This is a genomic window from Gilliamella sp. wkB112 (assembly GCF_001690685.1).
Lineage (GTDB): Bacteria > Pseudomonadota > Gammaproteobacteria > Enterobacterales > Orbaceae > Gilliamella > Gilliamella apicola_J.
On sequence record NZ_LZGL01000003.1, the window covers coordinates 1 to 57,671 of the forward strand.

General features: G+C 34.0%; 55 protein-coding genes and 2 pseudogenes (1 of these 57 running past the window's edge). 28 read left to right on the top strand and 29 right to left on the bottom strand.

The annotated features are described in order from the left end of the window. Nucleotides 1-274 precede the first annotated feature (274 nt). The 10 genes and pseudogenes from purT to tsaE form a co-directional block, all read right to left on the bottom strand. Nucleotides 275-1,456 carry a formate-dependent phosphoribosylglycinamide formyltransferase gene (purT, locus tag A9G12_RS00135; protein ID WP_065563870.1) on the bottom strand — a complete coding sequence of 394 codons (1,182 nt, stop codon included), beginning with the start codon at nucleotides 1,454-1,456 and terminating at the stop codon, nucleotides 275-277. A gap of 90 nt (nucleotides 1,457-1,546) precedes the next feature. Next, on the bottom strand, nucleotides 1,547-2,845 hold the full coding sequence (locus A9G12_RS00140; protein WP_065563871.1) for an adenylosuccinate synthase: 1,299 nt from the start codon (nucleotides 2,843-2,845) through the stop codon (nucleotides 1,547-1,549). 18 nt (nucleotides 2,846-2,863) lie between these two features. Next, nucleotides 2,864-3,826 (bottom strand): protease modulator HflC, encoded by a 963-nt coding sequence (hflC, locus tag A9G12_RS00145; protein WP_065563872.1) that lies wholly within the window; start codon nucleotides 3,824-3,826, stop codon nucleotides 2,864-2,866. A gap of 13 nt (nucleotides 3,827-3,839) precedes the next feature. Further along, nucleotides 3,840-5,060: an FtsH protease activity modulator HflK gene (gene hflK, locus A9G12_RS00150; RefSeq protein ID WP_065563873.1), complete on the bottom strand. Its 1,221-nt coding sequence runs from the start codon at nucleotides 5,058-5,060 to the stop codon at nucleotides 3,840-3,842. A gap of 23 nt (nucleotides 5,061-5,083) precedes the next feature. Continuing rightward, entirely contained in the window at nucleotides 5,084-6,379 is a 1,296-nt protein-coding gene (hflX, locus tag A9G12_RS00155) for a ribosome rescue GTPase HflX (protein WP_065563874.1), read from the bottom strand. 21 nt (nucleotides 6,380-6,400) lie between these two features. After that, complete coding sequence (gene hfq / locus A9G12_RS00160; protein WP_065555596.1) at nucleotides 6,401-6,646, bottom strand: RNA chaperone Hfq; 246 nt, start codon at nucleotides 6,644-6,646, stop codon at nucleotides 6,401-6,403. Between the two features lie 295 nt (nucleotides 6,647-6,941). Next, nucleotides 6,942-7,862 carry a tRNA (adenosine(37)-N6)-dimethylallyltransferase MiaA gene (gene miaA / locus A9G12_RS00165; protein WP_065563875.1) on the bottom strand — a complete coding sequence of 307 codons (921 nt, stop codon included), beginning with the start codon at nucleotides 7,860-7,862 and terminating at the stop codon, nucleotides 6,942-6,944. Beyond that, complete coding sequence (gene mutL / locus A9G12_RS00170) at nucleotides 7,859-9,712, bottom strand: DNA mismatch repair endonuclease MutL (protein WP_065563876.1); 1,854 nt, start codon at nucleotides 9,710-9,712, stop codon at nucleotides 7,859-7,861. The genes miaA and mutL overlap by 4 nt, the downstream gene beginning before the upstream one ends. Nucleotides 9,713-9,732: 20 nt before the next feature. Continuing rightward, nucleotides 9,733-10,425 (bottom strand): annotated as a pseudogene (locus A9G12_RS00175) (N-acetylmuramoyl-L-alanine amidase); the annotation flags it as partial. A 79-nt stretch (nucleotides 10,426-10,504) separates the two neighbouring features. Continuing rightward, complete coding sequence (gene tsaE / locus A9G12_RS00180; protein ID WP_065564029.1) at nucleotides 10,505-10,981, bottom strand: tRNA (adenosine(37)-N6)-threonylcarbamoyltransferase complex ATPase subunit type 1 TsaE; 477 nt, start codon at nucleotides 10,979-10,981, stop codon at nucleotides 10,505-10,507. Nucleotides 10,982-11,114: 133 nt separating this feature from the next. Here tsaE and tusB point away from each other — a divergent pair, with 133 nt between their 5' ends. The 3 genes from tusB to A9G12_RS00195 all read left to right on the top strand — a co-directional run bounded on the left by tusB (nucleotide 11,115) and on the right by A9G12_RS00195 (nucleotide 13,151). After that, nucleotides 11,115-11,393 carry a sulfurtransferase complex subunit TusB gene (gene tusB, locus A9G12_RS00185; RefSeq protein ID WP_065563878.1) on the top strand — a complete coding sequence of 93 codons (279 nt, stop codon included), beginning with the start codon at nucleotides 11,115-11,117 and terminating at the stop codon, nucleotides 11,391-11,393. 82 nt (nucleotides 11,394-11,475) lie between these two features. After that, nucleotides 11,476-12,039 carry a Sua5/YciO/YrdC/YwlC family protein gene (locus A9G12_RS00190; RefSeq protein WP_065563879.1) on the top strand — a complete coding sequence of 188 codons (564 nt, stop codon included), beginning with the start codon at nucleotides 11,476-11,478 and terminating at the stop codon, nucleotides 12,037-12,039. A gap of 5 nt (nucleotides 12,040-12,044) precedes the next feature. Continuing rightward, nucleotides 12,045-13,151: an anhydro-N-acetylmuramic acid kinase gene (locus A9G12_RS00195; RefSeq protein ID WP_065563880.1), complete on the top strand. Its 1,107-nt coding sequence runs from the start codon at nucleotides 12,045-12,047 to the stop codon at nucleotides 13,149-13,151. A 49-nt stretch (nucleotides 13,152-13,200) separates the two neighbouring features. On the opposite strand, the gene A9G12_RS00200 is transcribed toward A9G12_RS00195, so the two are convergent. Further along, a complete protein-coding gene (locus tag A9G12_RS00200) occupies nucleotides 13,201-13,980 on the bottom strand; it encodes a Cof-type HAD-IIB family hydrolase (RefSeq protein ID WP_065563881.1) in 780 nt (259 codons plus the stop codon). Between the two features lies 1 nt (nucleotide 13,981). Then, nucleotides 13,982-14,665, bottom strand: coding sequence for a DnaA inactivator Hda (hda, locus tag A9G12_RS00205; RefSeq protein WP_065563882.1), 684 nt, complete (start codon nucleotides 14,663-14,665; stop codon nucleotides 13,982-13,984). A gap of 557 nt (nucleotides 14,666-15,222) precedes the next feature. Between hda and mnmG the strand changes: the two genes are divergently transcribed. Next, nucleotides 15,223-17,106 (top strand): tRNA uridine-5-carboxymethylaminomethyl(34) synthesis enzyme MnmG, encoded by a 1,884-nt coding sequence (mnmG, locus tag A9G12_RS00210; RefSeq protein ID WP_065563883.1) that lies wholly within the window; start codon nucleotides 15,223-15,225, stop codon nucleotides 17,104-17,106. Further along, nucleotides 17,093-17,692 (top strand): 16S rRNA (guanine(527)-N(7))-methyltransferase RsmG, encoded by a 600-nt coding sequence (gene rsmG, locus A9G12_RS00215; protein ID WP_065563884.1) that lies wholly within the window; start codon nucleotides 17,093-17,095, stop codon nucleotides 17,690-17,692. The genes mnmG and rsmG overlap by 14 nt, the downstream gene beginning before the upstream one ends. Before the next feature lie 44 nt (nucleotides 17,693-17,736). On the opposite strand, the gene A9G12_RS00220 is transcribed toward rsmG, so the two are convergent. Then, on the bottom strand, nucleotides 17,737-18,969 hold the full coding sequence (locus tag A9G12_RS00220; protein WP_065563885.1) for an N-acetylmuramoyl-L-alanine amidase: 1,233 nt from the start codon (nucleotides 18,967-18,969) through the stop codon (nucleotides 17,737-17,739). Nucleotides 18,970-19,324: 355 nt separating this feature from the next. Here A9G12_RS00220 and miaB point away from each other — a divergent pair, with 355 nt between their 5' ends. The 10 genes from miaB (at nucleotide 19,325) to frr (ending at nucleotide 30,191) form a co-directional block, all read left to right on the top strand. Beyond that, on the top strand, nucleotides 19,325-20,752 hold the full coding sequence (gene miaB, locus A9G12_RS00225; RefSeq protein ID WP_065563886.1) for a tRNA (N6-isopentenyl adenosine(37)-C2)-methylthiotransferase MiaB: 1,428 nt from the start codon (nucleotides 19,325-19,327) through the stop codon (nucleotides 20,750-20,752). A 68-nt stretch (nucleotides 20,753-20,820) separates the two neighbouring features. Continuing rightward, nucleotides 20,821-21,300 (top strand): hypothetical protein, encoded by a 480-nt coding sequence (locus tag A9G12_RS00230; protein WP_065563887.1) that lies wholly within the window; start codon nucleotides 20,821-20,823, stop codon nucleotides 21,298-21,300. Nucleotides 21,301-21,324: 24 nt separating this feature from the next. Continuing rightward, the gene (locus A9G12_RS00235) at nucleotides 21,325-22,356 is read left to right on the top strand and encodes a PhoH family protein (protein ID WP_065563888.1); all 1,032 of its coding nucleotides are present in this window, start codon (nucleotides 21,325-21,327) and stop codon (nucleotides 22,354-22,356) included. 18 nt (nucleotides 22,357-22,374) lie between these two features. Continuing rightward, complete coding sequence (mrdA, locus tag A9G12_RS00240) at nucleotides 22,375-24,312, top strand: penicillin-binding protein 2 (protein WP_065563889.1); 1,938 nt, start codon at nucleotides 22,375-22,377, stop codon at nucleotides 24,310-24,312. Beyond that, nucleotides 24,309-25,421 carry a peptidoglycan glycosyltransferase MrdB gene (mrdB, locus tag A9G12_RS00245; RefSeq protein ID WP_442903459.1) on the top strand — a complete coding sequence of 371 codons (1,113 nt, stop codon included), beginning with the start codon at nucleotides 24,309-24,311 and terminating at the stop codon, nucleotides 25,419-25,421. Before mrdA ends, mrdB begins: the two co-directional genes overlap by 4 nt. Nucleotides 25,422-25,435: 14 nt before the next feature. Next, a complete protein-coding gene (locus tag A9G12_RS00250) occupies nucleotides 25,436-26,617 on the top strand; it encodes a serine hydrolase (RefSeq protein WP_065563891.1) in 1,182 nt (393 codons plus the stop codon). Between the two features lie 442 nt (nucleotides 26,618-27,059). After that, nucleotides 27,060-27,797, top strand: coding sequence for a 30S ribosomal protein S2 (gene rpsB, locus A9G12_RS00255; protein ID WP_065555614.1), 738 nt, complete (start codon nucleotides 27,060-27,062; stop codon nucleotides 27,795-27,797). A 91-nt stretch (nucleotides 27,798-27,888) separates the two neighbouring features. After that, complete coding sequence (gene tsf, locus A9G12_RS00260; protein ID WP_065563892.1) at nucleotides 27,889-28,749, top strand: translation elongation factor Ts; 861 nt, start codon at nucleotides 27,889-27,891, stop codon at nucleotides 28,747-28,749. A 118-nt stretch (nucleotides 28,750-28,867) separates the two neighbouring features. Beyond that, on the top strand, nucleotides 28,868-29,602 hold the full coding sequence (pyrH, locus tag A9G12_RS00265) for a UMP kinase (protein ID WP_065563893.1): 735 nt from the start codon (nucleotides 28,868-28,870) through the stop codon (nucleotides 29,600-29,602). 31 nt (nucleotides 29,603-29,633) lie between these two features. Then, on the top strand, nucleotides 29,634-30,191 hold the full coding sequence (gene frr, locus A9G12_RS00270) for a ribosome recycling factor (protein WP_065563894.1): 558 nt from the start codon (nucleotides 29,634-29,636) through the stop codon (nucleotides 30,189-30,191). Nucleotides 30,192-30,236: 45 nt separating this feature from the next. Here the strand turns inward: frr and A9G12_RS00275 are convergent, their stop codons facing one another. From A9G12_RS00275 to rbsK, 3 genes are read right to left on the bottom strand one after another with little or no spacing between them, the layout of a single operon-like run. Continuing rightward, nucleotides 30,237-31,241 carry an aldose 1-epimerase family protein gene (locus A9G12_RS00275; RefSeq protein ID WP_065563895.1) on the bottom strand — a complete coding sequence of 335 codons (1,005 nt, stop codon included), beginning with the start codon at nucleotides 31,239-31,241 and terminating at the stop codon, nucleotides 30,237-30,239. Between the two features lie 17 nt (nucleotides 31,242-31,258). Beyond that, entirely contained in the window at nucleotides 31,259-32,575 is a 1,317-nt protein-coding gene (fucP, locus tag A9G12_RS00280) for an L-fucose:H+ symporter permease (RefSeq protein WP_065563896.1), read from the bottom strand. Nucleotides 32,576-32,577: 2 nt separating this feature from the next. Then, the gene (rbsK, locus tag A9G12_RS00285) at nucleotides 32,578-33,507 is read right to left on the bottom strand and encodes a ribokinase (protein ID WP_065563897.1); all 930 of its coding nucleotides are present in this window, start codon (nucleotides 33,505-33,507) and stop codon (nucleotides 32,578-32,580) included. 207 nt (nucleotides 33,508-33,714) lie between these two features. Between rbsK and deoC the strand changes: the two genes are divergently transcribed. The 3 genes from deoC to ispC are packed head-to-tail and all read left to right on the top strand — an operon-like array spanning nucleotide 33,715 to nucleotide 36,377. Beyond that, nucleotides 33,715-34,386 (top strand): deoxyribose-phosphate aldolase, encoded by a 672-nt coding sequence (deoC, locus tag A9G12_RS00290; RefSeq protein WP_065563898.1) that lies wholly within the window; start codon nucleotides 33,715-33,717, stop codon nucleotides 34,384-34,386. A gap of 49 nt (nucleotides 34,387-34,435) precedes the next feature. Beyond that, complete coding sequence (gene deoR / locus A9G12_RS00295) at nucleotides 34,436-35,197, top strand: DNA-binding transcriptional repressor DeoR (RefSeq protein WP_065563899.1); 762 nt, start codon at nucleotides 34,436-34,438, stop codon at nucleotides 35,195-35,197. A gap of 1 nt (nucleotide 35,198) precedes the next feature. Continuing rightward, nucleotides 35,199-36,377, top strand: a complete 1,179-nt coding sequence (ispC, locus tag A9G12_RS00300; RefSeq protein WP_065563900.1) for a 1-deoxy-D-xylulose-5-phosphate reductoisomerase — start codon at nucleotides 35,199-35,201, stop codon at nucleotides 36,375-36,377. A gap of 16 nt (nucleotides 36,378-36,393) precedes the next feature. Here the strand turns inward: ispC and A9G12_RS00305 are convergent, their stop codons facing one another. Both A9G12_RS00305 and A9G12_RS00310 read right to left on the bottom strand, forming a co-directional pair. Further along, nucleotides 36,394-36,954, bottom strand: a complete 561-nt coding sequence (locus A9G12_RS00305; RefSeq protein ID WP_065563901.1) for a sugar O-acetyltransferase — start codon at nucleotides 36,952-36,954, stop codon at nucleotides 36,394-36,396. A 4-nt stretch (nucleotides 36,955-36,958) separates the two neighbouring features. After that, nucleotides 36,959-37,918 (bottom strand): aminoimidazole riboside kinase, encoded by a 960-nt coding sequence (locus tag A9G12_RS00310; RefSeq protein WP_065563902.1) that lies wholly within the window; start codon nucleotides 37,916-37,918, stop codon nucleotides 36,959-36,961. 294 nt (nucleotides 37,919-38,212) lie between these two features. On the opposite strand from A9G12_RS00310, the gene A9G12_RS00315 reads away from it, so the two are divergent. After that, nucleotides 38,213-39,682: a glycoside hydrolase family 32 protein gene (locus A9G12_RS00315; protein ID WP_065563903.1), complete on the top strand. Its 1,470-nt coding sequence runs from the start codon at nucleotides 38,213-38,215 to the stop codon at nucleotides 39,680-39,682. A gap of 51 nt (nucleotides 39,683-39,733) precedes the next feature. On the opposite strand, the gene A9G12_RS00320 is transcribed toward A9G12_RS00315, so the two are convergent. Beyond that, a complete protein-coding gene (locus A9G12_RS00320; protein ID WP_065563904.1) occupies nucleotides 39,734-40,738 on the bottom strand; it encodes a LacI family DNA-binding transcriptional regulator in 1,005 nt (334 codons plus the stop codon). 206 nt (nucleotides 40,739-40,944) lie between these two features. On the opposite strand from A9G12_RS00320, the gene A9G12_RS00325 reads away from it, so the two are divergent. Together A9G12_RS00325 and cysE are read left to right on the top strand one after the other, a co-directional pair. Further along, nucleotides 40,945-42,183, top strand: coding sequence for an oligosaccharide MFS transporter (locus A9G12_RS00325; protein ID WP_065563905.1), 1,239 nt, complete (start codon nucleotides 40,945-40,947; stop codon nucleotides 42,181-42,183). Between the two features lie 187 nt (nucleotides 42,184-42,370). Next, nucleotides 42,371-43,132 (top strand): serine O-acetyltransferase, encoded by a 762-nt coding sequence (gene cysE, locus A9G12_RS00330; protein WP_065564030.1) that lies wholly within the window; start codon nucleotides 42,371-42,373, stop codon nucleotides 43,130-43,132. A 61-nt stretch (nucleotides 43,133-43,193) separates the two neighbouring features. On the opposite strand, the gene A9G12_RS00335 is transcribed toward cysE, so the two are convergent. The 8 genes from A9G12_RS00335 to fkpA all read right to left on the bottom strand — a co-directional run bounded on the left by A9G12_RS00335 (nucleotide 43,194) and on the right by fkpA (nucleotide 49,732). Next, entirely contained in the window at nucleotides 43,194-44,030 is an 837-nt protein-coding gene (locus tag A9G12_RS00335; RefSeq protein WP_065563906.1) for a mechanosensitive ion channel domain-containing protein, read from the bottom strand. A gap of 63 nt (nucleotides 44,031-44,093) precedes the next feature. Next, the gene (slmA, locus tag A9G12_RS00340; protein ID WP_065563907.1) at nucleotides 44,094-44,687 is read right to left on the bottom strand and encodes a nucleoid occlusion factor SlmA; all 594 of its coding nucleotides are present in this window, start codon (nucleotides 44,685-44,687) and stop codon (nucleotides 44,094-44,096) included. Continuing rightward, nucleotides 44,684-45,142 (bottom strand): dUTP diphosphatase, encoded by a 459-nt coding sequence (gene dut, locus A9G12_RS00345; protein WP_065563908.1) that lies wholly within the window; start codon nucleotides 45,140-45,142, stop codon nucleotides 44,684-44,686. The genes slmA and dut overlap by 4 nt, the downstream gene beginning before the upstream one ends. Then, nucleotides 45,126-46,352, bottom strand: coding sequence for a bifunctional phosphopantothenoylcysteine decarboxylase/phosphopantothenate--cysteine ligase CoaBC (gene coaBC, locus A9G12_RS00350; protein WP_065563909.1), 1,227 nt, complete (start codon nucleotides 46,350-46,352; stop codon nucleotides 45,126-45,128). The genes dut and coaBC overlap by 17 nt, the downstream gene beginning before the upstream one ends. Before the next feature lie 52 nt (nucleotides 46,353-46,404). Then, nucleotides 46,405-48,066 carry a DNA repair protein RecN gene (recN, locus tag A9G12_RS00355; RefSeq protein ID WP_065563910.1) on the bottom strand — a complete coding sequence of 554 codons (1,662 nt, stop codon included), beginning with the start codon at nucleotides 48,064-48,066 and terminating at the stop codon, nucleotides 46,405-46,407. Nucleotides 48,067-48,192: 126 nt separating this feature from the next. Continuing rightward, nucleotides 48,193-48,549, bottom strand: coding sequence for a sulfurtransferase complex subunit TusC (tusC, locus tag A9G12_RS00360; RefSeq protein ID WP_065563911.1), 357 nt, complete (start codon nucleotides 48,547-48,549; stop codon nucleotides 48,193-48,195). A gap of 15 nt (nucleotides 48,550-48,564) precedes the next feature. Continuing rightward, nucleotides 48,565-48,975, bottom strand: a complete 411-nt coding sequence (gene tusD / locus A9G12_RS00365) for a sulfurtransferase complex subunit TusD (protein WP_065563912.1) — start codon at nucleotides 48,973-48,975, stop codon at nucleotides 48,565-48,567. Continuing rightward, entirely contained in the window at nucleotides 48,935-49,732 is a 798-nt protein-coding gene (gene fkpA, locus A9G12_RS00370; RefSeq protein ID WP_065563913.1) for an FKBP-type peptidyl-prolyl cis-trans isomerase, read from the bottom strand. The genes tusD and fkpA overlap by 41 nt, the downstream gene beginning before the upstream one ends. Nucleotides 49,733-49,962: 230 nt before the next feature. Here fkpA and fabZ point away from each other — a divergent pair, with 230 nt between their 5' ends. The 4 genes from fabZ to rnhB are packed head-to-tail and all read left to right on the top strand — an operon-like array spanning nucleotide 49,963 to nucleotide 52,970. Then, the gene (fabZ, locus tag A9G12_RS00375) at nucleotides 49,963-50,409 is read left to right on the top strand and encodes a 3-hydroxyacyl-ACP dehydratase FabZ (protein ID WP_065555628.1); all 447 of its coding nucleotides are present in this window, start codon (nucleotides 49,963-49,965) and stop codon (nucleotides 50,407-50,409) included. Between the two features lie 43 nt (nucleotides 50,410-50,452). Beyond that, entirely contained in the window at nucleotides 50,453-51,232 is a 780-nt protein-coding gene (lpxA, locus tag A9G12_RS00380) for an acyl-ACP--UDP-N-acetylglucosamine O-acyltransferase (RefSeq protein ID WP_065563914.1), read from the top strand. Next, complete coding sequence (lpxB, locus tag A9G12_RS00385) at nucleotides 51,232-52,386, top strand: lipid-A-disaccharide synthase (protein ID WP_065563915.1); 1,155 nt, start codon at nucleotides 51,232-51,234, stop codon at nucleotides 52,384-52,386. Before lpxA ends, lpxB begins: the two co-directional genes overlap by 1 nt. Further along, nucleotides 52,380-52,970, top strand: coding sequence for a ribonuclease HII (gene rnhB, locus A9G12_RS00390; RefSeq protein WP_065564031.1), 591 nt, complete (start codon nucleotides 52,380-52,382; stop codon nucleotides 52,968-52,970). The genes lpxB and rnhB overlap by 7 nt, the downstream gene beginning before the upstream one ends. Nucleotides 52,971-52,972: 2 nt before the next feature. Here rnhB and A9G12_RS00395 read toward each other — a convergent pair whose 3' ends face one another. Both A9G12_RS00395 and A9G12_RS00400 read right to left on the bottom strand, forming a co-directional pair. After that, nucleotides 52,973-53,569 (bottom strand): YiiX family permuted papain-like enzyme, encoded by a 597-nt coding sequence (locus A9G12_RS00395; protein WP_065563916.1) that lies wholly within the window; start codon nucleotides 53,567-53,569, stop codon nucleotides 52,973-52,975. 122 nt (nucleotides 53,570-53,691) lie between these two features. Next, nucleotides 53,692-54,964 (bottom strand): annotated as a pseudogene (locus tag A9G12_RS00400) (NAD(P)/FAD-dependent oxidoreductase); the annotation flags it as partial. A 351-nt stretch (nucleotides 54,965-55,315) separates the two neighbouring features. Between A9G12_RS00400 and A9G12_RS00405 the strand changes: the two are divergent. The 3 genes in view from A9G12_RS00405 to A9G12_RS00415 are tightly spaced (at most 15 nt apart) and all read left to right on the top strand, a layout consistent with a single transcriptional unit that may run on beyond the window. Further along, complete coding sequence (locus A9G12_RS00405) at nucleotides 55,316-56,287, top strand: HlyD family secretion protein (protein ID WP_065563918.1); 972 nt, start codon at nucleotides 55,316-55,318, stop codon at nucleotides 56,285-56,287. Beyond that, on the top strand, nucleotides 56,269-57,408 hold the full coding sequence (locus A9G12_RS00410; RefSeq protein ID WP_065563919.1) for an ABC transporter permease: 1,140 nt from the start codon (nucleotides 56,269-56,271) through the stop codon (nucleotides 57,406-57,408). The genes A9G12_RS00405 and A9G12_RS00410 overlap by 19 nt, the downstream gene beginning before the upstream one ends. 15 nt (nucleotides 57,409-57,423) lie before the next feature. Continuing rightward, on the top strand, nucleotides 57,424-57,671 hold the beginning of the coding sequence (locus A9G12_RS00415; RefSeq protein WP_065563920.1) for an ABC transporter permease. Its footprint extends 931 nt past the window's final position; the window shows 248 of its 1,179 coding nt (coding positions 1-248); its start codon is at nucleotides 57,424-57,426; the stop codon falls past the right edge of the window.

A 57,671-nucleotide genomic window follows, 5' to 3' on the forward strand; every position in this document is an offset into this window, starting at 1 on the left:
ATGAATCTTCAGTGTCACTTATCAAGACTTAATTTTTTAAGTCCGTAGACTTTTAATTTCTTCGTCTCGCAAGTGCCCACACAGATTGTCTGTTTCTTAATTTTTAAAGAGCTGACAGCCTATTTACTCTTAACTTTCCTCAACGTCTCCGTTGATTTAGTTTGCTGTCTCAAGGGTTGCGTATGTTACTCACTTCGCCCGCTTACGTCAACCCCTATTTCTGCTTTTTTAGTTTTTTTAAAACAACTGATGGCTTTTTACCCAAATTATAATATTACAAACTAATTTTTACTTGATTTGCAACTTTAATAGCTTTGTTAATTGCTTGTTTAACATTTATCGCCCGAGCCAACGCAACCCCCATCCTTCTGGTACCTTTTACTTCTGGCTTACCAAATAAACGTAAATCAGTTTGCGATTCATTTAGTGCTTTATCTAAATCACTAAAACTAACTTGTTTTGAATCACCATTAGCTAAAATAACAGCTGATGCACTAGCACCTAATTGTTCAATAGAAGTTATTGGTAAACCTAGAATAGCTCTAGCATGTAAGGCAAATTCAGACAAGTTTTGTGAAATTAACGTCACCATACCTGTATCGTGTGGCCGGGGCGAAACTTCACTAAACCAAACTTGGTCACCCTTAACAAAAAGTTCCACTCCAAATAATCCATGACCACCTAAAGCAGCTGTTATTTTAGTAGCAATTTCTTTAGCTAATGCTAAAGCTAGTTCAGACATTTGTTGTGGTTGCCAAGATTCTCGATAATCACCATCTTCTTGACGATGGCCAATCGGTTGACAAAATGCGACTCCATTAATATGTCTAATAGTCAATAATGTAATTTCATAATCAAAATCTACGAAACCTTCAATAATGACTTTTCCACTACCCGCTCGTCCACCTTCCTGAGCAAATTTCCATGCGGCATCAATATCGGCTTCATCACGTAATAAAGATTGCCCCTTTCCAGATGAACTCATAACTGGTTTTACTAAACACGGAAAACCAATTTTTTTTACCGCATCCCTATATTCGATTTCAGTTGCAGCAAATTGATAAGGTGAAGTGGGTAAGTTTAGTGTTTCTGCAGCTAGACGACGAATTCCTTCTCGATTCATAGTGAGTAGTGTCGCTTTTGCTGTTGGAATAACTGTAAATCCTTCTTCTTCCAACTCAACTAACGTTTCTGTTGCAATCGCTTCAATTTCTGGAACAATATAATCAGGATTTTCCGCTTCAATAACTTTTCTTAAAGCCTCACCATTGAGCATATTAATAACATGATAGCGATGAGCCACTTGCATTGCAGGTGCATTAGCATAACGGTCGATAGCAATAACCTCACAACCCAACCGTTGTAATTCAATTACAACCTCTTTAGCAAGTTCGCCTGCGCCGCAAAGCAGAACTTTAGTTGACGTTGGTGATAATGGAGTACCTAGTTTGGCCATAACTACCTCTAACACTTAATCAATATATTGTTCCAATTACTTAAAAACAAAAATCGGGACAATAATCCCGATATTTTCTATATTAAAATATTATACTTGATAAGGATCACGCAGGATCATTGTCTCACTTCGATCTGGACCAGTAGAAATAATATCAATTGGCGTCTCCGTTAACTCTTCAATCCGCTTAATATAATCTTTTGCCGCTTTAGGTAATGCGTCATAATCTTTTATACCAAAGGTTGATTCACTCCAACCTGGCATTGACTCATAAACAGGTGTAACTAAACTCCATTCTTCAGCCGCTGCCGGGGCTGTTTTAATTACATCACCATTTGGCAATTGATAGCCAACACAAATTTTCACTTCTTTAAGTCCATCTAACACATCAAGCTTAGTTAAACAAAAACCAGAAACTGAATTGAGTTGTACTGCTTTACGAACAGCAACCGCATCGAGCCAACCTGTACGACGACGACGGCCTGTGGTGGCACCAAATTCGTTACCTTGTTTACAAAGATACTCTCCAATATCATCGAATAACTCTGTAGGAAAAGGTCCGGCGCCAACACGTGTAGAATAAGCCTTCACAATTCCTAATACATAACCGACATAACGGGGACCAAATCCAGAACCGGTTGCCACACCTCCGGCAGTCGTATTAGAAGAAGTTACAAAAGGATAAGTGCCATGGTCAATATCAAGTAAAGTACCTTGTGCACCTTCAAACATGATTTTTTCACTCTTCTTGCGAGCATCCTCTAAAAGCGCAGGAATATCGGCAATCATCGCAACAAGAACATCAGCAATCGCTAAAGTATCATCTAGTACTTTTTGATAGTCTACTGGTTCAGCTTTATAATAATTAACTAACTGGAAATTATGGTAGTCCATAACTTCTTTTAATTTTTCAGCAAATGCCTCGCGATCGCGCAAATCACCAACACGTAATCCTCGGCGAGCAACTTTATCTTCATATGCCGGTCCAATACCTCGACCAGTTGTACCAATTGCTTTATTACCACGGGATTTTTCTCGTGCTTGATCAAGAGCTATATGGTAAGAAAGAATTAATGGGCATGATTCAGAAATAAGTAATCTTTCTCTGACAGGAATACCTTTATCCTCAAGAGATTTCATCTCGTTCATTAATGCATCAGGGCATAGCACTACACCATTAGCAATAATACTGATTACATCTTTGCGTAATATTCCCGAAGGGATCAAATGCAATACTGTTTTTTCACCATTAATCACTAAGGTATGACCAGCATTATGACCACCTTGATAACGCACCACATATTTAGCTTTTTCGGTGAGCAAATCAACGACTTTACCTTTGCCTTCATCACCCCATTGTGTACCTAGCACAACAACATTATTACTCATAAATATTTACTCATTAAGTTATTTATTAGATTTAAGTTTCATATATCGAAAAAATTCACTATCAGGGCTAATAACCATAACGTCATTACCTAAAAAACTTTGCTCATAAGCTTTTAAACTACGAATGAAACTGAAAAATTCCATATCTTTGCCAAAAGCATCTGCATAAAGTTTAGCTGCATTAGCATCACCTTCACCACGGATGGTACGGGATTGACGTTCAGCTTCAGATAATATTTTTGTTGCTTCAAGTGTCGCTTTAGCTCGTTCTTCTTCTGCTTTTCTTACACCTTCAAAGCGTTTATCTCTTGCAATAACCTCACGTTCGGCTCTCATCCTAGCATAAATTGACCCAGAAACTTCCGGTGGAAAATTAATCTGTTTAATACGCACATCTATCACTTCTACACCAAAAGCTCTTAAACTAGTTTTACTACTTTCAGGATCCTTTTGTGTATCAGCAACTAATTTTTCAATAGGCACATTATCAGCAACATCTTGAGCTGTACCATTTAATGCATCTTTTACTTTAATCATTAAAGAATTTCGTGATTTGGTATCGGCATTGGAATCATTAATAATATCTTTATTACTCAATTTACCAATTTCCGCACGTAATCGTCCATTTAATCTAGCTAAGAGTAAATCTTCAACATTATTACCACCAGCCACTGTTTCATAATAGCGATTGAAATCAACAATCTTCCATTGCACAAAATAATCAACAATCAATTCTTTCTTTTGTACATTAAAAAATCTTTGTTCTTTATTATTATTAGAACTATTAGTAGTTTGTATCTTAGCATCTATGACTTTAACGCTATCCACGCCAGGGATTTTAAAATGTAAACCAGGATCAGATAATCCAATAATTTTATTGAATCTTAAAACTACACCACGATTTCCTTCCTCAATAACATAGACACTTGAAAAAAACACTCCAATCAAAATTAAAACTACCGGAATCAATAATTTACGCATACTCATTTTCTCCTTACCGTCCCATAAATCGCGATGTTCGCGTAGTTTTACCAGTAGAATTATTATGAGTTGAATCACTACTTGGTGTTTCACTCTTAGTTTCTGGTGTAGTTTTTATTGGTTCAGAAGAACTTGGCATATTAAAATTATATTCACTATTCGAGTTTGATAAATTGCTTGAATCAGCAACTTTTTCGCCTTTGTTATTTAATAATTGCTCTAATGGCAACACCATTAAATTACCACTTTTATCATTAACAATAACTTTATTTGTTTTAGCTAAAATTCTTTCCATCGTTTCAATATATAAACGTTCTTTAGTAATTTCTGGAGCCGCTTTGTATTGAGGTAATATTTTTTCGAAACGCGCCACATCACCAGATGCTTCAAGTTCAACCCGCACTTTGTAAGCATTAGCATCAGCTAATATTCTTGCCGAACGACCTTCAGCTTGTTGCACTAACTGCACTTTATCAGCTTCGGCTTGTTTAATTTCGCGTTCACTATCGCCTTGCGCACGAATTGCATCGTCATAAGCATCTTGTACTTCATCAGGCGGACGAGCAACTTGGAAATTTAAATCAACAATACTAATTCCCATATCATAATGAGTAATAACATTTACTAGCTCATCTTTAGTACTCGTTTCAAGTGCGGCTCGCCCGTCAGAAATAATTGCATCTATATTAGAACTACCTACTGCAGTTCTTAGCGCACTATCAGCAGCTTGACGTAAGCTATGTTCAACATTGGTTACATTAAACAAATACTTTAAAGGATTACTAATACGGTACTGTACATTCATTTCAACAAAAACTAAATTTTCACCTGTAGTAACAATAAACCCTTGGACATTAAAATTACGGGTGCCTTGAGTATCAACAATATATACTTTATCAATTAATGTTGGTTTCCAATTTAATCCTGGCTGAATAATTTCAGGTTGAACTTGTCCAAAACGAGTGATCACGCCACGTTGACTTTGATTAATAGTATAAAAACCGCTTACTCCCCAAACCAAGATTAATATAACAATAACTGCACCAATAATTTTCGTGGTATTCATCGGTAATTTAATGCCTGATGAACCACCATTATTATTGCTGAATTTACCTTTTTTTAAGAGGTCTTTAATTTTATCCAATAAACCAACCGATGAACCAGAAGGTTTTTTGTTATTATTTCCCCATGGATCGTTATCTTGTCCGTTATTTCCGGGCTGATTCCACGCCATATTTTATATGCTCCATTTAACAATTAGTTGTTATTTTGCGTTTTAATTAAGTATAACAGATCTGGCTCTTGTTTACAGAGGCGATTCCATTCTATTGCAGGCATTCTCACATCTAAATGAAAACTGCCATCATCATTAATAAATTCACGTTCCACTGCATTAAGCTGATAAAATCGGCTTCTTAACCTAGATAAATAGGTTGGTAAATTTAATTGACAAACTTGAACTTGTCTTGCGAGACGTTCTTTTAATGCAATAAATAGAAGATCTAATCCTAAACCATTTTGTGCTGAAATCCAAACCCGAATTGGCATGCCGGTTTCATCTCGATCAATTGTTGGTTGTTTTCCTTCAATTAAATCAATTTTATTCATGACTAGCAATGTGGGGATCTCATTAGCATCAATTTCCAATAGAACCTCATCAACAGCATGTATATTATCCAGTAAATTAGGATCCGCAGCATCAACTACGTGTATTAGTAATGCTGCTTCTTGGGTTTCGAGTAATGTTGCTTTAAAAGCAGCAATTAAATCATGCGGTAAATGCCGAATAAAACCTACAGTATCAGCAATAACTACTTCACCAACATCGTCAACAATAATACGTCTTAATGTTGGGTCTAAAGTAGCAAATAATTGATCCGCAGCATAAACATCCGCATTGGTTATCATATTAAATAGCGTTGATTTACCTGCATTAGTATAACCAACTAATGATACCGTTGATAAATCAGCTTTATTTCGCGATTGGCGATTCTGATTACGTTGTTTTTCAACTTTAGCCAACCTAGATAAAATTAATTGAATTCGGTGACGAATTAAACGTCTATCTGTTTCTAATTGAGTTTCACCCGGGCCGCGTAATCCTATTCCCCCTTTTTGCCGCTCCAGATGGGTCCAGCCACGTACCAAACGGGTGGAAAGATACTGCAACTGTGCTAACTCAACTTGTAATTTACCTTCATGAGTTCTGGCTCTTTGAGCAAAGATATCCAAAATTAATCCCGTTCTATCGACAACACGGCATTCGCATAGTTGTTCAAGATTACGCTCTTGAGTTGGGGTTAGTGTGTGGTTGACTAAAATTACTGAAACCTCTAGCTGCTTAATTTTATCAGCAATTTCTTGTGCCTTACCTTCACCAATGAAATATTTAGCTTGGGGTGCTTTTCTTGAGGTTGTCACAATATCAAGGATCTCAATTTGAGCTGAAGAAACTAATACTTCAAATTCTTTGAGATCCTCGATATCGCTTTCTTGAGGGAAAAATACATGGACTAATAAGGCAGATTCTCCGCCTTTATATCGCTCAAACAATCAAACTCTCCACTGAAATTATCAGCTTTCGCTTTCCTCTTCAGGTTGAGATACCAATCCAGAAATAGGTCTTGATGGTACGACTGTTGAGATAGCATGCTTATATACCATTTGACTTACAGTATTTTTTAATAGAATAACAAACTGATCAAAGGATTCAATTTGCCCTTGTAATTTAATACCATTAACTAAATAAATCGATACTGGAATATGTTCGCGACGTAGCAAATTTAAATAAGGATCTTGTAATGACTGCCCTTTTGACATGAGTATTTCCTTTATGTGAAATAAAATAAAAAATAAGATGAAGAAATATAACTGTACTCGCAAAAAAAACTATTATCTGACAGCTAAACGTCAAGATATTAGATATTAAGTTAACATAAAAAACATCGTTCTTGAACTAATCAATAAAAATTTATGCACAAATACCTAAAAATTGAATAAACAGCCACCAAAAAAATAAATAACCACATTAAAACATTAGTCTGATCACAAACTTTTTAACAGGAATTATTATTTACTAAAATACTAATTCAATAAAACTTGAATATAATATTCTCTATTCAGACTTCAGTAATTGTTCAAAGATGGCATCGAAATTATTATTGCTTAACCAAGTAACTGGTTGCTTCCAACCACGCAACCATGTAATTTGCCTTTTAGCTAATTGACGAGTAGCACAAATCCCTTTAAATACCATTTCATCATAACTAGTATCACCCTGCAAATACTCCCACATTTGCCGATAGCCTACACAACGTATTGACGGCAAATTTGTATGTAAATCAGAACGTTGCATTAAGGTTTTCACTTCCTGTTCAAAGCCTAGCTCTAACATCTGTAAAAAACGTTTTTCAATACGTTGATGCAAAATAGCTCGATCCTCAGGCATAATGGCAAATTGTATGATCTCATAGGGTAAACCTTCACTATTATTTTGAGTTAGTTCAGTCAAACTTTTACCAGTAATTAAATAAACTTCTAAAGCCCGATTAAGACGTTGAGGATCATTGGGATGGATCCTATCAGCGGCTATAGGATCAACTTTTTTTAATTGCTCGTGAATAGCTTGCCACCCTAGTTCGCTAGCTTTTTCTTCAATCTGTTGACGAATCTCACTATTAGCTGCCGGAAGTGGTGAAAGCCCTTCGATTAAGGCTTTAAAATAAAGCATAGTACCACCAACTAACAATGGGATTCGGCCATTATTTAATGTTGTTTCAATTTCAACGATGGCATCTTGTCTAAAATTAGCAGCAGAATAACTCTCTGACGGATCACAAATATCAATTAATTTATGCGGATATTTTTGTTGTTCTTCCTTAGTTGGTTTTGCCGTGCCAATGTCCATCCCACGATAAATTAATGCTGAATCAACACTAATAATATCAATTGGATAACGCTCATAAAGAGCCATAGCAACGGCTGTTTTACCAGACGCTGTTGGCCCCATTAAAGTAATAATTTTGGGTTTATTCATGATAAAATTGATTGAGTAAAAAACGAAATATCAATTGAATGTATAAAAGTTTTTTGTTGTAATAAATTAATATCTATTTGTTCCAATTGTGCCAATAATTGAATAGCTTTAGCTACATTCCAACTTACTTCATTACCAACATCACTCTGACTTGCTAACCAACTTGCTATTTCGGTTGGATTTAAAACCTTATTTTCTGATGCTAATATAAAAGTAATTAATGCCGGTAATAGTTGTTGCCAATTTATTACCCTCAACATCTTAGGTACACTTTGCAAATGTAATTTTGCTTTATCAATATCAAAATCAAAACCTAAAAAGAACAATTGTGGTTTATAGTTAGTGAGTATTTGTTGCTCTTTGTAGTTAACTAAAATGGTCAATGGAATAAGTAGCTTTTCAGATTCTTGCGATAACAATTTAATTGCTGTTACTCTTTGTTGAGCAATTGGTAAATTCATTACCATTAATTTTTGCTGATTATTTTCATACTTTTCCAATAAAGCAATATTAGGTTGAATAACGGTTAAAACTCGACCAAATTGAACTAAAGAAGAACAATCAATTTGTTGTTGTAATGATTGTAAAGGTGTATTCCGTTTAGGAAACAATGATTCAATAACTGCTTGTTGTGATGACGTTATTAGCTTATCTTCTTGTGATGATAACAAAGGTTGATTAGATTCAGATTGATTTATTTCTAACTCATTATCCACCGTTACCAACTTAGCATATGCTGTATTTTCTTTTAGGTAATTACTGGCTTTTTTAGGTAATTGACTGGTTGATAAATAAGTTTTACCTTTAGGTTGTTGATTAAAAATGTTCTCACCAGCTGCTTGCCGATTAGGAGTTATAGCAATCTTATCATCACTAACCGACAACTGGGATTCTAATGCCATTACAATTGCTTGATAAACGAAATCATGAACTAATCTCGCTTCATGAAAACGCACTTCATGTTTAGATGGATGAACGTTAACATCAACTTGCTTAGGATCTAGCTGTAAAAAAACCACATAACTTTGTTGTTCATTTGTGCGACTAATATAAGCTTGACGTAAAGCATGATTAAGTAATTTATCCTTAATCACCCGACCATTAACATAAAAATATTGAAGATCACTAGTTTCACTACTAGCTACCCAACCTTGAATCAATAAATCATCATGTTGCCAATCCAATGTTACAGCTTTTTGCATAAAAGCACGTCCGCAGACTAATTCTACTCTTTTTGCAAGCACCGATGAGCGGTATTGTGTAACTAATTTACCATTATGTTGCAAATTAAAAGTTACATCAGGACGCGCAAGTGCAATACGCCTTACAAACTCTTCAATATGCATAAATTCTGTTTTTTCAGTCTTTAAAAAGCGACGTCGAGCTGGAGTATTATAAAATAGATCTAATACTTCTACCGTTGAACCAACCGGATGAGCAGCAGGTTTAATTGTAGGAGTCATATCACGTCCTTCAGCATAAACTTGCCATGCTTCTGACTGCTCTGCAGTACGTGATGTTAAGGTTAAACGAGAAACTGAACTAATACTGGCTAATGCTTCTCCTCGAAATCCTAAGCTAATAATAGCTTCTAAATCATCCAACGTGCTAATTTTACTGGTTGCATGCCGAGCCAGTGCAAGAGCCAATTCATCTTTAGCAATACCACAGCCATTATCCCGAATACGAATTAACTTACAGCCACCTTGTTCCAGATCAATATCAATTTGAGTACTACCAGCATCAAGACTATTTTCCACTAGCTCTTTAATGACAGAGGCAGGGCGTTCTACCACTTCACCAGCAGCAATTTGATTAGCTAATTGTGGTGATAGAATATGAATTGCCATTAATGTTGTTCTCCAAATTTAGGATTTTGCCTGACATAATTTTTTACACCTTGATAAATCGCCTTAGCAATCTTATCTTGATGTGCATTACTAGCTAATAAACTTTCTTCACCTTCATTAGATATAAAACCAACTTCAACCAAAATTGACGGAATATCTGGTGATCGTAACACACCTAAACTAGCATGTTCTGGCCTACGTTTATGAAGTTTAATTGAACTAGTCATTTCTTTTAATACTTGAGTTGCCAACTCATAACCAACCCGTTGAGAATAAGAAAATTGCAAATCTAAAACCGCTTGGCTTAAATGGGGATTATGATCATCACTTAATGCATCCCCCGCACCACCTAATAATTGGGATTGTTTTTCACCTTGTTCAAGCCAACGACCAAGTTCGGTATCAGCTCGTTTGGTCGAAAGTACCCAAAGTGAAGCTCCTGATGCACTACGATTTGGTGCAGCATCCGCATGAATGGAAATTAATAAATTTGCTTTATTTTTACGAGCAATTTCTGACCGTTGAAAAACAGAAATAAAATTATCACTACTGCGGGTTAATACCCCTTTAAAATTGGGATCTTGATTCAATAAATTAGTTAACTTCTTTGCTATTGAAAGCGTAACTGTTTTTTCATATAAGTTATTTTTGCCCACTGCACCAGAGTCTTTACCACCATGCCCGGCATCAACAGCAATAACTACTTTGCTAGCATAAGTAGGACAACAAAGTAGTAATAACATAAAAAAAGTAAGTAATTTTTTCATTTATCTCATTTCTTATTGTTAGTTATTATTGTAAAAAATTAATAATTGTTTGACCCTTTTCACTTTTAGCCTGCACCGAAACTGTACGTTCAAGTGCCAAATAGGTCAAATGAATTTCAATATCAGCATTAGGTAATATACCTTCAGCTTGCTGTGGCCACTCAACAAGGCAAATAGATCGTGAAGAAAAATATTCTCGTATTCCCATAAACTCTAACTCTTCTGGATCAACAAGCCTATATAAATCAAAGTGATAAACTGAAAAATCATCAAATTGATAAGGTTCAACCAAAGTATAAGTTGGACTTTTTACCGTACCAGAATGTCCTAATTGTTGTAAAAATCCACGGCTAAAAGTCGTTTTACCTGCACCTAGATCACCAATCAAATAGATCACAATAGCACTATCATGACGAGATAAATAATCTAAACAGCAACTAGCTATTTGTTTACCAAATGCAATTGTTTCTTGCTCATTAGCTAAAATAATAGGTTTCATGATGGATTTTTTGCTCAATAAATGGCAATTATTATATACTAATTACCATCAAATATGAACGAAACAACATTATCTTGAAGTTTATTAAAATGTTTCAGGTATGCTATATGTTTCAGTATAATAAAAGTGTGAATTTATGTTACATACCATTACAACATCTAATCTACCAATAATGGAACTACAATTAATATCGTCACATGATGCCATATTGTTTTGGCAAAATGGTGTTGTCAATTCATTGCAAAATAACTCATTATTAAATGATATTTTAGAAAAAACCCCTAATTGCTATGTTTTAGACAGCGATATTATGGCTCGTGGCTTAAAGCAATTTATAGATCCAAGGTTAAAAGTTATTAATATGCAACAGGTAGTTGAATTAACTGCTAAATATTACCCACAAATGCATTGGTAACAATTAAAATCAAAATAACACTACACTAAATTGCAAATTATGTTACCCCAGTTTAATATATTTTCATTTGGCTTAGCTTAAAATGGCAAATCTATTAACTATAACGGAAAGTAATGAATTATTAAATAAAGGTGAAGTACTTGCCTACCCAACCGAAGCTGTTTTTGGCCTTGGTTGTGATCCTGATTGCGAATCAGCTGTATTACAGATACTCAAATTGAAACAACGAAACATTGAGAAAGGCCTAATTTTAATTGCTAGCCATTATCAACAATTAATACCTTATATTGATGAATCAGCCATTACTAATGAACAAAAAAACCAAGCTTTAGCTAGTTGGCCAGGACCAGTTACATGGATCTTTCCAAAAAATAAAAATACCCCTTATTTTTTAACGGGTAAATTTACTTCGATTGCAGTGCGAGTAACTAATCACCCAGATGTTATAAAATTATGTGATCTATTTGGTAAACCATTAGTTTCAACTAGTGCTAATCTTTCTGCTCGTGAACCTTGCCGCACGGCCAATGAAGTAGTAAAACAATTTGGCAAACATTTTCCTATTTTACAAGGTGAAATTGGTAAAAGATTACAGCCATCAGAAATTAGAGATATAAAAACAGGACGGATCATTCGACAAGGGTAATATTTATGCAAAATTTATATATTGGTGTAATGTCTGGAACTAGCATGGATGGAGTGGATATTGCCTTAGTTGATATTACTGGATCACAAATTACTTCCATAGCCAGTAATTGTTATCCAATGCCGTTAGATCTACAACAATCATTACTCAATCTTTGCCAAACAAAACAAACAACATTACAGAATTTAGGTGAACTTGATCATCGCCTTGGCAAGCTATTTGCGCAAAAAATTAATCAATTTTTAGCAGAAAAAGGGATAGATAAACGTCAAGTTAAAGCCATCGGCTGTCATGGGCAAACAATCTATCATGCACCTAATGGTAACTACCCATTCACCATGCAAATAGGAGACGCCAATATTATTGCAGCTAAAACAGGCATCACCACCATTGCTGATTTTCGTCGTAAAGATATCGCCTATGGTGGTCAAGGTGCACCATTAGTACCTGCTTTTCATAAAGCAGTACTTTATAATCCTAATATTAATCGGGTAGTATTAAATATCGGTGGAATAAGCAATATTTCTGTATTATTTCCTAATCAATCAGTTATTGGTTATGACACAGGGCCAGGCAATGTATTACTTGATGGTTGGATTAGTCAAAATACTGGACAAGCCTATGATGAAGATGCCTTATGGGCAAAAAAAGGTAATATTAATAATAAATTACTCAATAAATTATTAAAAGAAGATTACTTAAAATTACCAGCCCCTAAAAGCACTGGACGAGAACTTTTTAACTTACCTTGGTTAAATCAAAAATTAAATGGATTCAATATTAAAGCCGAAAATATTCAAGCTACCTTAGTTGAATTTACCGCATTAACTATAGCTAATGAAGTTAATAAATTATCATTAACAAATGATTTTCCTTGTGAACTTTTAGCTTGTGGTGGTGGAGCAAAAAATCCATTAATTATGCAAAGATTGTCCATTTTACTACCAAAATGGACAGTATTAACCACCAATGAAAGGGGCATTAATGGTGATGATATGGAAGCTATTGCTTTTGCCTGGTTAGCTTATTGTAGTGTTAACAATATTACATCAAATATTCCCGAAGTAACCGGAGCTAACCAAGCTGTATGTTTGGGGGTAATTTATAAATAAGCTCATTCCAAAAAATTAATTGATAATAAAGCAATCTTATTAGTTAAATTTAAATCAAACCAAATTTTTGCAATGCTTTAGCTATACCGTCATTATTATTTGTATCAGTAACAAATTCAGCTTGTTCTTTCAATTGATCTACAGCATTAGCCATGGCTATCGGATGATCAACAGTTTGAAACATTTCAAAATCATTCATACCGTCACCAAATGCATATGTCGGTACATTATTAAAACCTTTTTTATTTAATAAATTAGTAATACCATTACCTTTAGATCCACCATTATTAAAAACATCTACACAATAAGGGGTATTACGAATAAAAGTTAATTCAGGAAAAACTTCATGATAGTTTGATTCACCTTCTTCACATAGTAGTAATAACATCTGTATTGGTTGCGTTAAATAAATTTTATCATCGACTTGAGGAACTTCTTGTTTAATGTACTGATAAAATACCTTTGCAGGTTCGCTATATTCAGAAACACGCATTATTTGGTGATTATAAAAAGATAAAGGAATATCCATTTGTTGTTTAGAAAACTGATATAATCTGGATATTACATCTTTATCAATATTATTAGTAAACAAAATTTCACCTGTATATATAACCGCTTGACCATTCATACATATAATGGAATCAATTTGGGTTTTATACATTAAATCAATCACTTCACATTTCGTTCTACCTGTTGCAATTACAGGAATAATGTTATTCTTTTTTAATTTTATTATAGCTTCCAATGAACTAGATAATACGTTTAAATGACTATCAAACAAAGTTCCATCTAAATCAAAAAAAACAATAGCATCTGGTTTTTCATTCATTTTACAAATCCAAAATATTTTTAATAAAAGGAATAGTTAATTTTCGTTGCTGAGCCAAAGTTGCAACTTCAAATTTTTCTAGTAAAGAAAATAAAGTACGCATATCGCGATTAACTCGTTTTAACAAAAATAAACCTACTTCTGTTGATAATTCAAAACCACTTAATTTAGCTCTTAATTGTAAAGCCTTAAGTTTGTCATCATCACTTAGTTCTTTTAATTGATATACCTGCCCCCAAGTTAGCCTAGAAACTAGATCAGGTAAACCAAAAGCAATCTGCTTAGGGGGTGCACTAGCAGTTATTAATAATTTACTAATGTTTTTTTCAGTTAAACGATTAAATAAGTCAAAAATAGCCTCTTCCCAATCTCGATGACCAGCTATAGCATCAATATCATCTAAACACACTAAATCATAATTATCTAATCCTTGTAGGATATCAGGAACTAAAAAATTATTTTTTTTTAAAGGTATATAACTAGCAAGTTTATTTTGACATGAGGCATGTAATAAATGTGTCCGACCTGCAGCGCTAGCCGACCACATATAAAAAGCTTTAAAACCTTTTTCTGCTAATAATGATTGCAATGAATCAAACAACAATTGATTATCACCCACATAGAAACTATTGAAAGTTTCACTATTAGGTAATAAAAAAGGTAAAGGTAGCTGTGAAAGAGTAATAAAATAGCCTCACAATAAAAAATAATCGTATTAAGTATAAATTTGCTTTTACAAAAATCAATTACTTTATATAGAAAACAAAAAATCAAAATTAATTACCTAAATTATACAACAAAAATTAAAAATATAGATTAAAATATAACCAAGTAAAGTTAAAATTTAAGCAAACAAACTTATTTTTTGTGGATAAATCTGTTAAAAATAGCCCTAATAAGTTGTGATAAGCATATTAATAACCTAAAAAATAAAAATAACTGTGGATAACTATAAAAGTTATAAACAAGTTTAATTTAAAAAAAATCTGATCAATCAACAGAATTAAGAGATCAATAAGATCATGTAAAATAATCAAAAAATATAGTTATACACAAAAGAGATCCATGCTAATAACAATAAAAATAAAAAGATCATATAAAAGATCTTATTTAAATTAAATAAGGATCAAATTAGATCATTTGACGTAACCAAAAAGATGAGTAAAATTCCTTACGCAAATTAAATCAGATCATCACATCTAAGAATAACGATCACAATACAAAACAGTAACGAGGCTTTTTATGTTTTATCCAGATCTTTTTGATGTCATCATTATTGGTGGCGGTCATGCAGGTACAGAAGCAGCAATGGCATCAGCAAGAATGGGAAGAAAAACATTACTTTTAACCCACAATATCAATACATTAGGTCAAATGTCTTGTAATCCTGCGATTGGAGGGATTGGCAAAGGGCATTTAGTTAAAGAGATTGATGCTATGGGTGGATTAATGGCTCATGCTATCGATCTTTCAGGGATCCAGTTTCGAATCTTAAACAGCAGTAAAGGGCCAGCGGTTAGAGCTACCCGAGCGCAAGCAGATCGATCTTTATATCGCAAAGCAGTAAGAACCGCACTAGAGAACCAACAAAATTTAATGTTATTTCAGCAATCAGTTGAGGATGTTATTATTGAAAACGATCAGATCACTGGTGTAGTCACTCAAATGGGTGTTACCTTCAAAGCTAAATCTGTAGTCCTGACAACTGGTACTTTTTTGGATGGTAAGATCCACATTGGACTGGATAATTATAGTGGTGGTCGCACAGGTGATCCTGCTTCCATAGGATTATCTAAATCATTACACCAATATCCATTTAGAATGGGTCGTTTAAAAACAGGTACTCCACCGCGTATTGATGCTAGAACCATTGATTTTTCACAATTAGGAACCCAATATGGTGATGATCCAGTACCAGTATTTTCATTCTTAGGTAACGCAAGTGAACACCCAAAGCAGATCCCTTGTTACATTACCAGTACTAATGAAAGCACCCATGAGATTATTCGTAATAATTTAGATCGTAGCCCAATGTATACTGGTGTAATTGAAGGTGTCGGACCAAGATATTGCCCTTCAATCGAAGATAAGATCATGCGCTTTGCTGATCGTAGTTCGCATCAGATCTACTTAGAACCTGAAGGATTAGATAGTAACGAAATTTATCCTAATGGGATCTCAACGAGTTTACCATTTGATACTCAGTTAGCCTTTGTTCGCAGTATGAAAGGTCTTGAAAACGCCAATATAGTAAGACCAGGTTACGCCATAGAATATGATTATTTTGATCCACGGGATCTTAAACCAACGTTAGAAAGTAAAGTTATTAAAGGGCTATTTTTAGCGGGTCAAATTAATGGTACTACTGGTTATGAAGAAGCTGCCGCCCAAGGTATGCTTGCTGGGCTTAATGCTGCTCGTTTTGTTTATGATCAAGATCAATGGTACCCAACGCGCGATCAGGCTTATTTAGGTGTGTTAGTTGATGATCTGTGTACGCTTGGTACTAATGAACCTTACCGTATGTTTACTTCACGTGCTGAATATCGCCTGATGTTACGTGAAGATAATGCTGATATTCGTTTGACTGAAATTGGTCGTAATCTTGGTATGGTAGATGATTACCGTTGGCAAAAGTTTAATGAAAAATTTGATGCGATTGAACATGAAAGAGCACGTTTACGGGATATTTGGGTTCATCCACATATTGAATCAATTGACGAAGTTAATGCGGTATTAACCGCTAAGTTAACTAAAGAGGCTAATGGTGAGGAGCTACTTAAACGCCCGGAAATTAATTATCAAACCCTTAAATCATTATCACTATTTGCGCCAGGTTTAACTGATGGACAAGCCGCTGAACAAGTTGAAATTCAAGTTAAGTATGATGGTTATATAAAGTTGCAAATTGAAGAAATTGAACGCCAAAAACGTAATGAAGAAACTTTAATTCCAGCAAATATTGATTATGCAGAAATTTCCGGTTTGTCTAATGAGGTTGTGGCTAAACTGAAACAACACAATCCAGTTTCAATCGGGCAAGCTTCACGTATTTCAGGAATTACGCCAGCAGCTATTTCAATGTTACTGGTTTATTTAAAAAAGAAAAATTATGTTAAAAAATAAACTCACTAGTTTAATAGATCAAACTGATCTTGAGATCTCAGATCAGCAAAAAGATCTACTTGTTGACTATGTCATTATGCTTGATAAATGGAATAAAGCATATAACTTAACCGCAGTTCGCGATCCTAATGAAATGTTAATTAAACATATCATGGATAGTTTAGTTGTTTCGCCTTATTTACAAGGCAAAACGTTTATTGATGTTGGCACTGGTCCGGGATTACCGGGGATCCCACTAGCGATCATTAATCCAGATAAACAATTTGATCTTGTAGATAGTTTAGGTAAAAGGATCCGTTTTTTAAAACAAGTACAATTTGAACTAAAATTAACTAATATAAATCCGCTACAAAGTCGTATAGAAGAATATACTCAAAAGCAATTTGATGGTGTAATTAGTCGAGCATTTGCGTCCTTACAAGATATGTTAACTTGGTGCAAGCATTTACCCGATCAACAAGGATCTTTTTATGCTTTAAAAGCCAATGATATAGATCCTATTCCTGCAGGATTTACGCTTAAACAGAAAATAGAATTAAAGGTTCCGGGATTAGATGCGCCGAGATGTTTAGTAATTATCCAGTGATTTTATACTGAAACGTGTACTGCTCCTGAAACATCTTTATAAAATTAATTTTTTCGTTTTTTCAGGTAATATTTAATACCATCAACAATCGCTTTAGAAACTTGATTTTGGAACGAAGCAGTTTTTAATTTTTGTTCTTCTGAAAGATTGCTAATAAAACCTGTTTCTATCAAAATAGATGGAATATCAGGCGCTTTTAATACAGCAAAGCCAGCTTTTTCAAGAGCGGGTTTGTGTAACTGATTGATACCTTTTATCTGGTTTAAAATAGAGTTACCTAACAACACTCCATTGCTAATGGTGGTTTTTTGTACTAAATCTAAAATAGTATTATCTAAATATTTATCTCCACTCTTACTTACGCCACCTATTTGGTCAGCTTTATTTTGTGTTTGGGCTAAATAGCTGGCTGCAGAACTAGTTGCCCCACGTGTGGATAATGAGAATACTGATGATCCTTTTACTGATCTATTAGCAAAAGCGTCAGCATGAATTGAAATAAACAGATCAGCGTGTAATGAACGTGCTTTAGCTACTCGCACTTTTAAAGGAATAAATACATCTTCATTGCGAGTCATATAAACTTTTATCTGCGGTTCTTTCTTTAGTAAATTATAAACTCGCCGAGCTATTTGTAAAACAACATCTTTTTCTCGAGTTTTTCTATAACCAATGGCACCGGGATCTTCACCACCATGGCCAGGATCTAACATAACAATAACTGGTGCATTTTTCTTTTTATTCGTTGGTGTTTTGATTTCAGCTTGTTTTTTATTGAGATCACCTTTTTTATATTCTTCTAATAAAGTTAATAAAGGATCGTCATCAACAGTATTCGGTTTTGAAGGATAAAGATCTATTACTAAACGATTTTTAAATTCTGCAATAGGCGATAATGTAAATATGTTAGGTTGTACACCTTGTTTTAATTCAATCATAATCCTAACTGTTTTTGGATCGAGTTGTAATACGCGGATCGATTTTATATAAGGATCATGATTTAATACCTTAGAAGTAATGGTTTTTAAGGTTGAATTAAGAGTTAAGTTGTCAATATCGATAGCAATTCGTTCAGGATTACTCAATGAAGAACGTTTATAAGTTAAGCTAATATTAGATTCTAAAGTGATTCTGGTATAGGTTGATGATGGCCAAACGCGAACAGCAACAATTTGTGCCATTGTCGCAGCAAAGCCCACCCGAGTAACTGACAATAAACATGTAGCAATTATACCTTTAATTAAAAGGCGTTTTTTTGGACTAAATGTTTTTGACATACCTCAACACTTTTTATTTGTTAATATTAAATAATCGCGAATAATATCACAAATTAATCAGATGTTAAAAAGAATGATTCTCATAATCGGTTGTTTTTTCAATGAATAGCTTTTTTTTATCATAACTATCGTAGTTTTTCTTGAAAAGCTATTTTAGTTATAAATTTTAACTAAATTATAATCTGTTAGATTATAGATAGTTAATATTAGTTAAAAAAGGAGTAGTTATAATTTTATGTTTTCATTTTCATTTTTAATATAGACCCTACAATCACAAAGGATTACAATATAACTCGCTAAAATCGCGGATTTAAAGCCGTTTTCATTTTAACAATTAAATATAGCTGAGTTATTGATGAGCAAGAAACTACATATCAAAACTTGGGGCTGCCAAATGAATGAGTATGACTCTACTAAAATGGCGGATCTCCTTGAATCTACCCATGGTCTAACTTTAACAGAAAATGCCGAAGAAGCTGATATTTTATTACTTAACACCTGTTCTATTCGTGAAAAAGCCCAAGAAAAAGTTTTTCACCAATTAGGCCGTTGGAAAAACCTTAAACAAGAAAATCCAAATATTATTATTGGGGTTGGTGGTTGTGTTGCTTCTCAAGAAGGTGCACACATTCGTAAGCGCGCCCCCTTTGTGGATATCATTTTTGGACCACAAACCTTCCATCGTTTACCTGAAATGATAGAACAAGTTAGAAGTGGTAATGGTAATCATATTGTAGATGTTAGCTTTCCTGAAATAGAAAAATTTGATCGATTACCAGAACCACGTAGTGAAGGTCCAACAGCATTTGTGTCTATTATGGAAGGATGTAATAAGTATTGTACCTATTGTGTAGTGCCCTATACCCGTGGTGAAGAAGTAAGTAGACCTTGTGATGATATTATTTATGAAATAGCTCAACTAGCTGAACAAGGTGTGCGAGAAGTCAATTTGCTTGGGCAAAATGTTAATGCTTACCGTGGACCAACTTTTGATGGTGATATTTGCTCATTTGCTGAATTATTACGTTTAGTTGCTGCTATTGATGGCATTGATCGTATTCGTTTTACTACCAGTCATCCAATTGAATTTACTGATGATATTATTGATGTTTATCGCGACACCCCGGAACTAGTTAATTTTTTACATTTACCTGTACAAAGTGGTTCAGATCGGGTATTAAATTTAATGAAACGCACTCATACAGCTATAGAATATAAATCAATTATTCGTAAATTACGTAAAGTGCGTCCGGATATTCAAATAAGTTCAGATTTTATTGTTGGTTTTCCGGGGGAAACACAAGAAGATTTTGAACAGACTATGAAGTTAATTGCTGATGTTAATTTTGATTTAAGCTATAGCTTTGTTTACTCAGCCCGTCCCGGTACACCTGCTGCCGAAATGGAAGATAATGTTTCAGAAGATGAGAAAAAACAACGTTTGTATATTTTACAGCAACGTATAAATCAACAAGCAATGCAATATAGTCGCAAGATGTTAAATACAGTACAACGCATTTTAGTTGAAGGTCCATCTAAAAAAGATATTATGGAGTTGACTGGTCGTACTGAAAATAACCGAATTGTTAATTTTGCTGGTCATCCAGATATGATTGGTAAATTTGTGGATGTCGAAATTACAGATATCTATCCAAATTCATTACGTGGTAAAGTTGTGCGTACTGAAGATGAAATGGATTTACGGGTCAATGAATCACCTATGTCAATTATTTCACGTACCCGTAAAGAAAATGATTTAGGTGTAGGTATTTATCAACCTTAAAAAATAAAATAATTAATAATTTGTATATATAAATTATTAATAATAAATTGAAATAAAAGGAAAATGAAATGTTTATTATATTTGGAACCCGAGGTCGACAAGTTGATGAAAAAAAAGGACAATTCAATTGTCCTTCATGTTGTTCTAATGACAATATTACTGGTGATCAAAAGCAACAACAATATACTCAAATAAAAGTTGCTAAATATTTCACATTGTTTTTTGTGCCAATTTTTAGTTATCAAACTTTGGGTAGATTTATTAAATGTAATCATTGTAATTCTGAATATAATGAAAAAGTTTTAGAATATGCTCCACCTACATTTGATGAACAAGTTGCTACTTATGTTGAACAAGAACTAAAAAGTGGCACACCAATATCAATGTTGATCAATAAATTAAAATCTCAAGGATTGAATGAGGAACAATCTACTAAAGCGGTTAATAATATTGTTTCTAGTAATATTGTCACTTGTCATCAATGTAATATGGATTTTTTAAAGGGTGTTGAAAAATGTTCTTTATGTGATCAACGTATTGGTGCTTAAAATTAATTATTAGAGGTTTTATTTTTGAATATTACGACACATGAAACTAAGCTAGAACCAGTTGACAATCAACGGCTTAATAGTCTTTGTGGCCCTTATAATGATAATATTAAACAGCTTGAACGTCGGCTTGGTATTGAAATTAATCATCGTAGTAACTTATTTTCAATTACAGGCGATGTTATCAGTGTCAAAGCTACAGATACAATATTACAAACATTGTATAAACAAACTAAAGTCAAAGATAAAATCATTGATATTGAACCAGAACAGATTCATTTAGCCATTAAAGAATCAGGTGTTCTTGAGAAAGTAAGTGAGCATCTACCAGCCTATGTTGATCAGTATGGTAGCAAACTGGTAATGATTAAAACTAAACGTGGTATTATTAAGCCTAGAACACCTAATCAAGCACAATATATTGCCCATGTATTAGATTATGATATCTCTTTTGGTATTGGTCCTGCAGGAACCGGTAAAACTTATTTGGCAGTAGCTGCTGCGGTTGATGCCCTTGAAAAACAGCAAATCCGTCGAATAGTGTTAACCCGTCCAGCAGTTGAAGCTGGTGAAAAGCTAGGTTTTTTACCAGGCGATTTAAGTCAAAAGGTTGATCCTTATTTGCGTCCACTTTATGATGCTTTATTTGAAATGTTAGGTTTTGAAAAAGTTGAAAAGCTTATTGAAAAAAGCGTTATTGAAGTAGCACCACTAGCTTATATGCGAGGTCGAACTCTTAATGATGCTTTTATTATTCTTGATGAGAGTCAAAATACCACAATTGAACAAATGAAAATGTTTTTAACCCGCATTGGTTTTAATTCTAAAGCGGTGATAACTGGTGATATTACCCAAATTGATTTACCTAAAAATCAAAAATCAGGGTTACGACATGCTATAGAAGTATTAAGTGAAGTTGATGATATTAGCTTTAATTTTTTTAATAGTGAAGATGTAGTGCGTCATCCTGTAGTTGCACGAATTGTTAATGCTTATGAAAAATGGGAAGAAAAGGAAATGCACCATAAGCAGCAATATACAGAAAAAAGTATTTAGAGGAGTATTATTATCTCTATCGCACGCAATAAAAATAGAACTGAAATTCGCGATCATTCAGCAGAAGCTAATCTGTTTTTGCGTAGAGCGTTATTTGCTTTTGTAATGATTATTTTATTGGTTATAGTGTTGCTAGCAAATTTAGCCGATCTACAGATTTCAAATTTTAGTTATTACAGTACTAAATCAAATAATAATCGTATTGAAATCATTCCTATTTCGCCAAGTCGCGGTATGATTTATGATCGTAATGGTACGCCATTAGCGATTAATAATATTACTTATCAACTGAATATCATTCCCGATAAAATTAAAAATTTAAATGAACAATTTAATGAATTAAAGCAGATTGTTGATTTAACTGATGAAGATATCGAAAATTTTCAAAAAGAACGCCGTAATTATAAAGCGCACCGTCCAGTGCCGCTTAAAGATAATTTAACCCAACAACAAATCGCACGTTTTGTTGTTGATCAACACCGTTTTCCATTTGTTTCAATAGTGGGTATCCAACATCGTTATTATCCATTTGGCGCTTCTCTTACCCATATCATTGGTTATATTTCTAAAATTAATAGTCAAGATAAACAACGCTTAGATGATGAAAATAAAACTAGTGATTATGTTGCCACACTAAATATCGGTAAAATGGGTATTGAAAGATATTATGAAGATGTATTGCATGGTTACCCAGGTTATGAAGAGGTTGAAGTAAATAGCCGTGGGCGAATTGTCCGCCAACTCAATCAACACCCACCACAAGCTGGTGAAGATATTTATTTATCAATAAACCTTAAACTACAACTCTATATAGAACAATTACTAGCGGGTCGTAAAGCAGCGGTGGTGGCTATTGATCCAAATAATGGCGAAATTTTAGCGTTAGTTTCTAGTCCTAGTTACGATTCCAATCCTTTTGTTGGTGGGATTTCAAGTGCTAAATATAACGAATTACTTAATGATCCGAATAAACCTTTATTCAATCGAGTATTATTGGGTGCTTATCCACCAGCTTCTACTGTTAAACCTTATATTTCTATTGCAGCACTAAGTGAAGGCGTAGTAAGCCCAAAAAGTGTGGTTAATGACCCTGGATGGTGGCAATTACCCGGTAGCGATAGGCGTTATCGAGATTGGTTGAAATGGGGACATGGGCGTGTAGATGTATTAAAAGCCATTGAAGAGTCGGTAGATACCTATTTTTATCAAGTTGCTTATGATATGGGAATTGACCGATTGAAGCTATGGATGAGTAAATTTGGTTATGGTGAAAGAACTGGTATTGATATTGCGCCCAGCGAAGAAACTCGTGCGGTTATGCCTAGTCGTGAGTGGAAATTAAAGCGTCATAAAAAATCTTGGCTACAAGGGGATACTATACCTGTAGGCATTGGGCAAGGATATTGGACAGCAACACCAATGCAAATGGTCAAAGCTTTAACTATTTTAATCAATAATGGTAAAACGTATACTCCACATTTTTTATTATATAAAAAGAGTGACATTTTAAAGACTAATCAATCGCAACCGGCAATTAATCAAGATAAATTTACTGAAACTAATAGTTTGACTGATGTTAATCCTAATTATTGGGCGTTAGCTAAAGAAGGTATGCATCGGGTGATGTTTGGATCGCGAGGAACTGCTCGAAAAGTTTACGCTGATGCTAAATACCAAGCTGCGGGTAAATCCGGTACTGCACAAGTTTATAGCTTGAAAGAAGATGAAGTTTATAATGCTCATAAAATCCCTGAACATCTACGAGATCATGCATTATTTGTTGCGTATGCACCTTTTGATAAGCCAACTATTGCTTTAGCTATTGTCCTGGAAAATGGTGGTGGTGGTAGTTCAAATGGTGGGGCAGTGGCACGAAAAATATTAGATTATTACCTTTTAGGGAATGATTCAACAGAATTGCAAGAACCATCACCAAATACAGGACATGAAGATTGATAATGAATAATATTAAAAAATCATTTTGGCAAAAAATACACATAGATCCGCTTTTTTTCCTATTTGTGGCCTTGTTACTTGGTTATAGTCTTTATATTTTGTGGAGTGCGAGTGGGCAAGATATTGATATGATGCAGCGGCGAGTAGGCCAAATTTTTTTAGGCTTGTTTGTGATGATTATTCTTGCACAGCTTTCCCCTAGAACTTATGAAAAATTAGCACCTTATTTATATATTATTTGTATAGTTGTTTTATTGTTAGTAGATATTTTTGGGTATACTAGTAAAGGTGCGCAACGATGGTTAGATTTGGGCATATTACGTTTTCAGCCTTCTGAAATCGCAAAAATTGCCGTGCCGTTAATGGTGGCTAAATTTATTAATAGAGAAGGTTGCCCACCACCGTTAAAAACTACTTTACAAACCTTAGCTATTATTGGGGTACCAACTTTACTGGTAGCAATGCAACCAGATTTAGGTACCGCAATATTAATTGTAATGTCAGGTATTTTTATTATCTTTTTAGCTGGTATCCATTGGCGATTTATTATTATTGCAATAATTTTAATTGCGGCATTTTTACCCATTATGTGGTTCTTTTTAATGCATGATTATCAGCGGGAAAGAGTTTTAACCTTATTTAATCCTGAACGTGATCCTTTAGGTACCGGTTATCATATAATTCAATCAAAAACAGCCATTGGTTCTGGTGGTTTATGGGGTAAAGGTTGGCTTGAAGGCACTCAATCGCAATTAGAATTTTTACCTGAGCGACATACTGATTTTATATTTTCAGTAATTGCCGAAGAGTTTGGTTTTATTGGTTCAATTATTTTATTGGTTCTCTTTTTATGCTTAATTGCTCGAGGGCTAATTATTGCGTCCCAAGCACAAACCACATTTGGAAGAATATTGGTCGGTGGGCTTATTTTAGTATTCTTTGTTTATGTGTTTATTAATATTGGTATGGTTAGTGGAATATTACCGGTAGTTGGTGTACCATTACCGCTAATTAGCTATGGTGGCTCATCTTTAGTGGTTTTAATGGCAGGTTTTGGCATTATGATGTCTATCCACACACATCGATATATGTTATCTAAAAATATTTAACGGAATTTTTATAAATGAAAAAGAAATTGAAATTATCTTTGGCTATATTAGCATTTGCAATTTGTTCTTCTGCATCAGCTGAAATAACTTTCCCTATTCCAGCTATTCCACAACTAGATGCTGAATCTTACATCTTAATCGATGCCAAATCTGGTGAAATTTTAGCGCAATACAACGCTGAACAGCAACGTGATCCAGCTAGCTTAACTAAAATGATGACCAGTTATGTAGTTGGTCAAGCACTACAATCAGGCCGTATTAAAAATGAAGATATGGTGGTAGTCAGTAAAGATGCATGGGCTACAGGTAATCCAATTTTGAAAGGATCTTCATTGATGTTTTTAGAAGTGGGTAAAACAGTGTCAGTTGCTGATCTTAATAAAGGAATTATTATTCAATCAGGTAACGACGCCTGTATTGCTATGGCAGAGCATGTGGCTGGTAGCCAAGGTGCTTTTGTTAATTTAATGAATGATTACGCTACGAAAATTGGTTTACAGCATACTCATTTTGAAACAGTACATGGATTAGATGCTCCGGGGCAATATACCACAGCTAAAGATATGGCTTTTTTAGGGCAAGCTCTAATTCGTGATTTACCAACAGAATATGCAATTTATAAAGAAAAAGAGTTTACTTATACACTATCTAAACCACAGTTAAACCGTAATGGTTTACTTTGGGATACTACTTTAAATGTTGATGGCATTAAGACTGGTCATACTAGTGCTGCTGGTTACAATTTAGTAGCTTCTGCAGTTGATGGTAACACGCGTTTAATTTCAGCGGTACTTGGTGGACGAACCTTTAAAGGGCGTGAAGAAGAGAGTAAAAAACTGTTAGTTTGGGGCTTCCGCTTTTTTGAAACAGCTAACCCTATTAAAGCTGGTGCACCTATAGTCACAGAATCAGTTTGGTATGGCGATGAAAATAAAATTCCACTAGGCTCTATTAATGGTGCTTATGTAACTGTACCAAAAGATCGCTCTGCTGATGTACAAGTACAATATATTGTCGATGATTATATTTATGCACCAATCACCAAAGGTACTACGGTTGGTAAAATGCAATTTTTATTAGATGGTAAAGTGATTAATGAACAACCATTAGTTGCCCTACAAAGCGTTGAAGAAACAGGGTTTTTTGGTAGTATTTGGGATTGGATAAGTTTACAATTCCATAAATTGTTTAATTAATTATAAGTATCTATATTCTTAAACGATAGCCTTAAACTACAGTCCCAATGGTTTTTAATGGACTGTAGTTTTTAATTTTTTATATAGGGTAAAAATAATTTGTAAAGATGTTTCAGGAGTGCTATATGTTTTAATATAAATAATTATTTATTCCTCTCTTAATCATCACCTATTGCCATTTCATTAATTAAATTTAATTTTGTAGAAATCTAAAATAATACCTGCCTAAATAAAGCTAGTAATCTCGTATAAAATATGGTATAAAACGCGCGCTACTTTTCAATATTTTTTCAATAGCTGAAGTAGTATAAAATTTTTTATTAAATAACGTTATAACACACACATATCATTACTCTTTTCCGGGGTGCCTTATGTTAAATGCAATAAGGTCGGTTAAAGCGGATATGTGGAGGCATAACCCCAACGTCAAAATGAGGAAATCATGACTACAGTATCTATGCGCGATATGCTGCAAGCTGGTGTACACTTCGGGCACCAAACTCGTTATTGGAACCCAAAAATGAAACCATTTATTTTTGGTGCACGTAATAAAGTTCATATTATTAATCTTGAAAAAACAGTTCCAATGTTCAACGATGCGTTAGCAGAATTAAATAAAATTGCTGCTCGTAAAGGCAAAATTTTATTTGTTGGTACTAAACGTGCCGCTAGCGAAGCAATTAAACAAGCAGCAGAAAGCTGTGGACAATATTACGTTAATCACCGTTGGTTAGGTGGTATGTTGACTAACTGGAAAACAGTGCGTCAATCAATCAAACGTTTAAAAGATTTAGAAACACAAGCTAGTGATGGTACATTTGATAAATTAACCAAGAAAGAAGCATTAATGCGTTCTCGTGAAATGGTTAAATTAGAAAATAGCTTGGGTGGAATTAAAAATATGGGTGGCTTACCCGATGTGATATTTGTTATTGGTGCAGATCATGAAAATATTGCTATCAAAGAAGCTAACAATTTAGGTATTCCAGTCATTGCTGTTGTTGATACAAATTCAGATCCAGATGGTATTGATTACATCGTACCGGGTAATGATGATGCAATTCGTGCAATTCAGTTATATGTGAATGCTGTTGCTGATGCAGTTCGTTCAGGTCGTGAACAAAACCAATCTCCTGTTTCTGAAGCAAGCTTTGTTGAAGAAGCTCCAGCAGCTGAGTAATAACTCAAATATTTTCAGGGTCGATGCCAAGTAATTTAAGTCGACCCATTCTTATGAAAATCATCACAATGGTTAAATAGAGGATTAAAAAATGGCTGAAGTTACCGCTTCTATGGTAAAAGAACTGCGCGAAAGAACTGGCGCAGGTATGATGGAATGTAAAAAAGCATTAGTTGAAGCAAATGGTGATATCGATCTGGCTATCGACAATATGCGTAAATCTGGTCAAGCAAAAGCAGCTAAAAAAGCAGGCCGTGTTGCTGCTGAAGGTGTAATTATTTCTAAAATTTCTGCGGATAAAAAGTTTGGTGTGATTTTAGAAATTAACTGCGAAACAGACTTTGTTGCGAAAGATGCTGGTTTCTTAGAATTTAGTGAAAAAGTTGCTGATACAGTTTTAAAAGATCGCATTAAAGATCTTGCAACTTTACAAGCAAAATTTGAAGAAGAACGTACCGCTTTAGTCGCTAAAATTGGCGAAAATATTAGTATTCGTCGTGTTGCTGAAATCGCTGGTGATGTAGTTGGTCTTTACCAACATGGCGCACGTATTGGTGTATTAGTTGCAGCAAATAGTGGCTGTGACGATGAATTAGTTAAGCATATTGCAATGCATATTGCTGCAAGCAAGCCAGAATATGTTAACCCAAGTGATGTGCCTGCGGATGTGGTTGAACATGAACGTAAAATCCAAATTGATATTGCAATGCAATCAGGTAAACCACGTGAAATCGCCGAAAAAATGGTTGAAGGTCGCATGCGTAAATTCACTGGTGAAGTTTCATTAACAGGTCAACCATTCGTTATGGATCCAAGCAAAACTGTTGGTGATTTATTAACTGAGAAAAAAGCGACTGTTGCTACATTTATCCGCTTCGAAGTGGGTGAAGGTATTGAAAAAGTTGAAGTTGATTTTGCTGCTGAAGTTGCAGCGATGTCGAAACAATCTTAATTGTTTTACAAAAACCGCCGTTAAGGCGGTTTTGTTTATCTACAAAATATTTTAAAATTACTGATAGCTAGTTAGCCTGGCATTTTGGTAATTAAATAATGAAATAGTGAGACTTCTTATGGTAACCCCTTTCTATAAACGTATTCTTCTTAAACTCAGTGGTGAAGCACTGCAAGGCGCCGAAGGTTTTGGTATTGATGCAACTATTCTTGATAGAATGGCTCAAGAAATTAAAGAATTGATCGATATGAAAGTTGAAGTTGCAGTTGTTATTGGGGGTGGTAATCTATTTCGTGGTGCAGGTCTTGCTAAAGCAGGAATGAACCGAGTAGTTGGTGACCATATGGGAATGCTAGCAACAGTTATGAATGGCTTGGCTATGCGTGATGCTTTACATCGTATTGAAGTTAATGCTCGTTTAATGTCGGCTATCCCATTAAATGGCGTATGTGATGATTATCGTTGGACAGAGGCAATTAGCTTGCTTCGTCATGGTAAAGTGGTTATCCTTTCTGCAGGCACAGGAAATCCTTTTTTCACTACTGATTCAGCTGCTTGTTTACGTGGTATTGAAATTGAAGCTGATGTGGTTTTAAAAGCAACCAAAGTAGATGGCGTTTACTCAGCTGATCCTGTTAAAGATCCAAATGCAACACTGTATAAAACACTAAATTATGAAAAAGTGTTAGATGATGAATTAAAAGTAATGGACTTAGCCGCATTTACCTTAGCTCGCGACCACAATTTACCGATTTGTGTATTTAATATGAATAAACCTGGTGCATTACGGCGTGTTATTTTAGGCGAGCCAGAAGGGACATTAATTAATAATCAGGCAACAGTAAGCTGTTAGTCTTCTTTATTTTAAATAAGGTTTTTTTATTATGTTAAATGAGATTCAAAAAGAAGCGCAACAGCGCATGGAAAAAAGTATCGACGCGTTTCAAACTCATATTTCTAAAGTTAGAACAGGTCGTGCTTCACCTAGTTTATTAGATGGTATTATGGTTGAATACTATGGTAGTCCAACACCACTTCGCCAATTGGCCAATGTAGTTGCTGAAGACGCCAGAACGTTAGCTATTACCGTTTTTGATAAGTCACTTACCCCTGTTATTGAAAAAGCAATTTTAACGTCTGATTTAGGACTAAACCCAGCCTCAGCAGGTACAGTAATTCGTGTGCCGTTACCGCCATTAACCGAAGAACGTCGCCGTGATTTGACTAAAATTGTTCGCAATGAAGCAGAGCAAGGGCGAGTGTCAATTCGTAATATCCGTCGTGATGCTAATGATCAAATTAAAGCATTATTAAAAGATAAAGAAATTTCTGAAGATGATGAACGTAAATCACAAGATTTGATTCAAAAAGCAACAGATGCAGCCATTAAAAAACTTGACGCCGTTCTAGCTGATAAAGAAAAAGAATTAATGGAATTTTAACTTCATATCAATTGTAATACCCAGTTATATTAACTGGGTATTTATTTAGTTATCAACACCTGTAGTAACAGAGAAATTTCTTGTTTCTCCACTCTTAAGCATAATCAAAGTACCTTTATTTTTAGCTGCTAAAAATCCTTCAGGCCGGCATGTTGCTGGTAATATAAAAGCTGCAACCTTTTGATCTTTATTATTTAATATCCAACGGGTACCATGACTAAATTGATCTGTTGAAAAACGAGTTACAAAACGTTTTCCTTTAGGAAGTATCATATAAAATTCAGCAAAATTAGTATATTGCGATAAATTATCTACTAAAAATACTATCTCAGGATCATAATAGTGAGGTTCATTAAGGATGGTCAAATTTGTTAATTTCTTTGTGTAATCTAACCATTGTTGTGTTGGGTGCACATGAGAAGGGATTGTTTTTCTGAGTATAAAAGCATTATCTGGTATGTTTTGTTCAAGAACAGCATTGTTAACGTAAGCATAATTTAAATGACACATATATTGTAGCGGCATTTCAAATCCGCTTAAATTCGTTACTTGCATTTTTATATCAAAAATAGCACTATCAGCAGTTAATGTTACTGAAGGTTTGGCAATATAGTGTGCGCCAAAACCTTTTATATATTCAAATTCCCCACAAATAGATAAACAATTATTTTGTACCTCAATCCAAGCCTTGCTTAATTTCGCACAAGCCATTTCGCCATGCATAATATGATCATCGTCAGACGATGGACAACCATTACAAAGTAACCCTGAATGAAATGCAAAACAACCATATGTGTCAGTAATATCAGTACCATATTGAGGTTGATTAAACATATTATCCATTTTTAATGATAAGCCATCAAATTGTGCATCCCATATCATTTGTCCATAGTATGGTAGTACAGTAATGAAACCACGACTATTTTTAATTGTTAGAGCTTCAATTCCTGAATTAAAACGTGATGATGTGATAGTAAAGTATTCATTGGAATAAAGTTCTAAAGGTACTTTTTGAAATTGTTCAGGAATCAATAAAATATTGGTAATCATAATTTTCTCCTATTAATTTATAATTGAGATTTTTCTTGTTTCAATTCAGTCCAAAAATAAATACCAACATAAATAAAACAGACTAGTGGAACAATAAAAGCAAATTGCATTGATCCTATTTGATCAGAAACAAGTCCTTGGATTGCGGGCATAATGGCACCTCCAATAATTGACATTACAATAATTGCTCCAGCAGTTTCAGTATATTTACTATCTACAACTTCTAAAGTTTTTGCATAAATGGTTGCCCAACACGGACCAAACAATACACTAACAAAAACAGCTGCATATACAGCAGAAAAGTTTGGTATTAAAACTACATAAGCTAATGTAATACTTCCTACTATAGAGTAAACAATAAGTACTTTAGTTGGATTGAAGCGTGTCATTAAAAAATTAGCAATAAATTTACCAATAAAGAAACATACAAAACTAAAAATCATAAAATTAGAGGCATATCGTTCGTTGATGTCTCCAAGATTTAAAGCTAACCTAATGGTAAATGACCAGACAGTGACTTGCATACCTACATACATGAATTGCGCTATAATACCTTTTTTGAATCTATGGTTTGAAATCAAATATTTTAATGTGCTAGTTAAAGATTGCGATGTTGAATTATTTTTATCTTGTGATCTACATGATGGATACTGGGTTATTAAAAATAATAAAAGAACAATAATAAGTACCATAATAAGGTATTTATAAGGTTGAAGAGTATACTCAAGCATAGATAAACGAAATTCATGTATTTGTTCTAGACTCATATTAGACATTTGAAGTTCAAGACTTTCTCCTTCTTGGAAAACAAGGTATTTCCCTAATACAATTCCTAGTAGTGCACCAATAGGATAAAAAGTTTGACTTATGTTTAAACGTAATGTAGCAAAATTTTTATTTCCTATCATAGAGCTATAAGTATTTGCAGATGTTTCAAGGAAACTTAAACCAATAGCAATTGAAAAAATAGCAGCTAAAAACATTGTATAAGTTGCCATATGAGATGCAGGATAAAACATTAAGCAACCAATAATATAAAGGGTTAGTCCGATTAAAATAGCAGCTTTATAGCTTGTTTTTTTTATAATAAGTGACGAAGGTATTGCAATGATAAAATAACCACCATAAAATGCACTTTGGACTAATGCACTAGCAAAATCACTTAGTGTAAATACACTTTTGAATTGAGTAATTAAAATATCATTTAAACTTGCAGCACATCCCCATAATGGAAATAAACAAGAAAGTAATATAAATTGAAATAAAGGTGTTTTATCTAAAAAGCCATCTGACATCTGAGAAATTTGTTTTAATTTTATTATGCTAAATTTCATAATTAATCTCCTTTGGTTAGAGAAGATAAAAATTCGTTAAATTGTTTATTATCAGGATAAGAGCGTTGAGTACCTTTTTGAGTTACACTCGCAGCAGAATAAGCTGATGCTTTATTTAAAGCTTTGATGATGTTGCGATTCTTAATATATTCACTAGCAAAACAGCCAATAAATGCATCCCCTGCACCACTTGTATCTATAGCATTTACTTTTATAGGATCTATTTGATGGATTTCATTTTTTGTCATCCATATAGAACCTTGACTGCCTAAGGTGATGATCAAATTTTTTAATCCTTTATCCAAAAGTACTTTTCCTGCTTTATAGATAGCATCTTTACTGTTGACAGGCATATTTGTAAGTATTTCTAATTCTGTTTCGTTTGGAATAAAAAAATCACATTTACAAGCATATGAAATGTCTAAGTTTTTAATAGCTGGTGCAGGATTTAAAATTATTTCAATTTTATGTTGAACTGCAAAATCTATGGCGGCGTATACTGTTTGAATGGGGACTTCTAATTGTAATATTATTAAATTACATTGTGTTAAAGAATCTTTAGCATCAACAATATCTTGTGGAAGTAAGTAGTTATTTGCACCTTTAATTATTAAAATTCGATTTTGTGAATTTTTATCAACGAAGATTGGAGCAACACCACTGGACATATTTTTTATAATTTTAACATATTGAGTGTCAATTCCCATTTTATTAAAATTATTAATTGTATTTTGACCAAATAAATCATCGCCAACTTTAGTTAACATCATAACCTCAGAACCTAATTTTGCTGCAGCTACGGCTTGATTGGCGCCTTTACCGCCGCAACCTATTTCAAATTCTGGTGCTTCTAGCGTCTCTCCTTGTTTGGGCATTTGATCAATATAAGTTATTAAATCGACCATGTTTGAACCAATAACAGCTATTTTCATATTTATTTTCCTCCTATATTTTTTATTATTTTATGTTAAGATTTTAACAAAATTAACTATAATTTGTTATTATTGTGACGTATGTCGCGTTTATAAATTTTATCTTTTACTTTCATTAGGTTTTAACTATAATAATTTTAATTAATTATGTTTATAATTTGATGTTATATAAATAACATTTGGTACTGATAAAATAATTTGAGGAAAATGATTATGAATTATGCGAAATATATTGATCATACTTTGCTTGTTATGAATGCAACAAAAGAACAAATTCATAAATTGTGTGATGAAGCAAGAGAATATAATTTTTATTCAGTTTGTGTTAATTCCGGTTATGTTCCATTAGCAGCTGATTTATTAAAAGGTAGTAATGTAAAGGTTTGTTCAGTTGTTGGTTTTCCTTTAGGGGCAATGCTAACCTCGGTTAAAGTTTTTGAAACTGAAATGGCGATAAAATCCGGCGCACAAGAGATTGATATGGTAATTAACGTTGGCTGGTTAAAAAGTAATGCTTGGAAAGAAGTAAAAGAAGATATTGATGCGGTATTTAAAGCTTGCGGAAATGTGCCATTAAAAGTTATTTTAGAAACATGTTTATTATCTAAAGAAGAAATTGTAAAAATTTGTTTGATTTGTAAAGAAATAGGTGTAGCCTTTGTTAAAACTTCAACAGGTTTTAGTGTTTCAGGGGCAACGATTGAAGATGTTAAATTGATGCGTGAAACAGTAGGTGATAAAATTGGAGTAAAAGCATCTGGTGGTATTAGGGATCGTAGCACGGCTGAAAAGATGATACAAGCAGGAGCAACTCGATTAGGGGCAAGTGCTGGTATTGCTATAGTTTCTGGTAATTCAATATCATCAAGTAATTATTAATTTGTTCATAAACTGCTATAAATAGTTTATTGATGTTGATGGATAATATATGGTAACGCAACCACAAAAAAGAGTTGATGAGCTTACTAAAATTTTAAAAACTACGGATAAAATTCATTTAAAAGAGGCTGCAGAAATATTAGCAGTATCTGAAATGACTATTCGCAGAGATATTAACAGTCAACCAACATCATTAACTGTTTTAGGTGGTTATGTTGTCAGTGAAGTTCGCCATAATTTAACACAATATTTTGTTTCGGATCAGCAAGATAAGCAAGTTAAAGAAAAAAGTTATATAGCTAAACTTGCTGGTCAATTAGTTTGTGAAAATGATACTATTTTTTTTGATTGTGGTACTACAATGTCGTTCATTATCGATGCTATTGATAATGAAGTTACTTTTACCGCAATTTGTTATTCATTAAATGCATTTTTAGCATTACAAAATAAACCCAATTGTAAGATAATTTTATGTGGTGGACATTATCAACAAAATAATGCAATTTTCACAAATATTATTCAGCCTAATCAATTGGATTATATTTGTCCAAATAAAGCTTTTATTTCAGCTGCAGGTATTGATCTGACCCGAGGGGTCACTTGTTATCATTTTGAAGAACTGGCTATGAAATTACTAGCTATAAAAAAATCAAGCCATAATATTTTAATTGCAGATCATACTAAATTCAATCAAGTTAAACCTGCTTTCATTAATGATTTAGTATCTTTTAGTCAAATCATTACTGATAAAGAACCACCAAAAGATTTTATTAAATTTTTTGATAAAAATAATATAAGTTTATTATATTAATATGAAAAATATCACAATTTTAGGATCAACTGGGTCAATTGGTTGTAGTACATTAGCGGTTATTCGCCAAAATCCCAATTTGTTTAAAGTTATTGCCTTAGTGGGCGGCAACAATGTTACCAAAATGATGGCGCAATGCCTTGAGTTTGAACCTAAATATGTAGCTATGGCTAATAAACATGCCGCTATGCAACTTAAACATCAATTGGTTGATCTAAAATTGGATATTGAGGTTTTGGCTGGTGAGCAGGCTATTTGTGATTTAGCGCAGCTTGCTGAAGTCGATTATGTAATGGCGGCAATTGTTGGGGCTGCTGGTTTAAAACCTACACTGGCAGCAATTCATAAAGGTAAGCGTATTTTATTAGCAAATAAAGAATCACTAGTAACTTGTGGTCATTTATTTATGCAAGCGGTTAAACAGTATGGTGCGCAGTTGTTACCCGTTGATAGCGAACATAATGCTATTTTTCAAAGTTTGCCTTTTGCTGTGCAGCAAGATTTAGGTTTTGCTAACTTGGTTGATTATGGAATCTCTAAAATTGTTTTAACTGGATCTGGTGGACCATTTCGAGATGTGGATGTAAATAAGCTGACTTCTGTTACCCCGGAACAAGCTATCGCTCATCCTAATTGGTCAATGGGTAAAAAGATTTCGGTCGATTCCGCAACGATGATGAATAAAGGCCTTGAATATATAGAAGCGCGTTGGTTATTTAATGCCCGTCCTCAGGAAATGGAAATTATTATTCATCCACAGTCTATTATTCATTCCATGGTCCGTTACTTAGATGGTAGTGTGGTGGCGGAGCTTGGCGTTCCAGATATGTGTACGCCGATCGCTTATGCTATGTCTTATCCTGATCGCGTGCCATCAACGGTGCCACCATTAGATTTTAGCCAGATTTCAGCGTTAACCTTTAATGAGCCTGATTTTAATCGCTACCCATGCTTGAAATTAGCCATTGATGCCTCTAATCAAGGCCAAGCGGCGACTACTGTGCTCAATGCCGCTAATGAAGTTGCGGTTGAGGCATTTTTGCAAAATAAAATTGGTTTTATGGACATTGCTAAAAATGTAGCAACGGTTTTAAATAAACTTAACTTACCCGAACCATCAACTATTGATGATGTATTAGCTATTGATGAATGGGCAAGATCACAGAGCAGTGTTTTGTAATAATAATGTAATTTTATTAGTTAGGTAGTTGTTTATAAACGCGACAAGGACTTCCCAATGCTACAACATTATTAGGAATATCACGATCAACAATACTACCAGCCGCAATCACCGAATTATCACCAATTGTTACTCCTGGAAGTACTATCACATTGCCCCCAATCCAAACACTATTACCGATGGTAATTGGTTTTGCAAACTCAAGGCCGCTATTACGAATCCCGCTCTCAAGAGGATGCCCTGAGGTATAAAAACCACAATTGGGTGCAACAAGCACATTATCACCAAATGAAATTCGAGCTGCATCTAACATGATGCAGTTAAAGTTAGCAAAAAAATTCTCACCAATTTCAATGTTATAGCCATAATCGCATTGAAAGCCAGACATAATGGTAAATTGCTGTGCTGTTTTACCCAATAAGGTCTCAAACAATTGCTTACGTTTATCAACCTCTAATGGTGATAGTTGATTTAGTTGAAAACAAAGGTCTTGAGCATAAAGACGTTCATTGGCTAGTGAAATATCTGCACAAGGATCATAAAGAAGACCCGCTAACATTTTCTCTTTTTCTATCATAATATTAACTTACCTGCTTAGCTGATAAAGTTGGATTATCACTAATAAAAGATTGTAAAAAAGCACTATCAGGTAACGCGGTTAATGCCCCTTTTTTAGTTGTGGCTAAAGCTCCACATGCACTAGCAATGGTCATCATACTTTCTAACATTAGCTTATCCTCAGGCATGCCTGAGGAAGCAATACTACTTAATAAACCAGCAACAAATGCATCGCCAGCACCAGTGGTATCAACGCTATTTACGTGATAAGCGTCAAAAGAGAAAAATTTATCCTGCCATAATACTATACTGCCTTCACTACCTTTGGTTACTAGTTTTAATGGTGCTTGATAATGTTGTTGTAGTTTTTGTAATGCTTTATCCCAATCATTACATTCGGTTAACCAAAAAAGCTCATCGTCCGAAAGTTTCAATATGTCGGCATCATGGCAAAATTGATTAATTATAATGCGCATTTCATTTTTATCGGCCCACATCTGTTCACGCAAATTGACATCAAAACTAATTAATCCATTTTTTGCGGTAAGCTTTTCTATTGCTGCCTTTAATGTTTGCCTACATGTTTTACCAACTAAGGCTAAAGAACAAAAATGTATAATATCTTGGTTAAAATTGGGAATGGCTTGTTCTGATAAAAATTGATCAGCTGATGGAGAAACCAGAAAGGTAAAACTACGTTCACCATTATCACCTAAATCAACTACTACAGTGCTGGTTCTGTGGTTATCATCTTTTTCAAGACTTTGGCAATCAACATGGTATTCGTTAAAAGTTGTTTCCATAAAATGGCCAAAAGGATCATTACCAACTCGACCAATAAAAGCTGAAGGTAGCCCTAATTTTGCTACTCCAATAGCAACATTAGCTGGTGCACCGCCCGCACAAGCCTGATAATTCATATTACCAAAAGGTAATAAATCAATAACTGCATCTCCAAGAGACCAAACTTTAGTATTATTCATTTTGTTACTCTTTTTTTATTAATGATAGTTATACATGGTTTAACGCAAATAACTGTATAAATTTGAATTGTAAAAAAATATATTATTAGTTTATTGCTAACAATTAATAAACAATAGTTACATTTTATTATCTATAGACTAATTTAATTCTAAAAAAAATCATTGTTAACGTTAAAAATGTGTGACAGTCATCACATATTTTACCTTTTATTTCACTTAAAGTTAACGTTAACAAATTTATTTAAGGTAGTATATGATTTATTAATTTGATAAGGAATAAAAAAAGGGGTTTTTATGTCTACTGCTATTAATAAAGCTAATCAAGCTGTTAAAAATTTAGAAAAACAAATGAACAAACAATATTATCCTCATTTTCATATATCACCCCTTGCGGGTTGGATGAATGATCCTAATGGATTGATCTATTTTAAAGGTCAATATCATGCTTTTTTCCAACATCATCCTTATGATGAAAATTGGGGACCAATGCACTGGGGGCATGTCGTTAGTGATGATTTAGTGACATGGCGAAGGTTACCTATTGCTATTGCACCAGGTGATGAGTTTGATAAGAGTGGTTGTTTTTCTGGTTCTGCAGTAGATAATAATGGTGAATTATGTTTAATTTATACTGGCCATATTTGGTTATCTGGTAGCGGTAATGAAGAAAAAATTCGTCAAACTCAATGTCTGGCAACCAGTAAAGATGGTATTCATTTTGAAAAACACGGTACTATCGTTGCGCCAAAAGAAGGTATTATGCATTTTCGTGATCCTAAAGTATGGCAACAAGATGGTAAATGGTGGATGGTAGTTGGACAACGTGATTTACAAGATGTTGGTCAAATTTTACTTTATTATTCAAACGATCTTAAAAGCTGGACATTGGATCAGGTATTGGTTAGTGATATCGATCCAAATGTGTATATGCTTGAATGTCCGGATTTTTTCCCTCTTGGTGATAAATGGATCTTGATGTTTTCCCCGCAAGGTATGCAAGCCAAAGGTTATAAATACCGAAATCGTTTTCAATCTGGTTATATTGTTGGTAATTGGCAACCAGGACAACAATTTTCAATTATTAAACCTTTCCAAGAAATGGATTTTGGTCATGATTTTTATGCACCACAATCATTTCTTGCTGCAGATGGTCGCCGTATTATTTTTGCTTGGATGGATATATGGGAATCAATCATGCCAAGTAAGCTAGATAAATGGATGGGAGCTTTTACGTTGCCGCGAGAATTGATTTTGGATAGTAATAATAACGTTCGTAATCGTCCAGTGAAAGAACTTGAAGCATTGCGTGAAAAACCAAAATCATTAAGTGATATAAAACTTAATAATGAACTATTAAATACTGATATTGAATCTATTAGTTGTGAACTTAACGCTGAGTTTGATTTGAAGCAAAGCACTGCTGAGCGTTTTGGTTTACAGTTAGCTGCGACTAAAGATGGTAAACAAGCGACGTTCCTTTATGTAGATTTACAGTCAAAACGTATTGTACTTGACCGTAGTCTTTCTGGCATTTCATTAAAAGGCTATCGCAGCGTTCCATTGCCAAAAACTAAAAAATTATCATTACATGTTTATGTTGATGCTTCCTCGGTTGAAGTGTTTGTTAATGGTGATTTGTATAGTTTTTCAAGTCGTATTTATCCAAAATTGCCAGCAAAACGTATGGTTAATCTATTTGCGGAAAATGGTACCGCTAAAATTACCAAATTAGAAAGTTGGCAATTAAAATCAATCTATGAATAGTTTGACATTTTACCTCATCATCTTGTGGTGGTGAGGTTATTACAATACAGTTTATAATGATTTTCTTGGTAAATAAGGTGATGCTACATAGTTGATTTCTTTTTTATTTTTGCTATTGATAATATGTAACGCTGCTTGTTCACCTATTTCATAATGTGGTAATTGTACTGTAGTAAGAGGGGGATAAAAGAGTTCACCAGTCCCGACCATGTTATCATAACCTAAAACAGCTACATCATTTGGAATATGATATCCTTTTCCAAGTAAAAATTGATAGGCGACAAAAGCTATACGATCGTTACCACAAATTAACACATCAAAATCTAGTTTTTTAGCACAATGTTGCTTTAATATTTGGGTTGTCATCATATATTCCTGTGCCAGATTATCCGGTGAAGAAGATGTGTGATAACTAATTAGCTCGTTAACCTTTCTTCCGGCATCTATCCATGCTTGTTCGGCAGCTTTGCGACGCGTTTTACCAGCTAATGTTTTTTCTGATAAAAATATGCATAATGGTTTTTTATAGCCTTTATTTATCACTTGTTGCATGGCTTGATATTGCCCTAAATAATCATCGGGTATATAGCATGCAAGTTGTTCTGAATCACTAATACAATTAGCTAAAACCAGATTTTTGCCAAGTAATTTTTCTGGAAGTTCAACTTTACGAAGTCCCATCGTGGTATAGATAATGCCATCTGGCCGATAAGATAGTAATGTATTAATTGCGTGATCAGGTTGTTTATCATCAAATAAATTCACTATAAATGTGTTCCAACCATATTTTTGCGCTGTTTTTTCGATAGCTTGTAGCAATTCAACAGAAAATGGTGTCATAGCCGTTTCTAATGCCAGAACACCAATTGCACGAGGTCCGGAACTGTCTCCTCGTATTTTCCGGGCAGACAAGTCTGGCACGTAATTGAGTTGTTCAATAGCTTGTTTTACGCGCGTAAAAGTTTCTTTATTTAATTTTTCAGGATTATTGATAGCACGAGAAACTGTCATCAAAGAAACTGATGCTAGCTTCGCGACATCCTTTAATGAAGCCATAAATTAAGTCCTTTTTTATCAGCATTAGTAAAAAAATCAATCGGTGCATATTAACCTTATGTAATAATACTACAATTATAAATGATAAAAAGTGTGATGAAAGTAACATTTATGAAATTTGTTTGTATCTATTTCATATCAAATATGCCAATAATGTTAACATTAACATGTTAACGTTAAACTTAACTAATATAAGAGTGATAAATATGAATATGATACAAAATAGAAATTATTGGTTCTCATCAGGTTATCTTATTACCTTTTATGCATCTTGGTCTCTTTGGTGGTCTTTTTATGCTATTTGGTTAAAAAGTAAAATTGGTTTATCGGGTGAAGACCTTGCAATTGTTTATTCAGCCAATTCTGCAGCGGCGATGTTCTTTATGATCTTTTATGGTGTCATTCAAGATAAATTGCAAATAGGTAAAGCGGTGGTTACTTTTCAAAGTGTTATTATGATAATGATTGGTCCGTTTTTAATCTATGTGTATGAACCGTTATTGAGAAATAATTTTATTGTAGGTGTGTGTATCGGTGCACCAGTTTTAAGTGCTGGTTTTATCTCTGGATGTGCATTGGTTGACTCTTTCATTGAACGAATTAGTCGATTGTTTGGCTTTGAATTTGGTCCAGCTCGATTTTGGGGATCATTTGGTTATGCCGCGGCAACTTTTGTTGCGGGTATCTTATTTGGTATTGATCCTCATATTAACTTTTGGATGGCATCGGCTGTTGCTGCAATCTTTTTTGCTATTAATATTTTATTTAAGCCAAAACATTACTCAGCATCATCAACCGAAAATACCAGTGAAGTAGTTGTTGAGAAAATCACTACAATTCCAACTATGAATGAAATCTTTTCTTTATTTAGCATGAAAAAGTTTTGGTTATTTGTCTTTTTTATAATCGGCACTAACAGTTTTTATACTATTTATGATCAGCAACTATTTCCAAATTTTTATACTAGCTTTTTTATAACACCTGAAGATGGCTACAGAATATATGGTTATTTGAATTCGTTCCAAGTCTTTTTAGAAGCGACTTGTATGATTTTGGCGCCTTTCTTTATTAATAAAGTTGGTGCTAAAAAATCATTATTAGTTGCCGCATTAGTAATGATTTGTCGGATCTCGTTATCAGCAACATTGGATAATGTTTATTTGATTTCGGTTGTTAAGCTTTTCCATGCCATTGAAACACCATTATTCATTTTGGCTGTATTTAAATATGCTGTAAGCAATTTTGATGAAAGGTTATCTTCTACATTATATTTAGTCGGATTTAATATTTCGTCAAATGTGGGTGTTATTGTGTTGTCATGGTTGGTGGGTAAATTATTTGATAATACAGGCTATTCAACAACATTTTATGTATTGGCAAGTATTGTGCTATTTATTTTGGTGGTTGCTATATTTACTTTAAGTGATGATAAAAAAGCTAAGTAGCAATAATTTTAAACAGTGTGATATTGAATAAAAATGGAAACAAAATGTTTCCATTTTGCTTTTTAATCCATAATAAATTAATACAAAACTTGCTTCCTGAATAAGTTTGCGAAACAATATTAACAATATTGGTTAATATTTATAGGAACTTGTTGTGAATGTAATAAAAACGGTTGTTAAATCAGAAATGTTATGGCAAACGATTCGACAAGAAGCGACTGAACTTGTTGAAAGTGAACCTATGTTAGCAAGTTATTTTCATGCAACATTATTAAATCATGATAATTTAGATAGTGCTTTAAGTTATATTTTAGCTAATAAACTTGCTACACAAGTTATGCCGGCAATTGAGATTCGTGAAATTGCATGGCAAGCTTACCAAGCAGATCAAAGTATTATTCAATCAGCTATTACTGATATTATTGCGGTTTATGTTCGTGATCCTGCGACTAATTATTATTCGACGCCGTTGCTTTATTATAAAGGTTATTTATCGTTGCAAGCTTATCGTATTGCGCATTGGCTTTGGAAGCAGAATCGTAAATCGTTAGCTATATTTTTACAAAGTCAAATTGCAATTGTATTTGGAGTTGATATTCACCCGGCAGCTCAAATTGGATCTGGAGTTATGTTTGATCATGCTACTGGTATTGTAATTGGGGAAACTACAGTGGTTGAAAATGATGTTTCTATCTTGCAATCAGTCACTTTAGGTGGAACAGGTAAAGAAAATGGTGATCGCCATCCTAAAATACGTGAAGGCGTTATGATTGGTGCTCATTCTACTATTTTAGGCAATATTGAAATTGGTAGAGGTGCTAAAATTGGTGCCGGTTCAGTAGTATTAGAATCTGTTCCAAAACATACTACAGTTGCCGGGGTACCAGCTAAAATAGTTGGTAATCCAAATTGTGAAAAACCTGCTTTAAATATGGATCAAGATATTTAACAAAAATCTTTCTTGAAAAAATGACCGTCGAAATTATCGACGGCATTATTTGATTAAAAAATTATCTATTAGAAGTGACATTAACATCCATGGTTGGGTATGGAATATTAATACCATTTTCAGTTAACCTATTTTTAATATTTTCAAGTAATTCACCTTTTACCGAACCATAGTTATCATTTAACGTCCACACTAATACATTAAAATTCATCGATGAAGCATCTAACATATCTAAGCGAATAGTTGGTTCTTTATTGGTTAAAATATTATGAGTGTCATTCACTGCTTTTTTTAAAACTTGATAAACTTTCTGAATATCGGAATCATAACCAACATTAATCACTAAATCTAAACGTCTTTCTGGTAGCCGAGTATAGTTGATGATATTGGCATTTACTACTTGACCATTGGGAATAACTACAATTTCATTCGTGGGGGTAATAATGGTAGTTGAAAAAATTTGTATAGAATCAATAATTCCTTGTTGATTATTAATGATCACCGTTTCCCCTACTCTAAAAGGGCGAAATATGATTAAAATAACTCCCGCGGCAAAATTTGATAAAGATCCTTGTAATGCTAAACCAACGGCTAAACCTGCTGCCCCAATTACGGCAACAATAGATGCTGTTTGTACCCCAAGTTGACCAAGAACAGCAACCAAAGTAATGATAATAATGGCGTAATAAGCTAAAGTACTAACAAACTTAACCACTGTTGGATCGACTTTGCGGATGGTTAATACCCGTTTCAGTTGTTTACTAATGAATCTGGCTATGGTTCTGCCAAGAAAAAAAATAATAATAGCAAAACAAAAGTGAGCAATATAGCGAAACACAACACCGTCATATTTATAAATAAATAAAAGTAAGTGATCAAAAATATCTTCAAGACTCATTTTATTATCCTCGGTAATTGGTAACAGAAAATCTAATTAGCAATATGATTATATTAAATTTACTTAAACTAACTGTTTGGCTAATAAAGCCCAACGAGTATCAAAATCTGTTGTAGGTAAATATTTAAAATTTGAACGAGAATAACGCGCCATCATACCTTCACAGAAGGCTAGCAACTGACTAGATAAAATGCGTTCATCGGTGGTAAAAGTTATACCTTCACGAATTTTACTTTCACGTAAAACTTGTTTAATTTGTGTTTCAATTTTTTCAAATAGCTGACTTATACGATCTTGTAATTGCTCTTGTTCAAACATTAATGCATGACCAGTCATAATTCTGGTTAATCCCGGGTTTCTTTCTGAAAAACCTAATATCAATGCTAAGATAAGTTGTAAACGAGTAAAAGTTTTAGGTTCGTCTTGTAAAATCGCATTTATGCGCGAAAGTAGAATATCTTCGATATAAGCAATTAAACTTTCAAACATTTTAGTTTTGCTAGGAAAATGTCGATAAAGAGCTGCTTCAGAAACCCCTACAGTTGCAGCTAATTTGGCCGTAGTAATCCTCTGTGTACCTTCATTAGATTCCAGCATGGTTGCTAAAGCTTGTAAAATATCTTCTTTGCGATTTTTATTTTTGACGTTCACAATCATTTTTTACCCGAATGTCCAAAGCCACCCTCACCACGTTGAGATTCAGTGAATTCATCAACAATATTAAATTCTGCTTGAATAACTGGCACAATAATTAACTGAGCAATCCGATCACCAGCCTCTATAGTAAAAGGTGTTTGACTACGATTCCAAAGTGGTACAAATAATTGTCCTTGATAATCAGAATCAATTAAGCCAACCAAATTACCAAGCACAATACCATTTTTAGAACCAAGTCCTGAACGAGGTAAAACTAGAGCTGCTAAGTTTGGATCTGCTATATGCATAGACAAACCTGTTGGGGTTAAAATGGTTTCCCTTGGTTTAATTTCGGTGGTTTTGTCAAACATCGCTCGTAAGTCAATACCAGCTGATCCTTCTGTTGCATAAGTTGGTAGTGGAAATTCATCACCTAAACGTTTATCTAAAATTTTAATATCAATTTTTCTTTTCATTACGACTCACTTTATATAGAGTTGAGATTGCTTCAAGTAACTGCTGTGCTAATATATTTTTACCACTTAATGGTAACGTTTGTTCGCCATTTTGCCAATAAAGGGTTAATGCATTTTGATCAGAATTAAAACCAATTGTTTTATTTGAAACATCATTAGCACATATCAAATCTAAATTTTTACTAGTTAATTTTTTAAGAGCATAAGTTTTAACATTATTGGTTTCAGCAGCAAATCCAACTACAAATGGGCGTTGTTTTTTTAGTGCGGCCACTGCAGCAACTATATCAGGATTCTTGACTAATCTAATCACCAGTTCATTATTATTATCCGTTTTTTTTATTTTTTGCGACGCAATTGTAGCAGCGTGATAATCAGCTACTGCAGCACAAGCAATAAAAATATTAGATTTTTGGGCTTGTTCCAACGCTGTTTTGTACATTTCTTTAGCGCTTTTTACGTCAATTCGGGTCACATTATTAGGGGTATCTAAATGTACCGGACCACTAATTAGTGTCACTGTTGCGCCCATTTCAGCTGCTGTTTTAGCAATAGCAAACCCCATTTTCCCTGAGCTGTAGTTACTGATATAGCGTACCGGATCGATATCTTCAACAGTTGGCCCAGCGGTAATAGTGATGGAAGTACCAGTTAGTTTTGCCGAAGACAAAAAGTAATTGTTAATATGCTCAATAATAGCACTTGGTTCAAGCATACGGCCTGGGCCAATATCTCCACATGCTTGATAACCGTTTTCTGGGCCCAATATTAAAATATTTCTGGAAGCTAACGTCCTCAAATTATGCTGAGTAGCTGATGCTTTATACATTTGTTGATTCATTGCTGGTGCTAGCATGATAGGCGCCGAAGTTGCTAAACAAATAGTGGATAATAGATCATCAGCAATACCATTAGCTATTTTAGCTATAATATTGGCTGTAGCTGGTGCAATTAATAGTAGATCAGCCCATTTTGCTAGCTCAATATGACTCATTGATAGCTCAGCAGAAGGATCAAATAAATCACAGGAAACAGGATTACCTGATACTACTTGTAATGTCATTGGTGTCACAAAATGTTTGGCTGAATCAGTGATTACTACATGTACTTGTGCTCCTGCTTTTTTTAAATGGCGAACCAAATCAGGACACTTATAAGCAGCAATGCCACCAGTGATCCCTAATAAAATACGTTTACCAGATAAATTCATAATCAAGCTTCCTTCATGCCCAAACTGAAAGCGTTATATTACCACAATTAAGCTAGATGATAAGTAGCTCTTTCGCATTGGCTAATGTTGCCTCGGTGATTTTATCACCACCTAATAAGCGAGCAAGCTCATGTAACCGACCACTAATATCTAACTGTTGCATATCTGTTGTAGTTTGTTTACCGTTAGTTTGTTTACTTACAAAATAGTGTTGATTGGCATGGCCAGCAACTTGAGGTAAATGTGTGACTGTAATTACTTGAGTTGATTGACCTAATTGTTTTAATAACTGCCCAACTTTAGCAGCGGTTGAACCACTTATACCTACATCAATTTCGTCAAATATTAATGCCGGGGTATCCATTTTTTTTGCTGTTAATACTTGAATCGCCAACGCAATTCGAGACAGCTCACCTCCAGACGCCACTTTGGCAAGTGGTTGCATATTTTGCCCGGCATTAGTACTAACAAGGAAAGTAACTTGGTTAGCACCGTCTTCATTTAGGCGGTTTTCATCAAAATTTATGTCTATGCTGAATTGACCATTTGGCATTGATAATTCATGCATAATGGTAGTTACTTTTTTAGCTAAAGTTTTACTAATGGTTAAGCGTTTTTGATGTAATTTATTAGCAATTTCCAAAGCTATTACATAGTATTTAGCTATATCTTCTTTTAGTCGTTCATTTTGTTCATCTTGCTGATTATACTGTTTAAATTCGGCTAATAGGTTTTGATATAATTCCGGTAAGGCTTCGGGTGCAACATGATGTTTACGTGCTAGTGTTATTTGTTTTGATAATCGTTGTTCAAGTTGCATGACTCGCTCAGGATCTATTTCTAAATTTTCACTATAATGACGTAGTTCGTAACTAGCTTCTTTGATTTGAATCGATGCCTCTTCCAACATGCTATAAATATTGATTAGAGTAGGATCGAGCTCTGATAATTCTTGAATACTATTTTTAACACTATTCAACAAGTTGCTGACATTATATTCATCAGCTTCCTCTAATAACATTACCGACTGGTTACTAAGATTAATTAATTGTTCACTGTTAGATAATCGTTTATATTCTTCATCAATTTGTTGGTACTCACCTTCGATAGGGGAAAATTCATTTAGTTCTTTTAATTGATATTGCAAAAGTTGTATATGAGCATCACGTTCTTGTTTTGATGCTTCATATTGTTGATAAGCACGGCATGCTTCTTTCCACTGTTTATAAGCTTGATTCATTTGAGCAAGTAGTGTTGGATCATTCATATAATGATTTAATAGGAATTGCTGATAGTCACTACGTAAAAGGCGTTGATGTTCATGTTGCCCATGAATTTGAATCAGCATTTGGCCTAAATCTTTTAATTGTGAAATTGGTACTGCGCGACCATTAATAAATGCTTTAGAACGACCATCTTGATTAATAACGCGACGTAAAATACATTCATTACCTTCATCGAGTTGATTTTCAGCTAACCAAGAAAAAGCAGCTGGGGTGTCATCAAGTATAAAATTAGCAGAAATATCCACCCGATCAGCACCAGATCGAATAGATGAAGCATCAGAGCGATTACCTAAACATAATCCTAATGCGTCAATAGCAATCGATTTACCGGCACCAGTTTCACCGGTAATGGCGGTCATGCCGGTAGTAAAATCGACTAATAGCTGATCAACTATCGCAAAATTATTAATGGCTAATTGAGTTATCATAGTAAATTCATACATAAGACCAGTTAAAATTAATGCCAGTATAACAATAAAAACACTGTAAATAAATACAGTTATATTAAATAATATAAATTTTCTTTAAATTAAGAATAGGTTTTGAGTTATGGTTTAACTAAATCGTAAGATCACATCTTGAACAGCAAATAATCGTTGTAAAGCTTGAGTATCAATGATTTTATTGGGAATATTAAGTGTAGCATTAGTAAGATTTCGAGCATTAAGTGAAGATTCACAAACATAGACATCTTCAATATCATATAATTCCAACATATTGAATGTAGCAATATAATCCCGCATTAAAATTTTTTCAGGATATTGCTCAGGTAACAAGTGCAACACACCATCGCCTATAAAAAAAACTGAAATATGATTAATCACTGACATAGCTAAAGCAATGTCTAATGCTTCTCTACCTTTGGCATTTCCATGAGGAGGGGTGTTAATAATAATTGCTACTTTTTTCATTTAACAGCCTTCATTTTAAAATTGAATAACTCGATCACAAATAGCCACTGCTTCACTTAGTTCACTAAGTCCGGTTAATGTAAAATGATTAGCAAGATTTTGTTCAGTAATGCCACGTCGCTGAGCGGCAGCTACACAAATATTTAATGGAAAACAATACGTTTCAGCTAGTTGTTGCCATGCAGAAATTAAATCAAATTCATCATTAGCCGGATCAGTATAGCTGTTTCCGTTATAAACGCCATCCGCATAAAAAAAAATGTTTTTAATCGTATGTGTAGTTTGGGTTAGAAGTGTTTGCGTGAATTGATAAGCACAATAAGCAGATTGGGTCCCATAAGCCGGACCCATAACCACAATTGTGTAATTTAATGGAATAATCACATTATTTTGTTGATTTTTTTGGTTCAGTTGCTTCTTTTTCATTACTATTATTGTCGCCATCAATACCAAGTAACTCAACTTCAAATACTAATGTTGACGCTGGTTGAATTCCTGCCTTGTCATCTTGTGCTGGAAGGCTTTGATCGCCATAAGCTAAATCTGGTGGTACTACTAATTTGATTTTACCACCCACGCCAATTAATTGGATTCCTTCGGTCCACCCTTTAATTACACCATTAAGTGGAAACGTTGCAGTTTCATTGCGGTCATAAGAACTATCAAATTTGCGTCCATCGATTAATGTACCAGTATAGTGAACAATAACTGTATCTTCAGCGGCTGGATGACGTCCAGAACCTTCTTGAATTATTTGATAAAGTAACCCGGATTTAGTTTGCTTAACACCAGCTTGTTTTGCAAAATCAGTGCGGAATTTGTCACCAGCTTCAGTGTTAGTTGCTTTTTCTTTTTCAAAACGAGCTTTATTTTCTTCCTGAATACGTTTTCCAAATGCTTCTAGTACTGTTTTAACTTCATCTTTAGACAGTTGAGAATCATTACGGAATGTCTCGTTAAAACCACTTATTAAATATTCAGAATCAGCGCTAATTTCATTTTGTTCTAAGTTTGATTTCATATAAGAGGCAAATGATGAACCTAATGCATAAGCTTCTTTTTGCGCATCAGTTGAGATAGTTACTTTATTTGATGCTGCTGGACTATTTTTCTTGTCATCACAGCCCACTAATGCTAACACTATGGCGCTGCTTACTAATGTCATTTTAATCAATGATTTCATGTTACTTCTCCAAGTAAAAAACTTTTTAGCTAAATATTCAATTTATTATATATGATTTAACATAGGATAATATAGTATTTACAAATCATTTATTTAATAAATCAACTTTAACGTATAACTAACAGTTTAATTGCTATAAATTAGGGTTATTTAAATCATTCTTGAGTGAAAGTGGCATCCTCAGTATAATAGCAAAAGTTTATTTTAAATAATGTAAAAGGATAGCTATTTTGACTACCGAACTTAATACTCTTGATATTGAAGAAATCATTAGTTTATTACCTCATCGTTTCCCATTTTTAATGGTTGATCGTGTGCTTTGTTATGAAAAAGGTAAAACGTTAAAAGCAATCAAAAATGTCACTGTTAATGAACCTTTCTTTCAAGGTCACTTCCCTAATAAACCAATTTTCCCAGGTGTATTAATTTTAGAAGCAATGGCTCAAGCAACAGGAATCTTGGCATTTAAAAGTATTGAAGAATTAACACCCGGGCAACTATATTATTTTGCTTCTATAGATAAAGCTCGTTTTAAAAGACCGGTGGTACCAGGTGATCAGATTGTACTAGATGTTGAATATATTAAAGAACGTCGTGGTATTGCATTATTCCATGGTGTTGCAACTGTTGATGGGAAATTGGTTTGCGAAGCCGAAATGATGTGTGCTCGTAAATAGTATTTGTTTTTAACAAACCCGAAAACAGTATTAAGGAAATTCTATGGCAACGGATATACATCCAAGTTCAGTGATTGAAAAAGGTGCCAAAATTGGTGATAACGTCAAAATTGGCCCTTTCTGCTTTATTGGTGAAAATGTTGAAATTGGTGACGGGACCTTTTTAAAATCACATATAGTTATAAATGGTCATACTAAAATAGGTAAAGATAATCAAATCTATCAATTTGCTTCAATTGGTGAGGTAAATCAGGATTTAAAATACCGTGGTGAACCTACACGTACCGAAATTGGCGATCGTAATATGATCCGAGAAAGTGTAACTATTCATCGTGGTACTGTACAAGGTGGTGAATTAACTCGCATTGGTAATGATAATTTATTTATGATTAATGCACACATTGCCCATGATTGCCAAATTGGCAATCGTTGTATTTTAGCCAATAATGCAACGCTGGGCGGGCATGTTCAATTAGATGATTTTGTTATTATTGGTGGTATGACTGCCGTTCATCAATTTTGTGTCATCGGCACGCACGTTATGGTTGGTGGTTGCTCTGGTGTAGCTCAAGATGTTCCCCCTTATGTAATTGCTCAAGGAAATCATGCAACTCCTCATGGTGTTAATTATGAGGGTCTAAAACGCCGAGGTTTTAGTAAAGAAGCCTTACAAGCGATCCGCAATACTTATAAAATTCTTTATCGAAATGGCTTAGCATTAGATGATGCCAAACTCGAAATAGAAGCTATTGCTAAACAATACCCTGAAGTACAGTCGTTCATTGACTTTTTCTCTCGTTCAACTCGAGGCATTATTCGTTAATGACTAATAAACCATTAACTATTGCTTTAGTCGCCGGAGAAACCTCTGGCGATATTCTAGGTGCAGGTTTAATTCGTTCTCTCAAAAATCGCTATCCAAATATTCAATTCATTGGTATTGCCGGGCCACAAATGCAAGCACAAGGTTGCCAAGCATGGTATGAAATGGAAGAATTATCGGTTATGGGTATTGTTGAAGTTTTGGGACGATTACGCCGCATTTTAGCAATACGACGGGATATAACTAAACGTTTAATTGCACTCAAACCTGATATTTTTATCGGCATAGATGCTCCAGATTTTAACCTTTCATTAGAAGGTAAACTAAAACAGGCTGGCATTAAAACCATTCATTATGTTAGTCCATCAGTTTGGGCTTGGAAGCAAAAACGTGTTTTTAAAATTAAGCGTAATACCGATCTTATTTTAGCTTTTTTGCCTTTTGAAAAAGCCTTTTATGATAAATTTGATGTACCATGTCGTTTTATTGGTCACAAAATGGCAGATGATGTGCCGTTGCAACCAGATCAAACAGCTATGAGGCAACAATTAGGAATACCTATTAATGGTCGGTGCTTAGCCTTATTAACTGGTAGCCGTCATGCCGAAGTTACATTATTATCAAAACCTTTTTTACTTGCCGCAAAATTATTAAAACAGCGTTATCCAGATTTACATATTGTAGTGCCTTTAGCCAATGCTAAACGACGAGCAGAATTTGAGCAAATCAAAGCCGAAATAGCTCCAGAACTTGATATGCAATTATTAATGGGCCATGCTCGCGAAGCCATGATCGCCAGTAATGCTTCGATCTTGGCTTCGGGTACGGTAGCATTAGAATGTATGTTAGCTAAATGCCCAATGGTAGTTGGTTATAAAATGAAAGCATTTACTTTTTGGTTAGCAAAAAAATTAATAAAAACACCTTACGTCTCTTTACCCAATATTTTAGCGGGTAAAGAAATTGTACCTGAGTTATTACAACAAGATTGCACTCCCGAAAATATTACCAATCATATTATTCCTTTTTTAGAAGGTAATAATGCTCAATTGCAACAAACATTTCTTTCGTTGCATAAGCAAATACGTTGTAATGCTGACGAACAAGCGGCACAAGCTGTGCTCGATGTTTTAGGAGTTGCGACTTGTTGCTAGAATTTACCTACCCTGATGCTACACTTATTGCTGGTGTAGATGAAGTGGGCCGTGGTCCGCTTTGTGGTGATGTTGTTACTGCAGCCGTTATTTTAGATCCTAATAAACCGATTATTGGCCTTACCGATTCCAAAAAACTAACCGAAAAAAGACGCGAACAATTATTTGATATTATCAAACAAAATGCTTTAGCTTGGTTTATAGCCAGAGCTTCAGTCGATGAAATTAATGAATTGAACATTTTACATGCTACCATGTTGGCGATGCAACGAGCTGTGGCAGGCTTGCCTATTAAACCCAATTTTGTATTAGTCGATGGTAATCGTTGCCCTAATTTTGATATTGAAACTCAAGCTGTTATAAAAGGTGATTTACTGGTTGCAGAAATTAGTGCTGCCTCAATTTTGGCTAAAGTCACACGTGATCGCGAAATGGTTGAGTTAGATAAGTTATACCCACAATATGGTCTGGCTCAGCATAAAGGTTACCCAACCAAAGCCCATTTAGAAGCAATTAAAGAACATGGTATTAACCATCTATATCGTAAAGGTTTTGCGCCAGTAAAAAATTTGGCGTTATTTTAAAATTACCATTGCTTAGTAACCGTTATCAGTAAAGGGGAATTAAACATAGCAACTGGCGAAATCACAGTTTCTTGGTAAGGAATTTTATTACCATAACGTTCTTTCAATATCTTTTTCACTAAAGATGACGAAAGATTAAATTCTTTAATGGTTTGTAATTGACCTATTTTTAACTTCAGTGCCCTGTCATAAATCTTCCAAACTAATTCTGAGCAATAAATGTAACTATCATCCCAGCCAAACCAGTTATCATAAGGCTTACCTTCAAAAGTACTAGCAACTTGCTTTAGTTTATCAATCTCATTTGAAGATAAATTATGATCTTTTAAACGTTTAATTATATAATTTTTATGTTTCCCTCGTTCAATCCAGTTATTCAATGGCGTATAAACCACTTTACTGCTAGCTTCAAAAACATAGGTCCGGCCATTTACAATAAAAATAATACCCACATGACTATACGGAGAATTAGTTGCTTGTTCAACAGCTTGACTCTGTCTTGATTGTGAAGATTGAAAAATAATATCCCCGTCTTGTGGTTTATAGTTAGCGTTACTAACGAAGCTCACCAATAATATTAATGCAAAAATAAAACGCATACATGATTACCTATAAACAAAGTTAACTCACGTTATTTTATAGATAAAAAGCCACTTATAAAATTACTAATTATAAGTGGCAATAGTCTTTTTAAATTAAAGATGTTAATCTCGGTTAGTAAATATAGAAGTTGATTTGGTTTTATACATAAATTTACTAGCAATAGCAAAACGAATTGCTTTAAATAAGCCGAGTAAACTTGCTTGGTGGATACGATACAATATTCGATGAATCATTAAAGCTAAAAATCCTTTAACTCCCATTTCATTTTTACCAAGTAATTTAATTACACCTTGAGCTGTATCATGTAGAGAAATAATCGTTCCACTATCTATATATTTAAAAGATTTTAATGATTGATTATTTAATATTCTAATGATGTTTTCATAACAAATTTTTGCCATCTGATGAGCAGCTTGCGCTGTTGGAGGTGAGGCTCGACCACTATCTTGCATAGCGTAAGCACAATCACCTATAACAAAAATGTTGTCATCTCGCGTGGTTTGTAATGTAGGTTTAACCATTAGCTGATTGGAACGACTGGACTCTAACCCTGCGATTTCTTTTAAATAATCCGGTGCTTTAACACCAGCCGTCCAGATCATAATATCCGCCTTAATAACATCACCTTCTTTTGGGTAGAAACCATCACTTTCGGCTTTAGTTATCATAGTTTTAGTTAATACATGGATACCGCATTTTTGCAAAGTTTGAGTGATACTCGAAGCTGTTTTTGCAGGTAATGCTGGCAAAATGCGATCGGTAGCTTCAATCACGGAGACGTCTAAAAGATCAGAACACATTTTATTACGTCCACAAGCACCAAAAGCTTCTATCATATGCGGTAATTCAGATGCAAGTTCAACACCAGTTGCACCACCGCCAACAATTGCAATACGGATTTTATCTGCATCGATGCTTTCATGTTCATCAATTATAGAACAGAAACTGGTAAATTTTGTAATTAGTGTTTCACGTAAATGAATTGCTGCATTTTGATCATCTAAAAAAATACAATGTTCTTTAACACCTGGGGTACCGAAATCATTGGAGGTACTTCCAATTGCAATAACTAAAATATCGTAAGCTAAAGATATAGTTTGGTCTTTATGATCAGTAACGATAATTTGTTTGTTTTCTCGATCTATATTTGTAAAAGTACCTTGGGTAAATTGAAAATAATGTTGTAGTCCTTGAGAGGCATAATAAATATTATCGACTTGTTCATCAAGTAATCCGGTGGCAACTTCATGTAACAAGGGTTTCCAAAGATGATAACTATTTTTATCAATGAGTGTTATTTCAGCTTGATTGTTTTTACCTAGTTTATCACCTAAGTCTGTTGCTAGCTCTAAGCCACCAGCACCACCACCAATAATAATTATTTTCTTCATAATTTTACCTTTTCAATTTAATTACGAATATCATACTAAATAAGTAGGTTTTTATCTATTTTCTTTGACTAATCTTATCTATAAATAAAAACTATTAAAAATATAGCTTACATTTATTGAAATTAACTTAATGTTTTTATTAGTTTATTTTGGATAATTAAAATTAATTTGATAATTAAGATATAAATCTCCTGTTAATTTTTGAATTAGAATTGACTTAACTTGTATAGATACCGTTCTTTCCGTATAATGCTACCGATAATAATTGGTAGTGTGTTATTTCTGTTCCACATACAATTATTTTAACTCTCTTTATCTTACCCATTTAATATCACTCTATAATAGAATTTTATGAATAAAAAAACTTTTATTATTATAGCGTTAATTGTTATTTTAATTTCAATGACAATTTTAATTCGTTCGCATAATAGCCAACTTATACTACAAGGTGAAGTTGATGCGCCTAATGTTAATGTTGCTTCTAAAGCTAAAGGGCGAGTACAACTTATTCATGTAAATCGTGGTGATGATGTCAAACCAAATGACATTTTAATTACTCTTGATAGCCCTGAACTTTTAGCTCAAGTTAAAGCTGCTGCTGCGGCCCGCGATCAGGCACAAGCACAAGTGGCACTTTCTGATAATGGCACCCGCGAAGAAAGTATTCGTTATTACCAAGCACTACTTCAGCAAGCTAAAGCGACTTATGACAATGCTAAAAAAGAATACGATCGTAATAAAGCTATTGCTGCTAAAGGGTTTGTGTCACAATCGATATTAGATAATGCCTTAAAAACCCGTGATTCTGCCTTTCAACAAGTACAATCAGCACAAGCTAATTTAGATCAAGCTAAAAATGGTGATCGTGTTGAGCAACGTGAAATTTATGCCGCAAAATTACAAGAGGCCGAAGAACAACTTAAACAGTTGCAAATTCAATATGACGATTTACAAGTTAAATCGCAAGTAGAAGGGGAAGTAGGAGCAATTCCTGCTGAAGAGGGTGAATTATTTAATGCTAATAGCCCGTTATTAACCATAATTCGGCTACCTCAAGCTTATTTTGTCTATAATCTTCGTGAAGATATTATGCCCCATATTCATAAAGGTGACCGAGTCAAACTAGAGGTACCAGCACTAGGGCATAAAGAAGTTGAAGCGGAAATTCGCTATATTGCTCCAATGGGTGATTATGCTACTAAAAGAGCTACTCGAGCCACTGGTGATTTTGATTTAAAAACTTTTGAAGTTAGATTGTATCCTATTAATCATGTTGACGGATTGCGTTCAGGTATGAGCTCATTATGGAAATTAGACAATTAATGTTGGATTTCTACCATCGTTTTAAAGATGCGTTTAATGATGAAATTCCGACCATATTTAGGCGGTTCACTTTCCATTGGTTAATGTGGATTTTACCGCTTATTATTTTCATATTAATCAGCAGCATTTTTTATCGTGGGGTACTATTTGATTTACCTGTGGGGTATATCGATCTGGATAAAAGTGTTTTATCTCGTGAAATTGTCCGTGATCTTAATGCCGCTGCACATGCTGATCTTGTCAATTATGATAATCAACTTACCCAAGCTAAACGTGATCTTGAGAAAGCTAAGATTTACGCAATACTTTATATCCCATCTGATTTTGAAGCCGATGTATTAGCTGGCCGCCAACCTACACCAATGCTCTATTATAACGCTTTGTATTACAGTGCTGGTTTATATTCAATTATGGATTATTCAGGACTAATTGCCACGTTGAATACTCAATACCGAACCACTATGGCAACTAGTATAGGGCTGGCAGTACCACCTTTAGCTAAAGTTAATTTTAATTATGATGGTTTGTTTAATGCTAGTGGTAATTCAATGTATTTCCAGCAATTTTCCGCAGTGGTACATTTGCTGCAGTTATTTGTGGTTACAATAACTATCCATATTTTAGCGCAATTACCTAAACGTACTCGTCCAAACTACCCATTTGTATTAGGTAAATTAGCACCTTACACCATTTGGTTTACAATGTTGCTCATTTTTGAAATTGCTATGTTAGTATTCTTTTCAAAAGCCAGAGTTTCAGGTTCGCCATTTGCTATGATAATTGTAGTATTTTTCTATGTGATTGCGGCCCAAAGTATTGGTATTTTACTGTATACCTTTACTAAAACGTCAATTGATGCCTACACCTATATTGGTGTATTAGTTGGACTGGCATTAACTTATTCCGGTATTGTGGTACCCGAACTTTCCATGCCATGGATTGCTAGACTTATTTCATCGCTGGAACCTTTAACCTATGCACTCAATAAACTGTTTGATCTGTTTTTACGTCACTCTAGTTGGTTATCAGTACTAAAAACCTGCGGTATTCTAATGGTTTACCCAATAATTATCACTGTATTAGTTAGAAAACGTCTCGTTAGACGTTTACATTCGCAGTAAGAGGATAATATTCGGATGGTTAAAATATTTTGGTCTTCATTTGTAAGAATATTTTTCTTCTTATTAGGACGACCAATGTGGTTATTATTACTATTATCGGTTTCACTAATGAGCCTTGTTTATAGTAATGGTACTATCACTAATTTACCTGTAGCTATTGTTGATCTTGATCATTCAGCAGCAAGTCATAGTTTAATCCGATCATTAAATACTAGTACCAAAATTGAAATTTCTATGTATGAAAGCTCGTTAGAAGCTTACGA

Excerpts from the sequence above, each read along its gene's own strand:
- A9G12_RS00395 (WP_065563916.1), bottom strand. The coding sequence starts at position 53,569 with ATGCGTTTTATTTTTGCATTAATATTATTGGTGAGCTTCGTTAGTAAC.
- rsmG (WP_065563884.1), top strand. The coding sequence starts at position 17,093 with ATGTTAAAAAATAAACTCACTAGTTTAATAGATCAAACTGATCTTGAG.
- A9G12_RS00230 (WP_065563887.1), top strand. The coding sequence starts at position 20,821 with ATGTTTATTATATTTGGAACCCGAGGTCGACAAGTTGATGAAAAAAAA.
- A9G12_RS00310 (WP_065563902.1), bottom strand. The coding sequence starts at position 37,918 with ATGAATAATACTAAAGTTTGGTCTCTTGGAGATGCAGTTATTGATTTA.
- hfq (WP_065555596.1), bottom strand. The coding sequence starts at position 6,646 with ATGTCAAAAGGGCAGTCATTACAAGATCCTTATTTAAATTTGCTACGT.
- A9G12_RS00195 (WP_065563880.1), top strand. The coding sequence starts at position 12,045 with ATGCAAAATTTATATATTGGTGTAATGTCTGGAACTAGCATGGATGGA.
- tusC (WP_065563911.1), bottom strand. The coding sequence starts at position 48,549 with ATGAAAAAAGTAGCAATTATTATTAACACCCCTCCTCATGGAAATGCC.
- rbsK (WP_065563897.1), bottom strand. The coding sequence starts at position 33,507 with ATGAAAATAGCTGTTATTGGTTCAAACATGGTCGATTTAATAACTTAT.
- A9G12_RS00335 (WP_065563906.1), bottom strand. The coding sequence starts at position 44,030 with ATGAGTCTTGAAGATATTTTTGATCACTTACTTTTATTTATTTATAAA.
- rpsB (WP_065555614.1), top strand. The coding sequence starts at position 27,060 with ATGACTACAGTATCTATGCGCGATATGCTGCAAGCTGGTGTACACTTC.
- miaB (WP_065563886.1), top strand. The coding sequence starts at position 19,325 with ATGAGCAAGAAACTACATATCAAAACTTGGGGCTGCCAAATGAATGAG.
- mutL (WP_065563876.1), bottom strand. The coding sequence starts at position 9,712 with ATGGCAATTCATATTCTATCACCACAATTAGCTAATCAAATTGCTGCT.
- tusD (WP_065563912.1), bottom strand. The coding sequence starts at position 48,975 with ATGAAAAAGAAGCAACTGAACCAAAAAAATCAACAAAATAATGTGATT.
- tusB (WP_065563878.1), top strand. The coding sequence starts at position 11,115 with ATGTTACATACCATTACAACATCTAATCTACCAATAATGGAACTACAA.
- fkpA (WP_065563913.1), bottom strand. The coding sequence starts at position 49,732 with ATGAAATCATTGATTAAAATGACATTAGTAAGCAGCGCCATAGTGTTA.
- A9G12_RS00410 (WP_065563919.1), top strand. The coding sequence starts at position 56,269 with ATGGAAATTAGACAATTAATGTTGGATTTCTACCATCGTTTTAAAGAT.
- tsf (WP_065563892.1), top strand. The coding sequence starts at position 27,889 with ATGGCTGAAGTTACCGCTTCTATGGTAAAAGAACTGCGCGAAAGAACT.
- A9G12_RS00320 (WP_065563904.1), bottom strand. The coding sequence starts at position 40,738 with ATGGCTTCATTAAAGGATGTCGCGAAGCTAGCATCAGTTTCTTTGATG.
- A9G12_RS00200 (WP_065563881.1), bottom strand. The coding sequence starts at position 13,980 with ATGAATGAAAAACCAGATGCTATTGTTTTTTTTGATTTAGATGGAACT.
- pyrH (WP_065563893.1), top strand. The coding sequence starts at position 28,868 with ATGGTAACCCCTTTCTATAAACGTATTCTTCTTAAACTCAGTGGTGAA.
- deoR (WP_065563899.1), top strand. The coding sequence starts at position 34,436 with ATGGTAACGCAACCACAAAAAAGAGTTGATGAGCTTACTAAAATTTTA.
- A9G12_RS00220 (WP_065563885.1), bottom strand. The coding sequence starts at position 18,969 with ATGTCAAAAACATTTAGTCCAAAAAAACGCCTTTTAATTAAAGGTATA.
- A9G12_RS00140 (WP_065563871.1), bottom strand. The coding sequence starts at position 2,845 with ATGAGTAATAATGTTGTTGTGCTAGGTACACAATGGGGTGATGAAGGC.
- A9G12_RS00405 (WP_065563918.1), top strand. The coding sequence starts at position 55,316 with ATGAATAAAAAAACTTTTATTATTATAGCGTTAATTGTTATTTTAATT.
- fucP (WP_065563896.1), bottom strand. The coding sequence starts at position 32,575 with ATGAAATTTAGCATAATAAAATTAAAACAAATTTCTCAGATGTCAGAT.
- A9G12_RS00305 (WP_065563901.1), bottom strand. The coding sequence starts at position 36,954 with ATGATAGAAAAAGAGAAAATGTTAGCGGGTCTTCTTTATGATCCTTGT.
- A9G12_RS00190 (WP_065563879.1), top strand. The coding sequence starts at position 11,476 with ATGGCAAATCTATTAACTATAACGGAAAGTAATGAATTATTAAATAAA.
- recN (WP_065563910.1), bottom strand. The coding sequence starts at position 48,066 with ATGATAACTCAATTAGCCATTAATAATTTTGCGATAGTTGATCAGCTA.
- lpxB (WP_065563915.1), top strand. The coding sequence starts at position 51,232 with ATGACTAATAAACCATTAACTATTGCTTTAGTCGCCGGAGAAACCTCT.
- cysE (WP_065564030.1), top strand. The coding sequence starts at position 42,371 with ATGTTATGGCAAACGATTCGACAAGAAGCGACTGAACTTGTTGAAAGT.
- slmA (WP_065563907.1), bottom strand. The coding sequence starts at position 44,687 with ATGATTGTGAACGTCAAAAATAAAAATCGCAAAGAAGATATTTTACAA.
- dut (WP_065563908.1), bottom strand. The coding sequence starts at position 45,142 with ATGAAAAGAAAAATTGATATTAAAATTTTAGATAAACGTTTAGGTGAT.
- hflC (WP_065563872.1), bottom strand. The coding sequence starts at position 3,826 with ATGCGTAAATTATTGATTCCGGTAGTTTTAATTTTGATTGGAGTGTTT.
- miaA (WP_065563875.1), bottom strand. The coding sequence starts at position 7,862 with ATGAATAAACCCAAAATTATTACTTTAATGGGGCCAACAGCGTCTGGT.
- ispC (WP_065563900.1), top strand. The coding sequence starts at position 35,199 with ATGAAAAATATCACAATTTTAGGATCAACTGGGTCAATTGGTTGTAGT.
- A9G12_RS00315 (WP_065563903.1), top strand. The coding sequence starts at position 38,213 with ATGTCTACTGCTATTAATAAAGCTAATCAAGCTGTTAAAAATTTAGAA.
- coaBC (WP_065563909.1), bottom strand. The coding sequence starts at position 46,352 with ATGAATTTATCTGGTAAACGTATTTTATTAGGGATCACTGGTGGCATT.
- A9G12_RS00275 (WP_065563895.1), bottom strand. The coding sequence starts at position 31,241 with ATGATTACCAATATTTTATTGATTCCTGAACAATTTCAAAAAGTACCT.
- A9G12_RS00325 (WP_065563905.1), top strand. The coding sequence starts at position 40,945 with ATGAATATGATACAAAATAGAAATTATTGGTTCTCATCAGGTTATCTT.
- hflK (WP_065563873.1), bottom strand. The coding sequence starts at position 5,060 with ATGGCGTGGAATCAGCCCGGAAATAACGGACAAGATAACGATCCATGG.
- deoC (WP_065563898.1), top strand. The coding sequence starts at position 33,715 with ATGATTATGAATTATGCGAAATATATTGATCATACTTTGCTTGTTATG.
- A9G12_RS00250 (WP_065563891.1), top strand. The coding sequence starts at position 25,436 with ATGAAAAAGAAATTGAAATTATCTTTGGCTATATTAGCATTTGCAATT.
- mnmG (WP_065563883.1), top strand. The coding sequence starts at position 15,223 with ATGTTTTATCCAGATCTTTTTGATGTCATCATTATTGGTGGCGGTCAT.
- purT (WP_065563870.1), bottom strand. The coding sequence starts at position 1,456 with ATGGCCAAACTAGGTACTCCATTATCACCAACGTCAACTAAAGTTCTG.
- lpxA (WP_065563914.1), top strand. The coding sequence starts at position 50,453 with ATGGCAACGGATATACATCCAAGTTCAGTGATTGAAAAAGGTGCCAAA.
- frr (WP_065563894.1), top strand. The coding sequence starts at position 29,634 with ATGTTAAATGAGATTCAAAAAGAAGCGCAACAGCGCATGGAAAAAAGT.